Source organism: Flavonifractor sp. An92 (assembly GCF_002159175.1).
Lineage (GTDB): Bacteria > Bacillota > Clostridia > Oscillospirales > Oscillospiraceae > Pseudoflavonifractor_A.
Genome location: NZ_NFGZ01000004.1, coordinates 1 through 55,143, shown reverse-complemented (window position 1 = coordinate 55,143; position 55,143 = coordinate 1). Strand labels below are relative to the sequence as shown.

Here is a 55,143-nt window from a genome sequence, read left to right as displayed (position 1 = left end):
CCGGCCGCCTCACACAGGCGGATGGCGGCGGCGGCGGCCAGATTGGTGGGGCCGGTGGGGAGGAAATCCAGGTTGGAGCGCACACGGATGCCCTCCTCCTCCCCCCGGCGGATGGTCACGGCGTCGCAGAGAGCCACCGACTGCATGACCATACACAGGTCATGATAGCCGTCCTCCCGCTTGCCCAGCACGTCCAGGGTCAAATTCAGCTTGGCCCGGGCAGCTTCCCGAATCGGTTCCATCAGCCCACCTCCTCAGCGGATGCGCCGCGCCTCCAGATAGAAGCGCTTGTCGTTGGCCTCCCCCATGGAGAAGGTCTTGCGGGGCAGGGCCCCATCCTGTACCACCGTGGGGAAGAGCTCTTCCTTCCGCAGCACCGGCAGCAGGAAGGCCAGATTCCCCTTCTGACGGCCCAGCCCGGCGGCCACGTCGTCCCCGTGGATATAGTCGATGCGTCCCCCCCGGCGCTGGAGATACTGGTCCAGGAAGGCCTGGAGGGTCCCCACCTCCAGATGGGCGGTGGGATTGGGAATGGTGACGCTCCCCGCGCCGCCGGCGTGGACGTAGCGCAGGCAGTGGCCCTCCCCCTCGCCGTAGTAGGCGCCGGGGTAGGCGGCCACCAGCTCACCCAGCAGCGCCGCCGGGTCCACGTCAAAGACCACCCGGTGGACCGGCTCGAAGATGAGGCTCTGGTCGTGGAGGTTGGTCAGCTCCACCAGGGCGTACCGGGCGGGCAGAGAGGCCCACTGGCCCGGCGGGGTGTGGCGCTTCTGCCGCTCGTAGCACTCCTTGGCGGTGGCCAGGGAGTGGTTTCCGTCGCCCACCGCCAGACTCATGGCTCCGCCGCAGCTGCCGTAGCGCTGGCGGAACACCTCGGGGCTCATAATGCGGCGCAGAAGGCCCGCCACTGTGGCCAGCTCGTCGGCGCCCAGCTGCCAGCCGGTGATGTGGCCGCCCTGCTCCATGAGCTCGAAGTCGTAGACCTGCTCCATCTCGCCCCGGCAGCCCGCCAGGTACTCCATCAGAGCGTCCTCCGGGTCGTCCATCAGGAGCATGGCGTGGGGCAGCTCCAGCGGGGCGTTCTTCCGCACCGCCACCCGGGGCGGGATGCGGGAGAGCACGGTGCCCTCGGTGGCCCGCACCTGGGCCTGGCTGTCCGCCTCGTAGTCGTAGAGCTCCAGGTCCACCTTGCCGATGAGGCCCCGGCGCACCCGGCCGCTGCTCAGGCGGCGCTCCACATAGATCATGGTGTCGTGGAGGGTGCGGAAGCGATCCTCCAGGAGGTAGCGGGCCATGGTGTTGTTCACGTCCATGATGTCCGTGTCCACATTGGGCCCGTCCAGGCAGCTCTCCGGCAGGATGAGCCGCAGCGTGGAGGGCGCACTGCCCACCGTCTCCTCCACCCGCTGCCAGTACTCCGGCTGTGAGGTGTACTGGTCACAGGCCACCACCGACCACTTGGTCAGGTCGCAGTCCCTGGGCAGCAGGATGTCGGCGGGCGAAAAAGCCAGGCCGCTGAAATCAGCATACATCGGGTCACACCTCCTAAGATTGACTGGGCGCGCGCGGCGGGGCTCAGCCCTGGGTCCGGGCCTGCCGCTTACGCAGGTTGGTGAGGAAATTGTCCATCCGGGTCAGCGCCTCGGCGATGTCCTTCATGCCGGTGGCGTAGCAGCAGCGCACGAAGCCCTCGCCGCCGGGGCCGAAGGCCGAGCCGGAGATGACGGCCACCTTCTCCTCCAGCAGGAACTGCTCGCAGAAGTCGTCGGAGCTCAGGCCGCTGGAGCGGATGTCCGGGAATACGTAAAAAGCGCCCTTGGGCTCAAAGCAGGGCAGGCCGATGCGGCGCAGCCCCTCCACCAGGTAGCGGCGGCGGCCGTCGTACTCGTCGCGCATCTTCTCGATGTCGTGGTCGCCGTTGCGCATGGCCTCCACCGCGGCGTACTGGCTGACGGTGGGGGCGGACATGATGCCGAACTGGTGGAGCTTGAGCATCTGCTGAATGATCTCCTTGGGGCCGCAGACGTAGCCCATGCGCCAGCCGGTCATGGCGTGGCTCTTGGAGAAGCCGTTGACCACGATGGTGCGGTCCTTCAGCTCGGGCAGGTTGGCCGGGGAGACATGGTGCTGGCCATAGGTGAGCTCCGCGTAGATCTCGTCGGAGAGGACCATGATGTTGGTGTCCTTGAGCACCTCGGCAATGGCCTCCAGGTCGGCGCGCTCCATGATGCCGCCGGTGGGGTTGTTGGGGAAGGGCAGCACCAGCACCTTGGTGCGGGGGGTGATGGCGGCGCGCAGCTCGTCGGCGGTGAGGCGGAACTCGTTCTCCGCCTTGGTCTCCACCAGCACGGGCTTGGCCCCGGCCATAGAGGCCAGCGGGCCGTAGCACACGAAGGAAGGCACCGGCACGATGACCTCGTCCCCCGGATTCACCAGACAGCGCAGGGACAGGTCGATGGCCTCGCTGCCGCCCACGGTGACGATGATCTGGCTGGCAAAGTCGTACTGCAGATGGAAGCGCCGGTTCAGGTACGCGGCGATCTCCCGGCGCAGCTCAGCCATGCCGGCGTTGGAGGTGTACTTGGTGAATCCCTTCTCCAGGGAGTAGATGCCCGCATCGCGGATGTGCCAGGGGGTGACGAAATCGGGCTCGCCGATGCCCAGGGAGATGGCGTCCTTCATCTCCTCCAGGATGTCAAAAAAGCGGCGGATGCCCGAAGGCTGCACCTCCTTGATGCGGTCGGACAAAACGCTATCGTAATTCATGAGAAAATCAGCTCCCTCTCCTGCTCCTCGGCCTTTTCGAAGATCAGGTGCTTCTCCTTGTATTTTTTGAGGATGAAATGGGTGGCGGTGCCCGTCACATCCTCCAGCGTGGCCAGACGCTGGCCCACGAACTGGGCCACTTCCTTCAGGGTCCGGCCGGAGATGATCACGGTCAGATCATAAGAGCCCGACATGAGGTAGACGCTCTCCACCTCGTCGTACTGATAGATCCGCTCGGCCACCCTGTCAAAGCCCTCGCCCCGCTGGGGGGTGACGTTGACCTCGATGAGGGCGGTGACCGCCTCGCGGTCGGTGCGGTCCCAGTCCACCACGGCCTGATAGCCCAGGATGATCTTCTCCTGTTCCTTCTTGCGGATCTCCTCATTGACCTGCTCTACCGTCATGCCGGTCATGGAGGCCAGCTGTTCCCGGGTAAGGGTCGAGTCGGCTTCCAGAAGCTCCAGCAGCTTTTTCATGTTGGTTCCCCCTTTGTGCTTGATGGATACACAGCGTAAAATCACCAGTTTATTATATTTTGGTTATTATACTCCAATTCCCCGGGGGTTTACAATAGTTTCGCCGGAATCTCTGCCAGGATGCACAACTTTGTCGAAATCCAAGCCCCTTTGTTTGTTGATTTTCGTGCAATTTTCTGTGGAATTTTTTTGGCGCCGGTGATATGATTTCTAGTATCAAGCCTCTTGGAAAAGCGCCGGCAGGGCCTCTGACGCCGGGTTTTTCCACGGATACGATATCTTTTTTCCACGGAGGATACCCTATGGAATTTGTGGAGCTGATCAACCAGATCGTGGCGGCCGAGCAGAACGCCAGCCAGCTGGTCCAGGAGGCCCAGAGCCGGGAGGCCGGGCTGGACGAGGACCTGGCCCAGGAGACGGCGGATCTGCGGGAGCGCTACATGGAGCGGGCCAGACGCCGGGTGGGCATCGTGGAGGAGACCGAGACCGCCCACGCCCAGGAGGAGATCGCCGAGCTGGACCGGCGCCTTCAGGACAGCCTGGCCGCCCTCAACCGGGCCTATGAGAGCCACCGGGACCAGTGGGTGGACACCCTTCTGGCCCGGATTGTGGGAACCACCCCATGATCGGCGCGCTGATGGACTACGGTGCCCTGTGCACCAAGGCCAAGGCCCTGTACGGCAAGCGCCTGCGCCTGTCCGACTTTGAACGCATCGCCGCCTGTCACGACGTGGCCGAGGTGGCGGAATATCTCCGGGGGCACCCCGCCTGGTCCGCCTCGTCCCAGCGCCTCTCCGGCGGCGTGTATATCGGGCGGGTGGAGCTGGAGCTGGCCCTGTGGCAGCAGTTCCGGGAGGACTACGCCAGCCTCCTCCACTTCGTGCCCCGGCAGGACCGCGCCCTCATGGCCTTCCCCCTCCTCCTCCAGGAGCAGCGGGCCATCCTGGCCGCCCTGCGCCGCCTCCAGGCCGGTCACCCGGTCTTTACGCCCCAGGCCGTGGTGCACAGCGCCCTGGACTGGAAAGGGGTGCTCAACTGCACCGACTTTGACGGGCTCATCGCCGCGGCCGAGCGGACCATCTACGGCCCCGCTCTCCGGCGCCTGCGCCCCTCGGGGAGCGGCCTGCCCGACTACGCCACCGCCGAGATCCTGCTGCGCTCGGTCTATTTCTCCCATATGTACCGGGTCATCCAGCACAATTACGCCGGTGAGGTGCGGAAGATCCTGCTGCGCTCCTACGGCGAGCAGATCGACCTTCTGAACCTCATCCACATCCTGCGCCTGAAAACCTACTTCCCCGATCAGCGGGACTATCTCCCCCTCCTCTTCCCCTTCAACTACCGCCTGCGGCCCGAGCTCATCCGGCAGCTCTGCGCCGCCCCCGACGTGGACGGCGTGTTCGCCCTGCTGAAGGACACCCCCTACGCCAAGGCCTTCGAGCGTGTGGAGGTGGGCGAGGTGGAGGACTACTACCGCCGGGCTTTCTACCAGTTCAACCGCCGGCAGCTCACCTCCGGTCCGCCGTCGGTGTGCGCGGCGGTGTCCTACCTCAATCTGAAGGAGCTGGAGCTGCGCGCCCTGGTGGAGGTGGTGGAGGCCGTCAAGTACGGCGTGCCCTGCGACCTGTCCTTCGCCCGGCTCATCGGGGAATGAGCCCCATCCTACGGTGTCTGAGAACACCAGAAGGGAGTTGAATCTATGTCCGTCGTTGCCATGAAACTGCTCACCGTGGCCGGTCCCCTGGAGCAGTTCGACGACGTGGTATCCGCCTGCGTCCTGGACCAGGAATTTCACCCGGAATATACCCTGCACATGATGGATCGGGTGTCCGGCCTGCACCCCTTCCCCCTCTCCAACGCCTACGCCCCCCTGCTGCGGCGGGCGCAGGAAGTTTTGGAGGAGCTGGGGCTCCAACCCGCCTACGCCCCCTTTGAGGGGGAGGAGGATCTGGAGGCCCTGGAGGCCTACTTCGACCGTCTGGAACAGACGGTGAAGGATCTGGAGGAGCGCCGGGCCACCCAGCGCCGCCTGCTGGAGGAGGACCGGAGCGTGTCCCAGGAGCTGACCCACTTGCAGGGCCTGGCCACCGATCTGGAACACCTTCAGAACATGAAGTACGCCCGGTTCCGGTACGGCTACCTGCCCCGGGACACCTATGACAGCTTCCAGACCGCCCTCAACGACAACGCCGACCTCTTTTTCTTCCCCACCATGGTGGAGGCGCGGAAGGTCTATGGCATCTACTTCACCACCAAGGAGGCCCACCAGCGGGTGGACTCCCTCTTCAATTCCCTCCACTTTGTGCGCATCCAGCTGGACCCCGCCGTCCACGGCACCCCCGAGGAGGCCATCGGCGCGCTGGAGAAGCTGGCCGCCAAGGCGGAGGACAAGCTGGCCGCTCTGGACAAGGAGCAGGCCGACTTCGCCCAGCGGGAGTCGCCCCGGCTCCACGCGGTGTACTCCTGGCTGCGCTACCACAGCGAGCGCTACGACCTGCGCCGCTACGCCGCCCGCAGCCGCGAGACCTTCTACCTCATGGGCTGGGTCCCCGAGCCCGAGCTGGAGAACCTGACGAAAAAGCTGGACGCTTTCCCCGACTGCTCCTGCGTGGTGGACAGCCCCCGGGATCTCCAGGGCGTCCGTCCCCCCACCAAGCTGAAAAGCTCCTTCTTCGGCCGGGTGTTCCGCCCGTTTCTGGAGATGTACGGCCTGCCCAACTACCAGGAGCTGGACCCCTCCATCTTCATGGCCTTCACGTACTGCCTGTTCTTCGGCATCATGTTCGGTGATCTGGGGCAGGGGCTGGGGCTGGCCCTCATCGGCCTGATCCTCAGCAAGTGGAAGAAGATGTGGCTGGGCAACATCATCACCTGCTGCGGCCTCTCGGGCGCCCTCTTCGGGTGCGTGTACGGCAGCGTATTTGGCTACGAGGACATCCTTCCCGGCTTCAAGATCATGGAGGAGAGCAATCTCCTCCCGGGCAGCAGCAACGTGCTGGTGCTCCTGCTGCTGTCGGTGGCCCTGGGCATCGGCATGATCTGCGTGGTGATGGTACTCAACATCGTCAACGGCATCCGGCAGCACAATTTTGAAAAGATCTTCTTCGGCCCCAACGGCCTGGCGGGCCTGGTGTTCTACGGCGGGCTCATCCTCGCCGCGGTGTCCACCCTTCTCTTTGGAGTCAACCTCTTTGTCCCGGCCTATGTGCTGCCGGTTCTGGTGCTCCCTCTGGTGTGCATCCTGCTGCGGGAACCCCTCTCTCTGCTGGCCGCCGGCGACCCGGAGTGGAAGCATGTGAAACCCTCCGAGGTGCTGGGCACCGGCTTCTTCGAGCTCTTTGAGACCCTGCTCTCCTACCTGACCAACACCCTGTCCTTCATGCGTGTGGGCGCCTACGCCATCACCCATGTGGGCCTGATGATGGTGGTGCAGATGCTGGCCGGGTCGGGCAACCTGGTGGTGATCGTCCTGGGCAACCTCTTCGTCATGGGCTTTGAGGGTCTGCTGGTGGGCATCCAGGTGCTTCGTCTGGAATTCTATGAGCTCTTCGGCCGCTTCTATGACGACGGCGGCATCCCCTATGTCCCCGCCAAGATCGATTACTCGGTCCTGGAGTCCAATCACTAAATCCCCCATCCATGTTCTTACGGAGGTCATTGTCATGAAATTTCTGATCGTTCTCTTTGCCAGCTTCGCCATGTTCTCCCCCCTGTTCCTGGCGGGTATCCGCACCTACACCGGCCGGAAGGCCAAGCGCGCCCTGGGAACCAACATCGCCTGCTTCTTCGCCTGCCTGATCCTGGCCTCGGTGCTGGGCATCGGCGGCAGCGCCGCCGCCGCTGAGACCGCCGCTACTGCCGCCGCTTCCGCGGGTCTGGCCGAGGGCCTCAAGTACGTGGGCGCCGCCCTGGCCGTGGGTCTCTCCGGCATCGGCGGCGGTATCGCCGTGGCCGCCGCCGCCTCCGCCGCTCTGGGCGCCATCAGCGAGAACGACAAGGCCTTCGGTAAGGCCCTGATCTTCGTGGGTCTGGCCGAAGGCGTGGCCCTGTACGGCCTGATCGTGGCGCTGCTGCTGCTGTTCGCCTAAGGGCGAAGTCCAGGGGGGACGCTGTCCCCCCTAGATACAGGGGCACCGCGCCGCGCGGCGGCACAATGCCCCTGATACCCCCCTCGCCTTTGCACGGCAAAGGCGGTTGCCCGCCTGTGCGGGCAAGCAGCGGTGTGCTGCGCAGGCACATGTCCTGCTCCGCACAGATCTTGATTTTCTTTCCGCCTGCGGCGGAAACTCTGCGAGGTTTTTATGAAATACTTCGTCATCACCGACAGCATCGACACCCAGGTGGGCCTGCGTCTGGCCGGCATCGAGGGCGCGGTGTGCCGGGACCCCGGCGAGGCCCGCAAGGCCATCGAGACCGCCGCCGCCGACCCGGAGATCGGCGTGCTCCTCATCACCGAGCATCTGGCCGGCGTGTGCGCCGACCTCATCGCCCCCATGAAGCTCACCGCCCACCGGCCCCTGGTCATCGAGATCCCCGACCGGCACAGCGTGGGCCGGGCCAGCGACTCCATCACCCGCTACATCCGGGAGGCCATCGGCGTCAAGCTGTAAGCCGCCCTGTCCAACTCCACCTCTGGAGGAATCACTATGCCTGAACTGTCCAAAAAACTGGAGCGCTTCACCTCCATCCTGCTGGCCGAGGCCACGGCGGAGAACGAGCGCACCCTGAACGAGCTGAAAAAGCGCCACGACGCGGCCCTGGAGAGTGCCGAGGACCGGGTGCTCCTGGAGGCCTACGAGTACATCCACGGCGAGGTCTCCCGCATCCGCGGCGAACAGGGCCGGAAGGTCTCCCAGCGCCTGCTGGAGAACAAGCGCGCCCTCTCCCGCCGCCGGGAGGAGATCGCCGACGAGGTCTTTGCCCTGGTGCGGGAGCGCATCGCCGCCTTCACCCGCACCCCCGCCTACCGCCAGCGCCTTCAGGAGCTGCTGAAGGAGTCCCTGGCCGCCCTCCCCGGCGCGGAGGATGTGGTGGTCACCCTCCGGGAGGAGGACCTGCCCCTGGCCAAGGACCTGCGCGCCGCCGCCGGGCGGCCCATCACCGTGGAGGCCGGTCCCATCCGTCTGGGCGGCCTCATCGTCCGGTCCGACTCCCTGGGCCTGCGGGCCGACGCCTCCTTCGACTGCGCCATGGCCGGTCTGGACGGGCACTTTGCCCGTGTGGTGGGGCTGTCTCTCACTGACGACGGCGCCGACCCCCTGGCCGCGCCTGCAAAGGAGGCGTAACCGATGCAAAGCTATACGATCTACGGGATCAACGGCCCCGTCGTCACCGTCAAGGGCGGCCGGGGCCTGGCCATGATGGACATGGTCAACGTGGGCGACGAGGCCCTCATCGGCGAGGTGGTGGGCGTGGACGGCGACACCACCACCGTCCAGGTCTACGAGGAGACCTCTGGCCTCATGCCCGGCCAGAAGGTGGTCAGCCAGGGCGCGCCCATGTCCATCCTGCTGGGCCCGGGCCTGCTGCACAACATCTTCGACGGCATCGCCCGCCCCCTCTCGGTCATCGCCGACCGGAGCGGTCCCTTCATCCACCGGGGCATCAACGTCCCCACCCTGGACCTGGAGAAGCAGTGGGACACCACCGTGCTGGTGAAGGAGGGGGACACCCTCCGCCCCGGCGACTGCTACGCCCAGTGCCCCGAGACCACCCTCATCACCCACCGCTGTCTGGTGCCCGCCGGGGTGTCCGGCAAGGTCACCAAAGTCCTGCCCAGCGGCTCCTACAACGTGGAGGAGACCCTGGTGGAGCTCACCGACCGGCTGGGTGAGGTCCACGCTCTGAAGCTGGCCCAGCGCTGGCCCATCCGCACCCCCCGGCCCATGGCCGAGCGCCTGCCCATCCACCGGCCCCTCATCACCGGCCAGCGCATCATCGACACCCTCTTCCCCATCGGCAAGGGCGGCGCCGCCGCCATCCCCGGCCCCTTCGGCGCGGGCAAGACCATGACCCAGCACCAGCTGGCCAAGTGGTCCGACGCCGACATCATCGTGTATCTGGGCTGCGGCGAGCGCGGCAACGAGATGACCCAGGCCCTGGACGAGTTCTCCGAGCTTCTGGACCCCAAGAGCCAGCAGCCCCTGATGAACCGTACCATCCTCATCGCCAACACCTCCAACATGCCCGTGGCCGCCCGTGAGGCGTCGGTGTACACCGGCATGACCATCGCGGAATATTACCGGGACATGGGCTACCACGTGGCCCTCATGGCCGACTCCACCTCCCGCTGGGCCGAGGCCCTGCGCGAGATCTCCGGCCGCCTGGAGGAGATGCCCGCCGAGGAGGGCTTCCCCGCGTACCTGGCCTCCCGCCTGGCGGAGTTCTACGAGCGGGCGGGTTATGTGAAAACCCTGGAGGGCAAGGAAGGCAGCGTCACCGTCATCGGCGCCGTCTCCCCCCAGGGCGGCGACTTCTCCGAGCCGGTCACCCAGAACACCAAGCGGTACGTCCGCACCTTCTGGGGCCTGGACCGCGCCCTGGCCTACGGCCGCCACTTCCCCTCCATCAACTGGCTGACCTCCTATTCGGAGTATATCGACGATCTGAAACCCTGGTACGACCAGAACGTCAGCCCCAAATTCATGGCCGACCGCCAGCGCATCTTCACCCTCCTCCAGGAGGAGGAGCAGCTGCTGGAGATCGTCAAACTAATCGGCTCCGACGTGCTGCCGGAGGACCAGAAGCTGGTGCTGGACACCGCCCGCCTCATCCGGGTGGGATTCCTCCAGCAGAACTCCTACAACATCATCGACACCTATGTGCCCCTGGAGAAGCAGTTCCGCATGATGGAGCTGATCCTGGAGCTGTACGACGGGGCCCGGAAACTGCTGGAGCGCTCCATCCCCCTGTCCCAGCTCCGCGCCACCGGCATTTTCGACACCCTGTCCAAGGTCAAGTACGAGGTGCCCAACGACCACCAGGAGCGCTTTGACGGGTACCACGACCAGATCCAGGCCGCCCTGCGGCAGGTGGACGAGGCCAACCGCTGACCCCCTGTGGAAATGGAGTGAAGTAACATGAGATTGGAATATATGGGCCTCTCGGAGCTCTCCGGCTCCCTGGTGGCCCTGCGGGGCGTGCAGGGCGTGGCCTATGACGAGACCGCCGAGATCACCCTCCAGAACGGCCAGCGGCGCTACGGCCGGGTCATCCTCATCGACGGGGACCGGGTGGTCCTCCAGGTCTTTGAGGGCACCCGCGGCATCGCCCTGGACAACGTGCGCACCCACTTCACCGGCGAGCCCATCAAGCTCCCCCTGTCCAAGGAGATGCTGGGCCGCATCTTCGACGGCGCCGGACGGCCCATCGACGACTTCGGCGAGCTCTACCCCGAGGAGTGCCGGGACATCAACGGCTCGGCCATCAACCCGGTGAGCCGCCACTACCCCAGAAGCTGCATCTACACCGGCATCTCGGCCATCGACTGCAACATGACCCTCATCCGGGGCCAGAAGCTGCCCATCTTCTCCGGCTCGGGCATGAAGCACAACGAGCTGGCCGCCCAGATCGTCCGGCAGGCCCGAGTGGGCGAGGGTGAGGGCGACTTCGCCATCGTCTTTGCCGCCATGGGCGTCAAGAACGACACCGCCGACTTTTTCCGCCGCAGCTTTGAGGAGGCCGGCGCCCTCCAGCGGGTGGTCATGTTCATGAATCTGGCCTCCGACCCCATCATCGAGCGTATCCTCACCCCCCGCTGCGCCCTCACCGCTGCGGAGTATCTGGCCTTCGACAAGGGCTATCACGTGCTGGTCATCCTCACCGACATGACCTCCTACTGTGAGGCCGTCCGGGAGTTCTCCTCCTCCAAGGGTGAGATCCCCTCCCGGAAGGGCTTCCCCGCCTACCTCTACTCCGACCTGGCCTCCCTGTACGAGCGGGCCGGCATGATCCGGGGCCGCCCCGGCTCGGTGACCCAGGTGCCCATCCTCACCATGCCCAACGACGACATCACCCACCCCATCCCGGACCTCACCGGCTACATCACCGAGGGCCAGATCGTGCTGGACCGGGACATGGACCAGAAGGGACTCTATCCCCCTATCGCCATCCTCCCCTCCCTGTCCCGTCTGATGAAGGACGGCATCGGCGAGGGCTTCACCCGCAAGGACCACCCGGACCTGGCCAACCAGCTCTTCGCCTCCTACTCCAAGGTGCAGGACGCTCGGAGCCTGGCCAGCGTCATCGGCGAGGACGAGCTGTCCGAGTCCGACAAGCAGTACCTCCAGTTCGGCAAGGCCTTTGAGCAGCTCTTCGTCCGCCAGAGCATGTACCAGCGCCGCACCATCAACGAGACGCTGGACCTGGGCTGGAAGCTCCTCACCATCCTGCCCAAGAGCGAGCTGGACCGGGTGGACGACGCCACCGTGGAGGCCCACTATGTGGAGGGGGCCTGGAAGAGCGTCCTCAGCGAGCTGGACCAATGACCCCGGAAAGGAAGTGAGATCCCATGGCCGCCATTCTGCCCACCAAAGGAAATCTGATGGCCGCCAAGCGCTCCCGCGCCCTGGCCAGCACCGGCTATGAACTGATGGACCGCAAGCGCAACATCCTCATCCGGGAGCTCATGAGCCTGATGGACACCGCCAAGGAGGTCCAGTCCCAGATCGACACCGTCTTTGCCGAGGCCTACGCCGCCCTCCAGCACGCCAACATCAAGCTGGGCATCTGCGACAAGATCGCCGAGGCGGTGGCGGTGGACGACACTCTGGAGATCCAGTACCGCTCGGTCATGGGCGTGGAGCTGCCCCACATCCCCGACCGCTCCCCTCCGCCCCGGCCGGAGTACGGCTTTGCCGCCACCAGCTCGGCGCTGGACGACGCGTATATCAAGTTCCACCACGTCAAGGAGCTCATCCGGCAGCTGGCCGAGGTGGAGACCTCCATCTACCGCCTGGCCGTGGCCATCCGTAAGACCCAGAAGCGGGCCAACGCCCTCCAGAACATCGTCATCCCGGACCTGGACCACCAGATCCGCTACATCACCGACGCCCTGGAGGAGAAGGAGCGGGAGGAGTTCGTCCGGCTCAAGGTCATCAAGCGCATTCAGAACGAGGAATAAAAGACGCCCCGGCCCGTTTTACTCGGGCTGGGGCGTTTTTGCATTATAACGTGTGGTCGCACACCGCCTGGATGTGCTCCCGGATGGACTTCAGGTCCGCGAAGGTCTCCGGACGCTTGGACAGGTCCCGCAGCAGCGCCGCCGGGTGGTAGATGGCGGTCATCTGCACCCCCGCCTTCTCCACCCACTGGCCGTGCTCCCGGGTGATCTTGAAGTCGGGGCGGATGAGCTTCATGGCCGCGATGCGCCCCAGACAGACGATGATCTTGGGCCGCAGCAGGGCCACCTGGTTGCGCAGATAGCCGATGCAGGCCTCCTGCTCCTCGGCCAGAGGGTCCCGGTTTCCGGGGGGACGGCACTTGACCATGTTGGCGATGTACACCCGGCTGCGGTCCAGGCCCATGATGCCCAGCATCTCGTCCAGCAGCTGGCCGCCCCGGCCCACAAAGGGACGCCCGGTGCGGTCCTCCTGTTCGCCGGGTCCCTCGCCGATGAACATGACCTCGGCATTGGTGGGGCCCTCTCCAAAGACCACGTTGGTCCGCGTCTGGGCCAGGGGACAGTTCTGGCAGCTCATGCACGCGGCGTACAGTCCTTCCCAGTTCTTCATCCCGTTCCTCCTCTCTCCCGCGCAGTTTTTCTCTATTCTACCACACCTTCTCCCCTTTTGGGAGAGGGCGGCGGCAAACCTTGCATTTTTTCTTCAGACCGGGTATACTGTCCTTATTCGCATCCACCCATTTTGATCCAAAAAGGAGCCTGTCATGAGTCAATCACCCGAAGCACGCAAACCCCGCGGCAAGCTGGGCAAGGTCCTGCTCAACCTCCTCATCACCCTGGTGGTGGGGGCGGTCTACTTCTACGTCACCCTTCCGGCCCTCAACTTCCAGTCCGGCGATTTCTACAGCTTCCTCCTGCTCCTGTGCATCGTCTACGTCGTCTGCGCCCTCATCACCTCCGGCTACCGCCTGGATGCCGGAGACCGCAGCCACCCCGGCGGTCAGATCAAGGAGTATTTCCGCTTCATCAAACAGCAGTGCCTCCCCATCGGTATCCTCTTCCTGGTGCTGGCGGTGGTGGTGATCGTGGGCCAGGTCCTCTCCCTGCCCATCTTCCGGGCCGGAGCCTACCGGGACCTGCTGACCGTGGAGGACGGCAAGTTCTCCGAGGACATCAGCCAGATCTCCTTCAGTGAGATCCCCACCCTGGACAAGGACTCGGCCAACTATCTGGGCGACCGTCAGATGGGTACCCTCAGCGACATGGTCAGCCAGTTCGAGTACTCCAATGACTCCACCCAGATCAACTACCAGGGCCGGCCCGTCCGGGTGGCCCCCATCGACTACGCCGACCTCATCAAGTGGTTCACCAACCGCTCGGAGGGCCTGCCCGCCTACGTCATCGTGGACATGGTGACCCAGGAGGCCAACGTGGTGCGTCTGAGCGAGGGCATGAAGTACTCCTTCTCCGAGCCCCTCAACCGCAATGTCATGCGCCACCTGCGCTTCTCCTACCCCACCTATCTGTTCGACACCCCCCGCTTTGAGATCGACGAGGAGGGCACCCCCTACTGGATCGCCCCCCGGGTGGTCAAGACCATCGGCCTCTTCGGCGGCACCGACATCACCGGCGCGGTGCTGATGAACGCCGTCACCGGCGCGTGCACCTACTATGCGCTTGCCGACATCCCCACCTGGGTGGACAATGTCTTTAACCCAAACCTCATCATGGAGCAGTACAACTACCACGGCACCCTGGTCAACGGCTTCATCAACTCCATCTTCGGCCAGCGGGACGTGACGGTGGTCACCCAGGGCTACAACTACATCGCCCTCAACGACGACGTGTATATGTACACCGGCGTGACCTCCATCAACTCCGACCAGTCCAACCTGGGCTTCCTCCTCTCCAACCAGCGCACCAAGGAGACCAAGTTCTACTCCGCCCCCGGCGCCACCGAGGAGGCCGCCCAGGCCTCCGCCCAGGGCGTGGTGCAGGACCTGGGGTATATCGCCACCTTCCCCCTGCTCCTGAACATCGCCGACCAGCCCACCTACTTCATCCCCCTGAAGGACGCGGCCAACCTGGTCAAGAGCTACGCCATGGTCAATGTGGCCCGGTACGACATCGTGGCCACCGGTAACTCGGTAACTGCCTGTGAGCAGGAGTATATCCGCCTGCTCTCCGACAAGGGCGTCACCTCCCAGGAGGAGCTGCCCCAGACCGAGGTCAGCGGCGTCCTCGCCGAGATCCGCTCGGCGGTGATGGACGGCAACACCTACTACTTCCTCCGTCTGGAGGGGGACGAGGTGTTCTACACCGTCTCCGCCGCCCAGAACCAGATCGCCGTCATCCTCAATGTGGGCGACACCGTCACCATCCAGCACGAGCTCAGTGACGGCACCTCCGACATCCTCTCCGGCACCTCGGTGACCCTGGACCGGCGCGCGGACGGCGCCGCCGTGCCCAGCGTGCCTTCCCCCAGCCCCAACCTGGTGGAACCCAGTCCTGAGGTGAGCCCCGAGCCCCAGGCGTAAACACAAACCCCCGGCTTCCGTGGAAGCCGGGGGTTTTTATCTTCAGAGAGGTCAATCTCCGCAGCGGCGGCGCAGCAGGGACAGCGGCGGCGCCTGGTGGGGCAGCGGCAGGTGGAAGCGCATCTGGGGGGTGCGGGGCTCGGTGAGGGACAGGCCATCCAGGTCGGTCATGGGGGGCACGGTAAAGGTCACCGGCTCCAGCCCGGGGCCGATGAGCTCCAGCTCCTCGCCCACGTGGAACTTGTTGCGCAGGGAACACACGGCGCGGCCGTCGGGGGTGCAGGACTCCACCACGGCGCAGACCTGATAGTCCCGGATGTAGCGGGCGTCCTCGGTGAACTGCCCGGGCTGGCCGAACCAGAAGCCAGTGGAGTAATGCCGGTGGCTCACCTTCTCCACCTCGTTGCGCCAGATGGGCGACAGGGGCTCCCCCCGCTCCGCCGCGTCCACCGCGTGGCGGTAGGCCGAGGTGATGACCGCGGCGTAATAGGCCGACTTGGCCCGGCCCTCGATCTTGACGGAGTCCACCCCCGCCTCCAGCAGCTCCGGGATGTGGTCGATCATGCACATATCCCGGCTGTTCATAATAAAGCTTTCCCCGTTCTCCTCAAAGACGGGGAAGTACTCCCCGGGGCGCTTCTCCTCCATGAGGGCGTACTTATACCGGCAGGGCTGGGCGCAGGCCCCCCGCTGGGCGTCCCGGCCGGTCATGTAGTTGGACAGCAGGCACCGGCCCGAGTAGCTCACGCACATGGCCCCGTGGACAAAGGCCTCGATCTCCAGGCTTTTGGGGGTCTTGGCCCGCAGCTCGGCCACCTCCTGGAGGGAGAGCTCCCGGGCCAAAATCACCCGGTCGGCCCCCAGGTCGTGCCAGGCGGAGGCCACGGCGTAGTTGGTCACGCCCGCCTGGGTGGAGATGTGGCGCTTGACCTTGGGCGCGTACCGCCCGGCCATCTGGAACACTCCCAGATCGGCCACGATCACCGCGTCCACCCCCGCGTCGGCGATGCGCTCCAGCCACTCGGGCAGCCGGGCCACCTCGTCGTTGCGGGGCATGGTGTTGCAGGTGACGTGGACCTTCACCCCCCGGCCGTGGCAGAGCGCCACCGCCTCCTTCAGCTCATCCGGCGTAAAATTGCCCGCAAAGGCCCGCATCCCGAAATCGGTGCCGGCCAGATACACCGCGTCGGCCCCGTAGGCCACCGCCATGCGCAGGCGCTCCATATCCCCCGCGGGGGCGAGTACTTCCATGGACATGTGCTGTTCCTCCCAAAAAAGGCGGGCGCGCACCCCAACGTGCGCGCCCGCGCTGTCGTTTAGTTGTACCGGTCCTGGCTGGCGATGAAGTTCTGCTGCTCCCGCAGAGTGCGGAAGAAGGAGTGGGTCCCGTCGTCGCCCAGGGCGTAATAGTAATAGTTGGTGCTGTCCGGATAGATGGCCGCCTTGATGGCGTCGATACCGGGGTTTGCAATGGCGGTGGGCGGCAGTCCCTTGTACTTGTAGGTGTTGTAGGGAGAGTCAATCTCCTTGTCCGCCGCGGTGGGCGCCTTGCCGCCGTTGATATAGGCCAGAGCGGCGTCGATGTTCAGGTAACCCGCCGTGCTGGCACCCGGGTTCTCCAGGCGGTTGTGGATGACCGAGGAGATGAGGGCCTGGTCGGTGCCGTCGGTCTCCTTCTCGATGAGGGAGGCGATGATGACGATCTCGCCCACGGTGTAGCCGCTCTTCTCCGCGTCCTGCCGCATCTCGTCGGTAAAGAGCTCGTCAAAGCGGAGGATCATCCGGTTGAGGATCTGAAGGACATCCCCGCCCATATAGAACTGGTAGGTGTCGGGGAAGAGGTAGCCCTCCAGCCGGTGGTAGTCCCCGGTGGGCAGGTCCTTCAGGAAGGAGTAGTTGAACGCGTGGTTGGCCGCCACATCCTGCAGGTCCTCCACCTTGGCCACGCCGGCGTCCTCCAGGGCCTGGAAGATCTGATCCAGGGTCATGCCCTCGGTGATGGTGACCTCGGTCTGCTTGCGGTTGGAGGAGCCCCGGCCCATGCTGTTGATGAGGGCGTTGTAGTCCATGCTGGTGTTGAGCTCATAGGTGCCGGGGGTGAGCTTGCTGTTGGGGCTCACGTCATCCACATGGGTGAAGGAGGCGAAGAGGGTGAAGAGCCACTTGTACTCGATGAGGCCGTTCTCCTCCAGGAGATCGGCCACCTCGCCCACCGTGTCCCCCTCCTCCAGGGTGATGACGGCGCTGTGCTCCGGCTTGTTGAGGGCCAGAAGGTCATTGGCGGCGATCCAGCCCACCGCCGCCAGGAGCGCGGAGATGCCGATGACAAAGATCACATAGAGCAGCGGGCCAAAGCTGCTCCGGCGCTTCTTGGAGCGGCGGGGCGTGCGGCTTCCGCTGCTGCTGTTCCTCTCCCCTGCCGGATGCTGGGTACGCCTGCCCCCGCTCTGCTCCAGCCGGGAGGGGGTGTGTCTGCGTCCCTGGGTCCGGCGGCCGGAAGATTCGTATTCCTGTGCCATGGATTCAACTCCTAACTCGTGTCCGATGAAAACAGCGTTGTCACCCTTGCCGCGCCCGGCGCATAAGATAGGTCAGTCGGAGGAAAGAGGCCGCGGCCTCCCTCCTCCAGAAAACGTGAGGTGACCTTATGATGTGTATGGGCAACAGTGGCTTTGGCGGTAACGGCTGTCTCTGGATCGTGCTGATTCTCATTCTGGTGTGCTGCTGCGGCTGCGGCAGCTCGGGCAACAGCTGCGGGTGCGGCTGCAACTGCGGCTGCGGCTGCAATCAGGGCGGCAGCCATTTCAGCGACGGCTGCGGCGAGAGCTGCTGCTGAGCAGCTGACATACGGGGGGCGGGGCCTTTGGGCTCCGCCCTTTTCGATGGGCGGAACACCGCTTCCTCCGTGACCACCAGGTCCACCCGCTGGTCGTGCTCCGCCCGGGGCACCTCCGGCAGGAGGAAGCGCACCCGGCACAGGGCCGCGGTCACACCGGTGCAGCGGGGGAGGTACCGGTCATAGAAGCCGCCCCCCTGGCCCAGCCGCCCGCCGGAGCGGTCGAAGGCCAGCCCGGGGACCAGGATCAGGTCCAGCTCCTCCGGCTCCAGCCGGGGCGCGTCCTCCCACGGCTCCAGCATCCCGAAGCGGTGGCGGATCAGGGGCCTCCCCTCCTCCGCCAGCCGGGCCTCCATGGTGCCGGGTCCGGTGCACCGGGGCAGCGCTACGCGCTTTCCCGCCGCCCACAGTACCGGCAGGAGCCGCGCCGTCTCCGGCTCGGCCCCCATGCCGTGGTAAAGCAGGATGGTCCCGGCCTCCGCCGTCTCCGGCAGGGCCAGGAAGCGGGCAAAGAGGGTGTCGTCACTCTTTCTCCGCGCCTCCGGCGTCAGCGCCCCCATTTCCGCCCGCAGCCGGGCGCGCAGGGCCGCTTTCTGCTCAGCAGTGGTAGTGGACGGCACTGCGCACATCCTCGGCGGCGTTGGCGCCCTTGAGCACCGCCACCAGGCGCAGGCCGAAGTCGAAGGCCGAGCCGGCGGCCCGTCCGGTGATGATGTGTCCGTCCACCACCACCGAGGCGCCCTTGTCCACCACGGCGGAGCCCATCTCGTCCTCCATGCCGGGGTAGCACACCGCGCTGCGGCGGTCCAGGATGCCGGCCCGGGCCAGGATGGTGGGGGCAGCGCAGATGGCCGCCAGGTACACGCCCCGGGCATAGGCCTGGTCGATGAGGGCCAGAGCCGTCAGGTTGCTCCGGATGGCGGCCACGCCGCCCAGTCCGCCGGGCAGCACCAGCATCTCCAGCTCGTCGGGGTCCACTTCGCTGAGGGTCAGGTCGGCCTGGACGGTGATGCCGTGGCTGCCCGCCACGGACCGGCCCTCCAGCGCCACCAGGCGCACATCCACGCCCGCCCGGCGCAGCAGGTCGGCGGGCACGATGGCCTCGGCTTCCTCAAAGCCCTGTCCCAGAAGAATCGCTACCATATGCAGTATACCTCCATTCAGTCTTGAAAAAACCGGGAGATGTGCTCCCAGATCTCGGCATGGATCTCTTCCTGGCTCCGCACCGTGCCGTCGGCGGCGGTACAGGCCACCCGGGTCCAACCCAGGCACTCCGCCGCCCGCAGTCCGGTCTCCCGGCACAGGGCCAGATAATGCTCGTCTACCTCGTGAATGTCGCCGCTGGTGGCGGTGGCCGCCTCCCGGGCCCGGAGCAGCTCCAGCGCCCGCTGGGTGGGCATGTCCAGGTAGACCACCAGGTCCGCCCGGGGCAGGCCCAGCTTGCTGTGCTCAAAATCGTCCAGCCAGCGGAAAAAGTCCTCCCACTCGTCCCGGGGCAGCTTGCAGGCCTGATGGACGGCGTTGGAGGTGGTGTACCGGTCGGAGAGGATCAGGCCCCCCTTCCGGTAGTCCTCCCCCCACACCTTCTTCCAGGAGGCGTAGCGGTCCACGGCGTAGAAGGACGACGCGGCGTAGGCGTTCACGTCGTCGGGGTGTGAGCCGAACTCCCCGCCCAGATACATGCGGATGAGGGCGGAAGAGGGCTCCTGATACTGGGGGAACACCAGGCGGCGGAAGGATTTCCCCTCCCCCTCCAGCCGCGCGCACACCCGGGCGAACTGGGTGGACTTGCCCGAGCCGTCGGTGCCCTCGAATACGATCAGTTTTCCGGCCATACGGTTACTTTCCCTTCACGCGGGCGCCCATGGCGTGGAAGAGCACCAGGGGGAGCTTGGCCATGCGGTTGATGCGCTTGGGGTCCTTGATGAGGCGGTAACACCACTCCATGCCCGCCTTCTGCCAGGCCTCGGGGGCCCGCTCGGTGACACCGGCGAACACGTCCAGCGCGCCGCCCAGACCCACCATGAACTTGGCGCCGGTGGCGGGGCCATTCTGGGCCATCCACAGCTCCTGCTTGGGGGCGCCCAGGCACACCAGCACCACGTCGGCCTGGGCCTCACGGATGGCCTGGATCACCGGCTCATCCTCCTTGAAATAGCCGTCGTGGGTGCCCACTACCAGCAGGCCCTGGTGGCGCTTGCGGAGGTTGGCCTCCGCCATTTCGGCGATGCCGGGCTTTGAGCCCAGCAGGAAGAGGCGCTTGCCGTTCCGGGCCATCCAGGCCATGAGGCTGTCGGCGAAGTCGATGCCCGGCACCCGGCCCTTCAGCGGCCGCCCCAGGATGCGGGAGGCGTAGACCACGCCGATGCCGTCGGGCATGGACAGGTCCGCCTGGTTGAGAGCGGCGCGGAAGGCCTCGTTCTTTTCCGCGGCCAGGATGAACTCCGGGTTGGGCGTCACCGCGTAGTGAAAGCCGCCCGCCTCGATGAGGGAGGCGGCGGTGTGGACCATCTCTTCGGGAGACAGGTCGTCAAAGCGCACGCCCAGAATTTCTGTTTTCAAGGTGTATGACCTCCGAATCATATCTTCATAGGTTTTTTTATTCTAGCACACCTCTCTGGAAATGTCCATGAAAACCGCATGAAAAGCAGGTAAAGTCAAATTTATGGTTGACAACCCTCCGGCACGCCCGTATAATAAGAGGAAATTCAGGCCGAACGGGCGCTTTTTTTGCGCTCCGATTCTTTAGCGCCTAAAAGTGCTAAAGAATCTCGACCGCACATCTGGGAGGAACGTGAAATGAAAACCATGCGCGCAGCTGCGGCGGGCCTCACCGCCGCCATGCTTCTGGGCCTGACCGCCTGCTCCGGCGGCACCGCCTCCAACCCCAGCACCGACCCCGGCAAGAGCGCCGACACCACCACCTACACCATCGGCGTGGTGCAGCAGATGCAGCACGAGGCTCTGGACGCCGCCACCCAGGGCTTTCAGGACGCCCTGACCGAGAAGCTGGGCGACCAGGTCACCATCAAGGTGGAGAACGCCTCCGGTGACTCCAACAACTGCAACACCATCGTGGGCAGCTTCCTCTCCAACGGCGTGGACCTCATCATGGCCAACGGCACCACCGCCCTCCAGTCCGCCGCCTCCGCCACCGAGGACGTACCCATCCTGGGTACCTCCATCACCGAGTACGGCGTGGCCCTGGGCATCGACAACTTTGACGGTGTCACCGGCTTCAATGTCTCCGGCACCTCCGACCTGGCCCCCCTGGACGAGCAGGCCGAGATGCTCCACACCTTCTTCCCCGACGCCAGCAAGGTGGGCCTCCTCTCCTGCTCCGCTGAGCCCAACTCCGCCTACCAGGTCCAGACCGTCCGGGGCTACCTGGAGGAGATGGGCTACACCTGCACCGACTACACCTTCTCCGACTCCAACGACCTGGCCGCCGTGGCCGAGTCCGCCTGTGCCAATGAGGAGGTCCTCTACATCCCCACCGACAACACCGCCGCCCAGAACGCCGAGCTCATCGGCAACATCGCCCTGGCCGCCGGCACCCCCATCATCGCCGGTGAGGAGGGCATCTGCAAGGGCTGCGGCGTGGCCACCCTGACCATCAGCTACTACGACATCGGCTACAAGACCGGCGAGATGGCCTATGACATCCTGGTCAACGGCGCCGATCCCGCCGAAATGGCCATCGAGTACGCCCCCCAGTTCACCCCCAAGTACAACGCCGACATCTGCGCCGAGCTGGGCATCACCCCGCCCGCGGGCTACGAGGCCATCCAGTAATCCCGACCCAGACCCACACATCCGGGCAGCGGAAGGAATCCTCCTTCCGCTGCCTTTGGGTGTATTCCAAAGAAAGAGAGGACTCCAATCGTGGATCTCACCGCACTGTTCAGCATGATGCCCGGCGCGGCGGCCCAGGGACTGATCTGGGGCGTCATGGCCATCGGCGTCTACATCACCTATAAGATCCTGGACGTGGCCGACCTGACCGTGGACGGCACCATGTGCACCGGCGGCGCCGTGTTCATCATGCTCACCATGGCCGGCGCGCCCATCCCTCTGGCCCTCCTTGGGGCCTTCCTGGCCGGCATGCTGGCGGGCCTCGCCACCGGCCTTTTCCACACGGTGTGCGGCATTCCCGCCATCCTGGCCGGCATCCTCACCCAGCTGGCCCTCTACTCGGTGAACCTGCGCATCATGGGCCAGGCCAACCAGCCCATCAGCTTCCGCAATTACGACCTGCTCATCTCCTCCCGCAACGTGAAGAGCCTGAGCCTGGAGAACCCCATCTTCATCGGCGTGCTCTTCACCATCGTCATCATCGCCCTCCTCTACTGGTTCTTCGGCACCGAGCTGGGCTCCTCCCTCCGGGCCACCGGCGCCAACGCCAGCATGGCCCGGGCCCAGGGCATCAACACCAACTTCGCCAAGGTGCTGGGCCTGATGCTCTCCAACGGACTGGTGGCCCTGTCCTCCGCCCTGCTGGCCCAGTATCAGGGCTTCGCGGACGTGAACATGGGCCGCGGCGCCATCGTCATCGGCCTGGCCGCCGTCATCATCGGCGAGGTGCTCCTCTCCAAGGTGTTCCGCAACTTCGCCCTGCTCCTGCTGAGCGTGGTCATCGGCTCCATCCTCTACTATGTGGTGTACAACGTGGTCATCTGGCTGGGCCTGAACACCGACGACATGAAGCTCATCACCGCCCTCATCGTGGCGGTCTTCCTGACCATCCCCTACTGGAAGGGGAAATACTTCTCCAAGCCCGGACGAAAGGGGGCCTCCAGCCATGCTTGAGATCAAAGAGGTCTACAAGACCTTCAACGCCGGCACCGTCAATGAAAAGCGGGCCCTCAACGGCCTGAACCTCACCCTGGACGACGGCGACTTCGTCACCGTCATCGGCGGCAACGGCGCGGGCAAGTCCACCATGCTCAACATCGTCTCGGGCGCCTACACGGTGGACTCCGGCTCCATCACCATCGACGGCCAGGACGTCACCGGCCTGCCGGAGCACAAGCGGGCCAGGTTCATCGGCCGGGTGTTCCAGGACCCCATGATGGGCACTGCCGCCACCATGCAGATCGAGGAGAATCTGGCGCTGGCCGCCCGCCGGGGCCAGAAACGCACCCTCCGCCCCGGCATCACCAAGGCCGAGCGGGAGGAATACCGGGAGATGCTCAAGATCCTGGACCTGGGCCTGGAGGACCGGCTGACCAGCAAGGTGGGCCTCCTCTCCGGCGGACAGCGGCAGGCCCTCACCCTGCTGATGGCCACCCTCAAAAAGCCCAAGCTCCTCCTGCTGGACGAGCACACCGCCGCCCTGGACCCCAAGACGGCGGCCAAGGTGCTGGAGACCACCGAGAAGATCGTCAAGCGGGACAAGCTCACCACCCTGATGATCACCCACAACATGCGCGACGCCATCGCCCACGGAAACCGGCTCATCATGCTCTATGACGGCCGGGTGGTGCTGGACATCGCCGGCGAGGACAAGAAGCATCTGACCGTGGAGGACCTACTGGAGCAGTTCACCAAGGTCAGCGGCTCCGACGAGGCCGACGACAAGCTCCTCCTCTCCTGAACCACCGCAAGATAACATACGCCCCCGGCCGTCGGGCAGGTGCTCATAAGAAAGTAATTTGAAAAAATTACGATTCGAGCATCTGTCAGGCAGGATTGGGCAACGAAGAAATACGCCGTATTCAGCAGATTTTGCTGGATACGGCGTATTTTCTTGCCTATTTACGTTTCCGTTTGCCTTTTCCGTGTGTTGTATTGCCCTTGCCCCGCTGGTTTATGGAACTTTTCATGTGTTTCGACAGCCGTAGCACCTCAATCAGATTGACAAATTGCTCTTTGGTAATCGCATCATAGTCAATGCCGAGGGTAGCCAAGAGTGCCCGCGCCTTCTTTTCATCGCTGCTGCCCTCAAAGTTCATGGCAGTCTGTAACTGCTGCTGTGCTTGTGCCGCGGCGGACGGCTCGTCGGCTGTTGTGCTGTCGGTTTTGTGGGATTCCCGAATATCGCGGAGTATCCCTGTCAGGTCATTCGCAACCACATGGCCGAAGTATTCTTCCTCAGACACCTGCGCCAATTCCAGTGTGCGCAGATAGAGATCGTTCGCACTATCCTCTCGCTTTGCCCGCACCATTTGACGCACGGCTTCCAGCACAGCGTTCATGTCGTTGATCCGCATATCTGCAATGCGGTCAACATAGATTTCCGCATCCAGCATCAAACGCTGAAAATCTTTGTGGCAGATCAGCTCCGACAGCAGCCGGTGGTTAAACTGTCTGTCCTTCAACACCTCAATCGCACCATCACCCAAATGCAGGGCTTCCAGCTCTGTGTTTGGGTGATTTTTTGTTTCCGTCAATCCCATTAAGTAATCGGCGGATACCCCATAGAACTTTGCCAGCGCCGCGATGCTGAACGGGCTGATGTCCTTGAAATCGTCCGCCTCATATTTGCCGAGGGCAGCACGGGAAATCCCCGTCGCCTCGGAAAGCTGTTCCAGCGTGAGACCGCGCTCTGTCCGCAAATCTTTGAGCCGTTCCGGGATTGTTATCTTGATGTTCATATCCGCGCCCCCTCTCGTCCTGCTTCTTAATTATAGCACAGATTTCTATAAGCGTAGAAATTTTCGCTTTTCGCACCCGTTTTCCAACCTCTTGGATATACGGGAACAGGCCCGATTTTTCGTTAAACTGTACTTGTCGAGAGGCAACAGCACCTTGAAAATTACATGACCGTCCGAATGGGATACCCCCAGCAGGGGAAGCAACGCCATGACCCCGCTTGTTTGAAAGCACAGGAGAGCGTGCCAATGCTGGAATACGCCGCTGAAAAGGCAGGGGCAGGAACGGCATTCGGGGAGAACGGCAAAATGCAGCGATATTTTCAAAGGAAGTGAAAACAGCGAAAAATCCGGCGTTTTCATATTGATAACGCCATCAAAGCGCGATACGCCGGATGGCGAAGCGGGTACGCTGTCCGGCGTACAATTATCCCAACCCGCGAAAATCCACGCGAAACGGTAAAACCGAACTCTGCCACTTATGAATAGGGCTTCGCATACGGCAGAGAAAACAGTTATTCGCATACCATTATCCATTGCCCAGCAATGAACCCAGTACACCAACCAGCGTAACGGCTTCATAGCCGGGCAAACGGAAAAAGGAGGACAAAACCGTGAGAAACAAAGAAATTTACCGAAACGAGATTAAGTCCTATATCATCCGGGCGGGCATGACCATGAGCGAAGCCGTGGAAATTCTGGCTGACGAATACGGTTGGAGCAGCAGCGTTCCCAATCTGTCCGACAAACTGAAGCGCGGCAGCTTGCGCTACGGCGAGGCGGTGGAGCTGGCCGATGTGCTGGGGTACGACATTGTTTGGCAGAAGCGCCGGGAGGTGAGATAAATCGCTGGAACTACTTACGGATACATCCGTGTCAGCAGCAAAGATCAGAAAGAGGACCGCCAGCTTATCGCTTTGCGGGAACTATCCGTCCCGGTGAAAAACATTTATGTGGACAAGCAGTCTGGCAAGGATTTTGACCGCCCGCAGTACAAGAAACTTCTCCGAAAGCTGAAAAAAGACGATCTGCTCTATATCAAGAGCATCGACCGTCTGGGGCGCAACTATGGAGAGATTTTAGCTCAGTGGCGGATTCTGACCAAGGAAAAAGGCATCGACATTGTGGTGCTGGATATGCCTCTGCTGGACACCCGCCGGGGCAAAGACCTAATGGGCACATTCCTCTCTGACATTGTGTTGCAAGTTCTGTCCTTTGTAGCCGAAAATGAGCGTACCAACATCCGACAGCGCCAAGCCGAGGGAATCGCTGCCGCAAAGGCAAAGGGGGTTCGGTTTGGTAGACCGCCCAGACCGCTGCCCGAAAATTTCCATAGCGTTTACCAGCGGTGGAAGGCCGGAAAAATCACAGGCACAGCGGCAGCAAAGGAGTGCAGGATGCCGCTTTCCACATTCCGCTACCGGGCAGAGATTTACGAAAAAGTCAAGTTGTTGTAAGCACCCGATTTTACAGAAAGGTGTACCTTCTTGTAAAATCGGTATTTTTTCAGTCAAATCCATTTTACCACGGATTTATGCGGATTTCCAGCACGGAATTGTGAACGACTTCGTTGCTAAGCGAACGCTTTCAGCCTCCATCCTCCGATGCGGGAAAGTACACCTTTTGGCAAAAGTTTCCCGTGCCTTCTGACTTTTGAAAGGAGGCACGGAGATGGCCGAAAAACAGGTCAAATCCAAACAGCGCGTGGCCGACCACGGCGAGGTGTTCACCGCTGAGCGGGAAGTCAAGGCAATGTGCGATCTGGTTAAGCCGGAGACCGAGCGCATCGACTCCCGTTTTCTGGAGCCAGCCTGCGGCGAGGGGGCGTTTTTGACAGAGATCCTTCGCCGCAAGCTGGCGGTGGTCAAACGGCAGTACGGCAAAAGCCCATTGGACTACGAGAAATACTCCGTCATCGCCATCACCAGCCTGTACGGCGTGGATATTTTGGAGGACAACGCCGAAATCTGCCGCCAGAAACTGTTTGACATCTGGTACGCCGAATATACAGCCAACGCCAAAAGCCAAGCCAACGACCAGTGCCGCGAAACCGTCAAATTCATCCTGCGCAAGAACATTTTGTGCGGCGATGCACTGACTCTGCGGCAGGCGGACGGTAGCCCCATCGTGTTTGCCGAGTGGAGCCTTGTCACCGGCAATTTGGTCAAGCGCCGGGATTACGAGCTGAGCCAGCTGCTGGAAGGTCATGAAGAACAGATGAGCCTGGACATGGTCGGCTGGCAGTATGACGAGGAAGTGCAGGCGTTTATCCCCGCCCCGGTGCGGGAGTATCCGCCCACAGATTACAGGAGGTTGGCCGACTATGAGTAACGATCTGTACACGTCTACTTATAACCCGGATGTTTTGTCCTGCATTGCCAACCTCTCCAACGATGAGGTTTTCACCCCGCCGGAGGTAGCCAACGCCATGCTGGACCTGCTGCCGCAGGAGCTATTCCGCGACCCGAACACAAAATTTCTCGACCCGGCCTGCAAGTCCGGCGTGTTTTTGCGGGAGACTGCCAAGCGGCTGCTGGTGGGGCTGGAGGACCAAATCCCCGATTTGCAGCAGCGGGTGGACCATATCTTTCACAAGCAGCTTTACGGCATTGCCATCACTGAGCTGACCAGTTTGCTGGGGCGGCGGAGCGTGTACTGCTCGAAATACCCCAACAGCAAATACTCGGTTTCCCGCTTTGAAGATGTGCAGGGTAATATCCGATTTAAGAACATACAGCACGTGTGGAAGAACGGCAAATGCGTCTTTTGCGGCGCGTCCGAGCAGGAATACGGCGCTGCCAAACGTGGCGATGGGCTGGAAACCCACGCCTACGAGTTTATCCACACGACCCGGCCGGAGGAAATTTTCAAGATGAAGTTTGATGTGATTATTGGGAACCCACCGTATCAGTTGAGTGATGGTGGGAACAGCGCAAGTGCAACACCAATATATCAGCTTTTTGTTGAGCAAGCAAAGAAACTGAATCCACGTTACCTATCGTTGATTATTCCTGCGCGATGGTTTACCGGTGGTCGTGGGTTGGATACTTTCAGAAACACAATGCTACATGATAACCGGATAAGAGTAATTCACGATTATCCGAATGCATCCGATTGCTTTCCCGGTGTAGAAATAAAAGGCGGTGTGTGTTATTTTTTATGGAATCGCGACAGTCACGGGCTATGCAAAGTTTTTTCACATAATGAAAGTAATATTGAAATATCAGAACGACCGCTTTTAGAAGAGGGTATGGAAACCTTTATTAGAAACGACACTCAAATATCAATACTACACAAAGTGCGCGCACAGAAAGAAAATAGTTTTTCAAAATGGCTTAATGCTGGACGATTTTATGGCTTCCATACAAAAGTTGAATGGGCCAAAAAAGATGGACATGGTCGTATACAGACTGCGGACGGGAAAGATTTTATTCCTATGACGAGTAAGCCAATATACGCTGATGATGTTAAGGTTTATATCCATGGTGGCGAATGTTACGTTGAGAAAAACTCAGTTCCTAAAAATAATAACGCTGTTAATGAATATAAAGTGATTATCCCGCGATCAGGAAATCCTGGTGGTTCTATCGTAGGAAAACCAAAATTGAGCGAACCGAACTCTTGTAGCTCCAATACTTATGTTGTTGTACTTCCTCCCGAAAGTGGCCTAAACGCAGAATCCGCAAGTAATATCATGGATTATATTAAGACAAAGTTTTTTCGCTTCTTAGTTGCTATAAAGACCTCAACGCAAGATATGCCTCCCAAAGCATACGAGTTTGTACCTCTACAAGATTTCTCAAAAAAGTGGACAGATCAAATGCTGTATAAAAAATACGGGCTTGCTCAACAAGAAATTCAAGTAATTGAGAATTCTATACCAGCTATGGAATGAAGGGGGTGATAGTAGATGTTAAAGGCAACATTTTTCCCCCAACGCCCTGCCACCCACCCGATGATCTACGCCTACGAGGACACCAACCCCCAGTACCGCGGTCTGCTGAAAGTTGGCTACACCACCGTGGATGTGGACCGGCGCGTGGCGCAGCAGTACCCCACCAAGCGGCCGGACGGCAGCGTGCCCTACCGCATTGTGCTGCGGGAGAGCGCTATGTACCCGGACGGCAGCTGCTTTAATGACCACGATGTCCACCGCGTGCTAGAACGCAAGGGCGTGCAGCGCGTGGGCGGTGAGTGGTTCCGCTGCACGGTGCAGGACGTACAGGCCGCCATTGTGGCCGTGCGCAACCACACCGACAATGTGGAGAACCGCACGCAAACTTTCTCCATGCGCCCGGAGCAGGAGGAAGCCGTCAACCGCACCATCGCTTACTATCGCTCCGCCTACGAGGAAGGCTCCAACCGCACGCCCAAGTTTTTGTGGAACGCCAAGATGCGGTTTGGCAAAACCTTTGCCTCCTACGAGCTGGCGAAAAAGATGGGCTTCAAGCGAGTTCTGATCCTGACTTTCAAGCCCGCCGTGCAGACCGCCTGGCGCGAGGACCTGATGTCCCATGTGGATTTTGAGGGCTGGCAGTTTATCTCCCGCGATGCAAACAATTTGCAGGACACCATCAACGACCAGTACCAGCGGGCGGACAAAAATCGGCCCATCGTCTGCTTTGGTTCGTTCCAGGATTTTCTCGGCGTCAACAAAGAGACCGGCGGCATCAAGGCCAACAATGAATGGGTACATACCACCAACTGGGACCTGGTCATCTTTGACGAGTACCACTTTGGTGCCTGGAAAGAAAACGCCCGTAAGTTGTTTGAGCAGGACGAGGACAGCTACGACGAGGACCTGAGCAAATACGACCGCGGCAACGCCTACGATGAAACCTGGCTGCCCATCACCACCACCTACTATCTGTATCTGTCCGGCACGCCGTTCCGGGCGCTGAACTCCGGCGAGTTTATCGAGGAACAGATCTATAACTGGACCTACTCGGACGAGCAGCGAGCCAAAGAAAACTGGGTAGGCGAGGATAACCCCTACGCCGCCCTGCCCCGCATGGTCATGCTGACCTACAAAATCCCGGACAGCATCCAGCAGATCGCCAAGCAGGGAGAGTTTGACGAGTTTGACCTGAATGCCTTTTTCTCGGCCGAGGGCAAGGGCAAAGATGCCCATTTTATCTATGAAGATTACGTGCAGAAATGGCTGGACCTGATCCGCGGCTCTTATTTGGAGACCACCGTGGACGAGCTAAAGCTGGGGGCCGAAAAACCGCCCATGCCCTTCTCGGACACGCGCCTGCTGAACGTGCTGAACCATACGCTGTGGTTTTTGCCCAATGTGGCCTCCTGCTATGCAATGGCCAACCTGCTGGAACAGCGCCAAAACGCCTTTTACCACGACTATACGGTCAATGTCTGTGCCGGTACCGAGGCGGGCATCGGCGTCAAAGCCGTGGAGCCGGTGCGGCGGTCTATGGGCAACCCGCTCTCCACCAAAACCATCACCCTCTCCTGTGGCAAGCTGACCACCGGTGTGACCATCAAGCCGTGGACCGGCATTTTTATGCTGCGCAACCTGTCCAGCCCGGAGACCTATTTCCAGGCAGCGTTCCGCGTGCAAAGCCCCTGGGAAATTACAGATGATAGCGGCAAGAAGCAGATCATCAAAAAAGAGTGCTATGTCTTTGACTTTGCCCTGGACCGGGCGCTGAAGCAAATTTCCGATTACAGCTGCCGCCTGAATGTGGGCGAGAGCAACCCGGAAAAGAAAGTCGGCGAATTTATCAACTTCCTGCCGGTGCTAGCCTACGATGGCAGCGCCATGCGGCAGGTCAATGCGGCCGAAATTCTGGACATTGCGATGGCGGGCACCTCCGCCACACTGCTGGCCAAGCGATGGGAATCTGCCTTGCTGGTGAATGTGGACAACGAGACGCTGGCGCGCCTGCTGGCCAACAAAGAGGCGATGGATGCGCTGATGCGGATTGAGGGGTTCCGCAGCTTGAACGACGATATTGAGACGATCATCAACAAGTCGGAAGCCGTCAAGAAGGCGAAAAAAGAGAGCGACAAGCTGACGCCCAAACAAAAGAAAGAGCTTTCGGAGGAAGAAAAAGAGTACAAGTCCAAGCGCAAAATGATCCAGGAGAAGCTGATTAAGTTTGCCACCCGCGTGCCGGTGTTTATGTACCTGACCGACTACCGCGAATACAGCTTGAAGGATGTCATCACCCAGTTGGAGCCGGAGCTGTTCAAAAAGGTGACAGGCCTGAATGTGAAAGACTTTGAACTGCTAGTCTCACTGAATGTGTTCAATGAGGCGTTGATGAATGATGCGGTGTACAAGTTCAAGCGGTACGAGGATGCCAGTCTTTCCTACACCGGCATTGACCGCCATGCGGGCGAGAGCATCGGCCTGTACAGCACCGTGCTGACCCGGCAGGACTACGACATGATGGCCGGGCAGTTGGCCAGCTCAGAGGAAGCGCCCGCCCTTAGCGCAGAGGATGGGCCGGACACACCGTATTTTGGCGCGGACACCACTACGGTGGAAGAAGATGAGGACGAAATACCTGAACCGGAGCCGAAACCCCAGCCAAGCAGGCGTGCAGGACGCAGCCCGGTGGTTACTACGACCATCCGGCGGGATATAGTGCCCCCGGCGCAGCCAACCTACCACCCGGCGTTTGTCCCGCCTGTGCCAGCTGCCCCGGAGCCGCCTAAGGCTGTGCCACAGGTGGATGTCTCCGATATTACGGCAGGTTCCGCTGTGGTACATAAAGCATTTGGCGCAGGTGTTGTGCAGAACATCGACAAAGGCCTGATCACGGTTTCGTTCGGAGGCTTGGAGAAAAAGTTCCAGTTTCCCGGTGCGTTCCAGCAGGGGTTCCTGCGGAAAGCGTGAGGAACCGCCCGATCATCCCTTGGCAACAAGGGCGCACTTCTATACAGGGGCAAGCCCTGTATCGTGCGCTCTGCGAGGCAGACTGCCCGGACAGCAAATGTCCGGGCTGTTTTGCGTCACTGCGTTCCGAACAAGGGGCTGCACCCCTTGCGCCGCTATGCGACTATCCCTGCGCACTACCTGTCAACGGACAGTTCTGCAAAGACAGGTGTTATTTATGGACAAGCACCGGGAAAGCCCGTAGAATCAAGGAATTTACGGTTTGAGCTCTTGCACTTACCCTTGCCTGATGTTATGCTAGAGGCATTAAAACGCTTGAAATCAGTCTGCCCAATATTGCTACACAATATAGAATTGAAGAAGTTCTTGAGGTGTTATTATGATTTTTGAAAGCTTTCCGTGGAAACAAGATTTACGCAGACGTAAAAACCTGATTATCAAATACAATAAGGCAGAGCACTTCAAGAAGAATGATGACGCCACATATACAGTTATCGAAAAGGCAATTTTCTATTCCGCGTTCATCATTCGAAAACTGATTGATTGCGGTGGAAAACTCAGCGACGAAGCTGAAAACTATTCGCTGAAAGTCTTTTCGGTTCAGCCGCTTAAGCCTGTCGATCAGCTCCATCGATGGCCGGAAGAAGATAGTCATGACTGGGAAAACGAGAAAGAAGTTATTGTTGCAGGAAAGAATGTATGCAATTGGCTAATACATTCTTACATGTTTTTCGTTGTATTTAATGAAGACGGAATAATCGATAGCTTCAGCGTAACATCTGATTTTGATCGCAATAAAGTCCTTTATCGTATTCCATTAGATGCTTGGATAGCATATATGGACTATATAGCGTCAGACGATATCGTAGGAATGTCATCTCATTATGATCCAAAAGCTAACGACTATGTTTTCAGCCGCAAAGAACGAGGAAAACGATAGGTTACAAATTATGCACATTAGTTTTCAGGAGAGAAAATGGTTGTATTAAACTTTTACGGCAAAATTGAACCAATTTGTATATCTGAAAAACTTGGATTGTACATAGCCAATCTGCCAAGCGAAGAACACAATGAATGGAGAGGCGCTCTGGCCAATGAGCTCAAACTGGCAGTGAAAGCAGACAAAATCTATCAAGAAAAGATAGGGACGAACTATCCTTGCGGGATAATCAATTTGTATCAAACATTGTTTTCAGATAGGGTCCTTCCAGAAAAGTTTGAACAAGAACACTATATAAAAATTGCAGACCTAATGATCTGCATTTATCAAAATTATGATTACACGGACATGCCCCTTGGTGGGTGGGATACCAATTGCTTTGATGGGCGGTTATGTGAAGAAGACTATTCCGAGAAAATCATAGACTTTATTAACTTCATGGCCTATTCAGACCAAACAGACTATGCAATCCCAAACCCTGTGCCGCAATGGATTTTCTCATCCAACCACGACGAAATTGACCATTGTCGCATTTTCTGGGGTGGTGAGGAAGCTGCTGCGTACATTTTGGCATTGCAGGAGTGGGGAAAACTCTTTGACAGCTTCTTGTGCTCAAGGAATGACTATTTGCTTTTCGATTACTTGGTCAATACCATCCACAAGGATAATGAGTACAATGCGAATCATTTGGTGAAAGCCTTTTCGTTATGCCAGCTTTTTCTCGAAAATCGCAAAGAAAGTGAACTCGACACTAAATTGCCGCAGTTTTTTGAGCCGCTTGATCCAGAAAGCGATACAAAGCGACAGGCTGAACTTTTTAGAAAAATGAGAAACAAAATTGCGCACGGCGATTTCTTAGCCTTTGAGACAGTAGTCGAAACATATGCTTCCGAGTTCATGGATGGGCGGTTCGCTTTTGACTATTCTGAGTACAGTCGTAAAAACTGGGCTGTGCAGCATGTTTGCTGTGAACTGGACAACGTTATTCGAAAATTGCTGGGTATGCTTTTGTTCAACAGAAGGGAATTGGAGAAAATCAAAAAATCCATCTAAAATATCGAGGTGTTCTAGAACCTAACGAAACATTTATAATATTCAATACAAACTACCCGTTGACAGTAAGTTTGTGAAAACCATCCTGAAGGTTAGCTGTATAATAAGATGAATTAAAAAGCTAAACAACAGTACAGTTTAGAAATAGACCGTTTACCGATCTCCGGTAGGCGGTCTTTTTGTTTTTTACCAATTTTTAAGGAGGCCATGTACCATGCCCAAACAGAAAACCATCCCGGAGTTGGAAGCCGAAATCGCCGCCAAGGAGCGCCAGCTTGCCCAGCTTCAACACAAACAACAGCAGCTGGAAAACCGCCGCAGCTACTACGAGAAAGGCGACCGCCGCAAACGAGCTCATCGCCTCATCACCCGCGGCGCGGCCATCGAAAGCGTGGAGCCGCTGGCAAAGGTTTTGACCGAAACCGAGTTCTACGCCTTTGCGGAAAAAGCACTTACTTTGCCGGAAGTCAAGAGTTTGCTCATGTCCGCCGTCAACGCCCACAACGCCACCGAGCAGAAAGGAAAGGGATAATATATCGCACTGTTCCATTTTCATGTAACGCAGATCAAACGAAGCGCCGGGCAGTCAGTTGTGGCATCTGCCGCCTATCGTTCCGGCGAAAAGCTGCACAGTGAGTATTACGGAGAGGACAGCGACTACACCCGGAAAGGCGGTGTCCTCTGTTCTGAAATCCTGCTGCCGCCCCATGCCCCGCCGGAATATGCAGATCGAGAGACCCTCTGGAACGCCGTAGAGAAGGCCGAGCGCGGGAAGAAAGCCCAGCTTGCATACAGTTTTGACATTGCCTTGCAGAACGAGTTTTCCATACAGGAAAACATCGCCCTTGCAAGGCAGTTTTTGTTGGAGCAGTTTGTGAGCCGTGGCATGGTGGTGGATTTCGCCGCACACCAGCCAGACAGAGATGACGGCGGCATCCAGAACCCGCACTTCCATGTGCTGTGCCCCATCCGGCCCATCTTGCCGGACGGCCGGTGGGGCAGCAAGCAGCGCCGGGAATATGTGCTGGACGAACACGGCGAGCGCATCCGGGATGGAGCCGGAAACTATGTATTCAGCGCAGTCCCCACCACTGATTGGGGCAGCCCGGAAACGCTGGAACATTGGCGGAGGGCGTGGGCGGAACTGTGCAATGCCAAATTCACGGAGAAAGGCATGGATTGCCGTATCGACCACCGCAGCTATGAGCGACAGGGTGTGGAGCAGTTACCCACCGTCCACGAAGGCCCCACCGTCAAGGCGATGGAGCAAAAGGGTATCCGTACCGACAAAGGCGACCTCAACCGCTGGATTAGGAAAACTAACGCCATGCTGCGGGAGGCAAAGCAAAAAATCGCATCCCTGCTCGGCTGGCTGAAAGAGGTCAAAGCCGAGCTTTCCGCGCCCCAACCGCCTACGCTGGTAGAACTACTGTCCGCTTACTATGACGACCGTAACAGGGGCGCATACAGCGGCAAGGCCAAAATCGGAAACTTGAAAAAGTTTTCGGAAACCGTCAGTTATTTGGAATCCAAGCAGCTCCGCACCACCGAGGATTTGGACGCGCTGCTGAACTCTATGCAGGAACAGATTGACACGCTGAAAGAATCTGCATCCGGGAAACAGGCCCGCATCAAGGAACTGGACGAGCTGCTCCGCATGGCGGACTACTACCAGCAAGGCAAACCCGTTGCCGACAAGCTGAAAACCATCCGCTTTGAGAAATCTCGTCAGAAATACAAGGCAGAGCATGAGAACGTGCTGTGGACATTTTACATGGCTGAGCGCAAGCTGAAAGATCAGTGGGTAGACGGGAAAATCTCCGTCCATGCGTGGCGCAGAGAGAAAGCCAAGCTGGAAACGGAATATCAGATGTTGCAGCAGAAGATCAAGCCCCTGCACACCGATACAAAAAAACTCTGGGCTATCCATTACAGCATCTATCAGGTGCAGCATGAGCAGGAGCGCCAAAACGCCGTTACACGGCAGAAAAAGCAGAAAATCGAACACTAAACCTTACACATTTTCAGGAGGCACTTATGGACAGCAAATTGAAAATCCCACCCGAAATCATAGACGGTCAGGACACGCCGGAAGAATACCATTTTTCCAATCCCGGCCCCACCGACCCGCCGAAGCGCAATTTCTGGATCGGAGAGGACGGACACATCCATGTGAAAAATCTCTCCGCGTTTTGGTTGCCGGAATTCACCTTGCAGAAGGAGATCGGCGGCACCGTTTACACCGTCACTGGCAGCTATGACGGCACGGAGCCACTGAATCGGAAGATGGAGCGCATCATGGCCGAAAAATTCACAGAAAAGATGGAGGACACGGAATGACAAACACCCGGAATCTTGGTACAATAGAAGTAGCCAATCCTGTATTGGCAGTTGCCCCATTGAAGGAGGACGCAGAAATGCAGCGGGCAACTGATAAAATCACGGCTCTCTATTGCCGCCTCTCCCAAGAGGACGCAAACGAGGGCGAGAGTAACTCCATCCAGAACCAAAAGGCCATCCTGCTCCAATATGCAAAGGAGCATCGCTTCCCCAACCCGACTTTCTTTGTGGACGATGGATACAGCGGCACCAACTACGACCGCCCCGGCTTTCAGGCCATGCTGGCCGAAATCGAGGCAGGAAAAGTGGCCGTCTGTTGCACCAAGGACCTATCCAGACTGGGTAGAAATTCATCGCTGACCGGGCTGTATATCAACTTCACGTTTCCAAAGTACGGCGTGCGCTATATCGCCATCAACGATCACTTCGACACCATCGACCCCAACAGCACCGACAACGATGTGGCAGGTATAAAGAACTGGTTCAACGAGTTTTTTGCAAAAGATACCAGCCGCAAAATCCGGGCGGTGCAGAAAGCAAAAGGTGAGCGCGGCGTACCACTGACCACCAATGTCCCGTTTGGGTATCTCAAAGACCCGAATGACAAGACCAGATGGATTGTGGACGAAGCAGCGGCGCAGGTGGTCAAACACATTTTTCGGCTTTGCATGGAAGGCCGCGGGCCGATGCAGATTGCCAAAGTCTTGCAGGAGGAAAAGGTGCTCAACCCCACCGCATATAAACGCAGGGCAGGCATCAAGACCCCCAGCCCGGAGACCGCTGACCCGTATCACTGGAACACCAACACCATTGTTCACATTTTAGAGCGCCGGGAATATACCGGCTGTACGGTCAATTTCAAGACCTACACCAACTCTATCTGGGACAAGAAGCAGCGGGACACGCCTCTGGAAAAGCAGGCGGTTTTCTATGGCACTCACCCGGTAATCATCGAACAGGAAGTCTTTGACAAGGTTCAGGAAATCCGCCAGCAACGCCACCGCAGGACGAAAACCGGCAAGAGCAGTCTGTTTTCTGGCATGGTCTACTGTGCCGACTGTGGGGCGAAAATGAGGTACTGCACCACCAACTACTTTGAGAAGCGGCAGGATCACTTTGTCTGCGCCAACTACCGCAGCAACACCGGAAGCTGCTCAGCCCACTATATCCGGGCGGTTGTTCTGGAAGATTTGGTCTGGATGCACATGAAAGCGGTTATCTCCTATGTAACCCGGCACGAAAGCTACTTCCGGGCCGTGATGGAGCATAAGCTCCGGCTGTCCAGCGAGGAAGCCATCCGGGCAAACAAGAAGCGGCTTGCACAGGCCGATAAACGCCTGACCGAACTTGACCGGCTGTTCATCCGCATTTATGAGGACAACGTGGCCGGGAAGCTCTCAGACGAGCGGTTTGCTATGATGAGCCAGTCTTACGAGGACGAACAGATGCAGCTCAAAGCAGAAATCCAGACCTTGCAGCAGGACATTGAAGTACAGGAACGACAGATTGAAAACTTGGAGCAGTTCATCCAGCGGGTACACAAGTACGAGGATTTGCAGGAACTGACCCCTTACGCTCTGCGGGAGCTTGTGAAGGCGATCTATATTGGAGCGCCGGACAAGAGCAGCGGCAAACGGCGGCAGAACATCCGTATCTCCTACGACCTTGTGGGATTTATTCCCGTGGACGAGCTGATGAAACAGGAAACGGCATGACCGAAGCCATGCCGTTCCTGCGAACACTTATTACTTTCTTATGGCCCCCGGACATCTGGCCGGGGGCGTATTGTTTTAATCCTTGTGGTCCTCCGCGATCTCGCCGCTCTGGAAGGCCCAGAGCAGGGTCATCAGGTCGTCGATCTGCTCCCGCAGACGGCGGCCCACGTCGGTGCCCGCGATCTTCATGCGGGACTCCAGGCGCTCGAACACCACCGAGGTGGAGGCGATATCCTGATTCTCCCGGATGGCGTTGGCCCGGCCCGCGAAGGGCTCGTGGGACACCAGGCGGAAGCAGGTGGAGTTGTAAATGAGGGTGTATCCGGCGATGCCGGTGGTCTTTTGGTAGGCCTTGCAGAAGCCGCCGTCGATGACCAGCAGCTTGCCGCCGCCCTTCATGGGGCTCTCGCCCTTCTTGGATTTCACGGGGATGTGGCCGTTGATGATGTGGCAGTGGGGGCCCTCCAGGCCGAACTCCTTCAAAATCTTGTCACAGATCTGGGGGTCGTTGTAGAGCTTATAGTAGGCGTTCTTGGGCTCCACCCAGATGGACTCGTCGGCGATGAAACGCCGCTCGAAGGTGGTCATCTGGTCGCGGCCGAAAATGGGGCTGTTGCGCCCGGCCCACAGGAACCAGAGGAAGTCCATGCCGAACTGCCGCTCGGGAGAGCCCAGCTTGTTGTAATAGGCCCGGCGGGCGGTGAGGTCGGCGTAGTCCAAAAAGGCCTTGCCGTAGAGGTCGTTGCAGCCGATGGAGAAGTGCATGAAGTCTCCGTCCTCGGTCATGGGGATGCAGCCGTGGAAGAGAAGGTTGCCGTTAAAGACCTTGTAGAGGCTGCCCTTGGAGTAGAGGAAACGGATGTGGCGCTGGAGCTTCTCACTGTGGCGGAAGGAGCGGGTCAGCTGGTCGATGAGGGTGTTCTCCTCCTCGGTGAGGGCGTAGGGGTCGTTCCGGTCCACGGTGGGGAAGTCGGTGTCCAGCATGGGGTAGGTGACGCCCTTGATGGTGATGCACTGGTTCTCGTAGTCCACCTTGTCCAGCAGCAGCCGGTCGTCCATGCCGAAGCAGGGGTTGCGCAGGATCTTCTGGCCCTCCAGCTTGAAGAGGATCATGGTGATGGCCTTGTGCATCCGGGCGGCTAGGAGCTTGTCCTTCTCGGTGTAGTGCTCGGCGTCCTCGTTGGTGAGCTTGACGGCGAACTGGTCCACGTTGCAGTCCTTGTAGACCTCGTTGGCGAACACCGACAAAGGCCGCAGGGAGATGCCGTAGCCGGTCTCGATGACCTCCAGGTTGTTGTAGCGCAGGGAATTGGCCAACACGGTGGCCACCAGGGTCCGGGAGCCGGAGGCCGCGCCCATCCAGAGGATGTCGTGGTTGCCCCACTGGATGTCCACGCTGTGGTAGTCCATCAGGGAGTCCAGGATGATGTCGGCGCCGGGGCCGCGGTCGAAGATGTCGCCCACCAGGTGCATGTGGTCCACCGCCAGGCGCTTGATGAGCTCGCAGAGCTCAATGAGGAAGTTGGAGGCCCGGTCGATGTCGATGATGGTGGAGATGATGTTTTCATAGTAATCCCGCTTGTCGGTGTCCTCGTAGTGGGTGTGGATCATTTCGTCGATGATGTAGGCGTACTCCTTGGGCATGGCCTTACGGACCTTGGAGCGGGTATATTTGGAGCTGACCTCCCGGCACATCTCGATGAGGCGGTGGAAGGTGATGCGGTACCACTCCCGCATGTCCGGCGTCTCCCGCTCGATCTCCTCCAGCTTCTCCCGGGGGTAGTAGATGAGGGTGGCCAGCTGGTCCAGGTCGGCCTTGGACACGGTGGTGGCAAAGAGCAGGTCCAGCTTCTCCCGCACCACGCCGGAGGCCGAGTTGAGGATGTGAAGGAAGGCCTCATACTCGCCGTGGACGTCGGAGATGAAGTGTTCGGTGCCCTTGGGCAGGTTCAAAATAGCCTGGAGGTTGATGATCTCACTGCTGGCGGCCTGAACATTGGGGTACTGGCGGGCCAGCATCTTGAGGTAGTGCAGATCCTGATCGCTGTATGTTTTACTCGGCTTCATGCAGGAGCCCCCTTCTCTGAACTTGGATGAAACCATTATCCCACGTTCCCGAAAGACTTGCAAGGGGGGTGTTCTTGATAAGTTTTTCACAAAATCCGACGCACAACCGGCCCGCCCCGGGCCGGAGCATCCACCCGTCTCCAAATGGCCCGAAGGCAAAAAAAGACCCGAAATCGCAAGATTTCAGGTCTTTTTTGGTGGAGATAAGCGGGATCGAACCGCTGACCTCTTGAATGCCATTCAAGCGCTCTCCCAGCTGAGCTATACCCCCATATTGCGCGGCTCATCTGCCGCAGAACGGAGTTTATTATACCATCGTCCTCCCAGCTTGTCAACGGTCTTCTCGCAATTTTCTCAAAAATTTTTTAACTCAGGAAATTCCGCGCCACATACCCCTCATAGAGCCGGTCCAAAAAGTCCGGCGTCAGATAGGTGCAGATCTTCTCATAGGTGAAGGCGTTCTGGATGGGCCGGTCGGGCCGCTGGTACTCCACCCAGGCCATGGCACACCAGGTCACCCCCCGCAGGCAGGTCATGGCCAGATAAGCGCTCAGCCGCTCGGCCAGACCGCCCCGGTCGCCGGGGTCCCCCGCCGCTTCCAGATAGCGCCGGGTGAAGTCCTTCATCTCCTCCGGCGTCAGGATGCAGTCGGTTTTCCAGAAGGTGGTGGTGGGGGCCAGGAAGTGCCCCAGATCCTGGGCCGGATCGGCCAGGAGAGGCTTCTCCCAGTCCACCAAATAGTTGGGTTTGCCCGGGCCGTTGATGAGGAAGTTGCCCGAGTTGAGCTCGGTGTTCACCACGGTCCGGGGCGCGTCCGGGAAGTGGTCCCCTGCTCCCAGAGGCTCCAGAGCGCGGAATAACGCGCCGATGTACTTCTCCACCGCCTGGTCCCGCTGCTCGTCGGCAAAATACACCGCCGCCATAGCCCGGCACTCCTCCAGCATGGCCGCCAGGGGCCGCTCCGGGGCGAGGAGGGGGCAGTCCTCCCCCACCGGCAGGGCGTGGGTGTCGGCCAAAATCTCCGCCGCCAGAGGTAAATCGGTACGGTAGTCCAGCGCCCGACCGGGCAGGTACTCCATCACCAGCACGCCCCAGGGCAGGACGCTCCGGCTCCCGTCCACATACACCGCCCGGGGGGTGCGCCCGGTGGGCTCCAGCAGCCGCAGGGCCCGGTATTCATAGCCGATCTGGTCCGCCAGGTGCATCTGGCTGCCGGTGTTCACCCGGAGCACATAGTTTTTTCCCGTTGTCGGGTGAGAGAAGCGGAAGTTGACGTTGTACTCTCCCTGGCCCAGAGGGGACAGCGTCACCGCCGTTTTTGGGGGAAAGCCCAGCGCCGCCCTCACCTCGGGGCGGGCCAGATAGCGCTCCAGCTCGGTCCGGTTCATGGATACCACCTGCTTCGTCGTTTTCTCCAGTGTACCAGACTAGCGGCCCCGGGGCAAGGGCCTAGTGGTGGCCCCCGCCGTAGCCCTGGCCGTGCTCCGCGCCGTGGTGGCCGGAGCCGTATCCGTTGCCAGAGCCGGTCCCGTACCCATTCCCACCGGTACTGGTGTCCGAAGAGGTACCCCCCTCCGTCTGCCCGGCGGCGCTCTGGGCATCAGCCAGACGCTGGCGCAGCTCACTCATGGTCATGCCCTGCACGTCCTCCGCCGTCACCGACGGGTCCAGGGCCTGAAGCTCCACAAAGAGGCGGTATTTCCCCAGGGACAGGCCCGCCGCCTGGGCCTGGGCCGCCTCCTCGCTGCTGCCGGAGGCGCAGTGGACGTTCCCATAGTGGGCGGCGCAGGCGCTGACCCGCTCCAGCAGCTCCGCGCTCTGGTCCGGGTCGTCCCCCGTCACCGTGAGGAGCACCGGCTCCTCCTCCGTCCCCAGCGCCCCGGCAGACAGCAGCAGCTCCACCGCCCGGGCGCAGTCCAGATGGGTCAGTCCCTCGGTCAGGGCTTCCTCCGCGCCGTCGTAGGTGGACACGCCCACCACCCGGTCGAAGCGGTTCACCGACAGCGACAGGGCCGAGCCGCCCTCCACACTCACCGCCGCGGTGGGGGTGATGTAGACCAGGTAGCCGCCCGCCCCCAGCAGCACCAGCAGGAAGCAGGCCAGCGCCGCGGCCATCCGCCGCACCCGCGCCCGCCGGGCCCGGGGGGAGGTCCGGGCGGTCACCGCCGCCAGGGTGCGCTCCTTCAGCGTCCAGTCGGCCTTCACCTGGTCAAAGGCTCCCCAGATCGGTTCCTCATGCATCTTCCCCACCTCCCAGCGCCTGGCGCAGCTGCCCCTTGGCCCGCGTCAGCAGCGTATAGACCGTGTTGACCTTCTTGCCTAAAATCCGGCTGATCTCCGGGGCGGTGTACCCCTCATAGTAGCTCAGGTACACCACCTCCCGGTACTTCACCGGCAGGGCCAGCACCGCCTCCAGCACGTCGTTGTGCTCCGGGGCGGGGAGGGCCGCCTGCACGGCCTCCTCCAGCGGCACGGTGCGCCGCCGCAGCAGGCTGCGCAGCAGGTCCCGGCAGGCGTTGAGGGTCACCCGGATGAACCAGGCCCGCTCGTGCTCCGGGCTCTCAAAGCGGACCGAGCTCAGGGCGTATTTCAAAAACACCGTCTGAAAGATGTCCTCCGTGTCCGCTTCGTTCTTCAAATGGAGCAGGCACAGACGCCGCACCGTGTCGGCCTGCCGCTCCATCGCGCCCCGGAGCTCCTCTTCGCTGCGCATGGCGCGCCCTCCCCCTGTTTTTGTCTCTTACTTGCAGCCGTGCCCGTGGCCGTAACCGTGGTGGGCATAGCTCCCCAGGCCGGTCCCGGTACAGTGGTCGCAGATACCGTCGCCGTTGGCATCCACATACCCGCCGCCGCAGCGGTCGCACACCCCGTCACCGTCGGCGTCATAGCGGCAGACGCTGGTGGTGCGGTTGTCGCACACGCCGTCCCGGTCCGCATCCACATAGTTCAGGCCCCGGCCGTGGCCGCAGGCCATGGCGGCGCCCCCCGCCGTGAGCAGGCACAGCACCGCCGCGCCCGCGATCCAACGCTTCATCATAACAATCCTTCCTTTCGCAAACACAATGGGAGGCCCGCTCCGGGTCCCTCTACCAATAATACGTCCCGGCGGGGCCATTCCGTTCACGCCCGGCAAAAAAGAAATCCCGTCCGGCTCTCTTCCATAAAACAGGCTTGGATTATCGCAGTTTTCAATATTTTCAAGCGATTTCTTGACGCTTTTTCACAGACAGCGCATAATGGGAGCATTGAGAATCCACCCATGAGAGGATGTTGTCTGATGAGCCAGAAGTCCGCCCCCGGCGTGCGCCGGGGCATCTGCGGCCTGTGCGGGGGGACCTGCCTGGTGGACCTGCACTGTGACGAGACGGGGACCATCACCAAAGTGGAGGGCGCCAAAGAGCCCCCCTTCTCCAGCGGCGCCCTGTGCGTCAAGGGCGCGGCCCTGCGCCAGGCCACCTATCACCCCGACCGGCTGCTCTACCCCATGAAGCGGGTGGGCCCCCGGGGCTCGGGAGAGTTTGTCCGCATCTCCTGGGACGAGGCCCTGGATACCGCCGCCGAGCAGCTCCGCCGCAGCCGGGACCGGTACGGGGCCAAGTCCACCCTGCTCTATGTGGGCCACCCCAAGTGGTTCCGCACCTATCTCAACGACTTTGCCAACCAATATGGTACACCCAACGTGGGCACCGAGTCCAGCAGTTGTGCCTATGCCCTGATGATGGCCAGCCAGAGCTGCTTCGGCCGCGGAGTGCGGATGCCCCAGCCCGACCTGGCCCACTGCAAGACCCTCCTGATCTGGGGCGTGAACCCCCTCCACAGCGGGGCCCCCGACCGGGCCAAGGCCTACCTGAAGGCGGTGGAGCGGGGCGTGAAGGTCATCGCCGTGGACCCCCGCTGCACCCCCACCACCGAGCGGGCCGCCCTCCATCTGCGGCCCATCCCCGGCACCGATGGGGCGCTGGCTCTGGCCATGGCAAACGTGATCCTGGCTGAGGACCTGTGGGACCACGAGTATGTGGAGCAGTACACCACCGGCTTTGAGGCCTATCGGGAGTACGTCCAAACCTTCCCACCGGAGCGGGCGGAAGCCATCACCGGCGTGCCCGCCGCCGACATCATCGCCGCCGCCCGGCTCTTCGCCCAGGACGCCCCCAATGCGCTCCAGATGTCGGCCTCGCCGGTGGTTCACAACATCAACGGCGTACAGAACAGCCGCGCCATCCTGATGCTGGCCGTCCTCACCGGCAGCTTTGGCCGCCCCGGCGGCATCCAGGCCCCCGGCCCCGGCCGCCCCATGCTGAAGTGGGACTTTATGGGCACCCGCCTCCCACGCCCCCTGGCGGACGAGGACCTGAGCCACACCCAGTTCCCCGCCTGGGCCCAGCTCACCCCCCAGGAGATCCAGGTCATCCGCATCGCCGACTACCTGGAGGGCAAGGGGGACTCCCCCATCTACACCCTCCTCTCCTTCGGCATGAACCACCACATGTGGCCCAGGCCCGACCACATCGAGAAGGCCTTTTCTAGCCTGGATTTCTTCATCAACGCCGACCTCTACCGCACCCCCACCTCGGAGTACGCCGACCTGCTGCTGCCGGTGTGCTCCTCTCTGGAACGGGAGCAGATCCTGGTCCAGGGCCCCGGTCTCCTCCGGGACGTGGAGGCCCCCATCGCCCCCCTGGGCGAGGCCCGCACCGATATCGACATTCTGGCCGGACTGGCCCAGCGGCTGGGCTTCTCCCTGGGCGACGGCGGGACGGTCCACAGCTATGAGGACTACCTGCGCACCCTGCTGGAGCCCACCGGGCGCACCCTGGAGGAGCTGCGCGCCCACCCGGAGGGACTGCCGCCGGCCCACACGCCACCCGCCCGCACCAGCGAGGATATTCTGAACGTCCACACCCCCTCCGGCAAGATCGAGTTCGTCTCCGGCGTGCTGGAAGCCTGTGGGGCTCCCTTCCATGAGGGCCTGCCGGTCTACCACGACTTCCGGGAAACGCTTCCTCTGGAGGAGTATCCCCTCCTCCTCTCCACCGGCTGCCGCAAGCCCCAGCTCTTCCACTCCCGCACCTACCGCCTGCCCTGGCTCCGGGCGCTGGAACCGGCTCCGGTGGTGGACGTCCACCCGGAGGACGCCCAGCGGCTGGGTCTGAAGGACGGGGAGATGGCGGTGCTGTCCACTCCGGTGGGCTCCCTGGAGCTGCCGGTGAATCTGGACTCCTCCTGTCTGCCGGGGGTGGTGAACGTCTACCACGGCGCGGGGGATCTGGACGTGAACCTGCTGGTGGACGAGACCTACTTGGACCCCATCTCCGGGTTCCCGGGCTATAAATCCTACTGCTGCAAGCTGGAGAAGAAAGGAGGCGCGGCCCAATGAGCCATGTGATCTGTGACAAGGAGCGCTGTACCGGCTGTCTGGCCTGCGTGGTTGCCTGTCTGGAAGAGCACCACGCAGCGCTGGGGGACGCCCCCCTCTCCCCCCGCATCCACGAGAAACGCACTTCTCCCCGGACGGGAATGGTCTGCTATACCACCCGCAGCTGCCTCCACTGCGCCGACGCCCCCTGTCTCTCCGCCTGCCCCGCCGGGGCCCTGGTGCGGGATGAACTGGGCTTTGTCCTGCCGGTGCGGGAGAACTGCGTGGGCTGCCGCCGCTGCGCCCAGGCCTGCCCCCACGGTGTGCCCCGCTTTGACGGGGAGGGCAAGCTGGTCAAATGCGACGGCTGCGCCGACCGGGTGGCCCGAGGGCTGGAGCCCGCCTGCGTGCGGGTGTGCGCCGCCGGGGCCCTGCGCCTCTCTGATTAAGACTGAACCGCTTTGGGCGGGTCCGGTGTTCCGGGCCCGCCCAAAAATTTTTTTACAGGAGTGCAACATTTCCCCCTTCCCGGCTGTATACAGGGTGTCAGCAAACCAACCACCACACAGAAAGGAAGATCATCATGAAAAAAATCGCTGCTCTTGCCCTGTCCCTCACCCTCACCGGGGTCGTGCTCCTCTCCGCCTCCGCCGCCGCAAACACCGCCGGACGCCTCCCCGTAGAGGTGGACAGCCAGGCCACCACCGTGGAGGGCTGCGTCATGGTGCCTCTGCGCGCCATGGCCGAGGAGCTGGGCTACACCGTCCAGTGGGACGACGGCGTCATCCGGGTGGACACCGGGGCCATGCACACCGATGTGATGCTGTGTGTGGACCGCTACGTCCTCACCACCAGCAACCCGGACCTGGTGGGCATGAGCGCCCCCTTCTCCCTGGGCTGCCCCTCCTACGCCGTGGACGGCACCACCTATGTGCCCCTGGCCCTCTTTGAGGCCCTGCTGGGCACCGGCGAGGGCTCGGTGACTCTGGACGGCTCCCACATCGCGATTACCACTGGGGCCAACTGACCGCCCCTTGCCAGCAAGCTCACCGCGGGCTATACTGGCCTTACCTGCGCCGGATTACCTCCGGTATCCTGAACGCCCTGGGAGGGACCTTTCGTGAGCACCGTCCTCTGCCGCCCCGCGCCGCTGTCTCCCCTGCCCCGACGGCTGGGGCGGGCCCTGCTGTCCTGGTTTGCCCGGACCGTTTTCCGGGTGGAGAGCGCCGACCGCGCCGCCCTCAACCACCGGGCCGAGGTCCTGCTGGACCAGTACGGCGACCGGGTGCTGCGCCTGGCCTACTCCTACCTCCACAACCAGAGCGACGCTGAGGAGGTGCTCCAGGACACCTTTCTCCAGTACCTCCGCACCGCGCCGGAGCTGGAGGGCCCGGAGCACGAAAAGGCCTGGCTCCTCCATGTGGCGGCCAACCTGAGCAAGAACCGCCTGGCTTACAACCGGGTGCGCAGCGCCGACGCCCTCAGTGAGACCCTGGCCGCCGAGGAGCGGCCCGACCTCTCCTTCGTCTGGGAGGCGGTGAAGGCCCTGCCGGTGAAATACCGGGAAGTACTCCACCTCTACCACTACGAGGGCTACTCCACCGCCGAGATCGCCCGCCTGCTGGGGCGCAAGGAGTCCACGGTCCGCTCCGACCTGCACCGGGGCCGGGCCAGACTGAAAGACGTGTTGAAGGAGGCGTACGACTTTGAAGAGGGCCTATGACGAGATCATGGACCGCCTGACGGTCTCCCCCGCCCTGCGGCAGCGGCTGCTGGCCCGGATGCGCCAAACTTACCCCTCCCCCCTGCGCCGTTTCCGATTGGCCCTCCCACTGGCCGCCTGTCTGGCCCTGGTGCTGGCCCTGTGGCTGGTGCTCCCCCCCCTCCCCGGCACAGTGCCGGGGCCCACCCCCACGCTGGGGGTGCTGGGGCCCGTCAGCCCCCAGACCGTGGAAAATTCGGACGCCCTGGCCCAGGCGGTGGGCTTCCCGGTAGAGGAGCCGGAGGCACTGCCCTTTACCGTCCGGGAGACCGTCTACACCGCCTACCCCGGCCCCATGGCCGAGATCCGGTATGTGGGCGAGGCCCAGTCCCTCACCTACCGCAAAGCGGCGGGGAGCGGCGATCCCTCAGGCGACTACACCTCCTATGAGGACGTGTGGGAGATGGACGTGAACGGCACCACCGTCACGCTGAAGGGGGACGGCGGCCTCTGTACCCTGGCGCTGTGGGAGGCGGACGGCTACACCTGTTCCCTCCGCTGCGACGCGCCGGTGGAGCAGGACGTGCTCACCGCCCTGGCCGCCCAGCTCTGCACCCCGGCATCCTGAACGCCAAAACGCCCGGAGGACTTTTGAGTCCTCCGGGCGTTTTCTTAACCCAGCGCCACGTCCAGGGTCATCATCACCGTGAAGCCCAGGGCGAAGGTAATGACGCCGACGTCGGAGTGGGGCGGGGCGGACATCTCGGGGATGAGCTCCTCCACCACCACATAGAACATGGCGCCCGCCGCGAAGCTCAGCAGATACGGCAGCGCCGGCACCAGGAAGCTGGCCCCCCAGATGGTGAAGGCCGCCGCGATGGGCTCCACCACGCCGGAGAGGATGCCGTAGCGCAGGGCGCTGCGCCGGGTCATCCCCTCGGCCCGCAGGGGCATGGAGATGATGGCACCCTCGGGGAAGTTCTGGATGGCGATGCCGAGGGCCAGCACCAGGGCGCTGCTTAGGGTAATGGCCTCGTTTCCGGCCAGATATCCGGCGAACACCGCACCCACCGCCATGCCCTCAGGGATGTTGTGGATAGTCACCGCCAGCACCAGCTTGGTGGTGCGGCTCAGGCGGCTGCTGGGGCCCTCGGTCTGGTCGCTGTCCAGGTGCAGATGGGGCACGCTGTGGTCCAGCAGCAGCAAAAAGGCCACGCCGGCCCAGAACCCGATCACCGCCGGCAGGAAGGCAAAGCGCCCCATGGCCTCGGCCTGCTCCATGGCGGGCAGCAGCAGGCTCCAGATGGAGGCCGCCACCATCACGCCCGAGGCGAAGCCGGTCAGCCCCCGCTGGAGGCCCCGGTTGAGCTGTCCTTTCAGAAAGAGGACGCATCCCGCGCCCAGAGAGGTGCCCAGGAACGGGACCAGAAGGCCCCCCAGCACCTCGTAATTCCATTGCATATGTACCACCTTTCCTCTCCCGGATTTGGGGGAGATAGCATAAGCTAACTAAGATGACGTCAGGATAGCATACCCGCCCCCCGCTTGTCAATGCGCGTGCTCGCGCTGTCTCATCCTATGTAGCGCGCCCCGGGCGGTGTGCGGGGCGCGGTGGGGGTCAGAGACACTTGCGGATCTGCCGGATGGCGTTCTTTTCCAGGCGGGAGACCTGGGCCTGGGAGATGCCCACCTCGGCGGAGACCTCCATCTGGGTGCGGCCCTCAAAAAAGCGGAGGGCCAGGATGCGCCGCTCCCGCTGGGAGAGCTGGTCGATGGCCTCCCGCAGGGCGATGCGCTCCAGCCAGTCCTCATCGGTGTTGCGGGAGTCCTTCACCTGGTCCATGATGCAGATGGCCTCCCCGCCGTCGGAGTACACCGGGTCGTAGAGGGACACCGGGTCCACGATGGCGTCCAGCGCGAACACCACCTCCTCCCGCTTCACGCCCAGCTCTCGGGCCACTTCGTCCACGGTGGGCTCCCGCTGGTGCTCGTTCACAAAGCGCTCCTTGACCTGGAGCACCTTGTAGGCCGTGTCCCGCATGGAGCGGGAGACCCGCACGGCGCTGTTGTCCCGCAGATACCGGCGGATCTCGCCCACGATCATGGGCACGCCGTAGGTGGAGAAGCGCACGTCCAGATCGGTGTTGAAGTTGTCGATGGCCTTGATGAGCCCGATGCAGCCCACCTGAAAGAGGTCGTCCACGTTCTCCCCGCGGCCGTTGAATTTTTGCAGCACCGAGAGCACCAGGCGCAGGTTACCCGCGATGAGCTCCTCCCGGGCCGCATTATCCCCGGCCTGAGCCTTTTTCAGCAGCTCCATGGTCTCTTCGTTCTTTAAAACCTTCAATTTTGCGGTATTTACCCCGCATATTTCCACTTTTCCAAGCATCAAAGCGCCTCCCGGAGTGAACGTACTGTGTTCAGTATCTCCCCCGGGACCGCCTTCATACGGCGCGCCCCGCGCCAATCTTTTTTATCGTGGGACGCCCTTCGATGGACTTCGCGCCCCCGGCCCTCTGTGGAAAAAAGCGCAAATTACCGCTTGCCAAACAGGGTGTGGTGTGCTATACTATCGACGTCAACTTCATATGCAGGTATAGTTCAGTGGTAGAACGTCAGCTTCCCAAGCTGAATATGAGGGTTCGATTCCCTTTACCTGCTCCAGAATTAAAACCGCTGAAATCCTTGCAATACAAGGGTTTCAGCGGTTTTTCCATGCCCCCTCTGTTTCTGCCTGTGTGGTCAATCTAGGCCAGAATCGTATAGTCTAGTGGTGGAAATAGTGGTGGTATATTTTTAGCCTCTATCTAAAATAAAAGCGCCTATGAAGTGCCAATTCTTTATTATATACATTTGTAGAAAAGTTTGTGCATAACATTATTTGCCAATTTATTTGACAAATTTTATGAAATATGTTATAACTCAGATACTACCAATTCATGGGTCTATCTGTACTCTATTGGCCATATATTTTAGAACTTAGAAATAGAACTGTGGTGCTATTTTATGGTATTACGTTTAGTTGCTCACCATGGTACAAATTTAGACGCTAAAAATGAAATTCTCAAATCAGGGCATTTTATTGCAAGCCAGACAGATGGTGAGTGGGCTGGATCTGGTATATATTTCTTTACGGAAACTGATAGTTATAACAATGCCATCAAATGGGCAAGGTATAAAAAGCGTTTTCAAACTCCAGCCGTAATAACCGCTAATATAGAGATTGATTCATCTAAACTTTTTGATTTGACAGACCATAGTCGCCAGGCATTTTTTCATAGAATGAGATCAATTTATTTTGAAGCTGCCGTGAATAAATCGGAACAACTTGGCGCAGAAATTGATGAGCGTATTTTTGATAAATTTAAACTCGATTGTAAGATCATAAATGACATTTGTGTCCGTTTTAATTATCTCGCGGTAAAAAAAAGATGTTTCATACGTTTTTTATGCCGTGGTTCATATTTCAGATATCCAAGTTCTGATGTTCCAAATTGTACTATTATCGCAGTCAGAGATGAGTGTTGCATCGTTTCTATTGCTTGAGGTGACGAGTTATGGGCATTCCGCACGATTTTGACGAATATTGCAAGGAAATGGAGGCGCTTTTTGCGTCGATGACGCCTGAGGAATTCTTCGATTACTTAGGCATTCCTATTGATGAGCTCCCCCCGAAAAAGCAATATTCTCTTAAAAGTTTTTCTGCTGATAGCCGGATGTCCATGTATTCTCATGATCTTTTAGATTTGAACTGCGCATAGGGAATCGAGGTATTTCATCATGCTAAATGCTTCTCTCAACTCTGTTGTTGAATTAAAACACCTATACATTGGGCACATCTCTTTTTCCCGTACCAGTGACAAGATTGATGATAACAAGCTTACCATCAGTTTTAAAAAATCGTACGACTTTAACGAAGAACACAACGCTTGTAAAGTTACTCTCGGTTGCTCTATCAAAAACCAAGATTCCGAATGCATCAACCTTCAAGTCGATATCATTGGTCATTTTACCTGCAATGATGAGTCTCTGGAACGGAGAGAGCAACTTCTTACCAAAAATACTCTTGCCATTTTGTTTCCTTATCTCAGAAGCCAAATCAGCCTAATTACTGCACAGCCTGAGTTAACACCTATTGTTCTTCCCCCTATGAATATTGAGGCAGTGTTTGATCTGGCTTCTGACGAATAAGGCATTTGCATACTGGACTCAAGAGCTCCCCAGGGCAACACGCCTTGGGGAGCTCCTTTTTGCGTCCAACTCGGACACGCTATTTCCGTTCCAGGCGGTCGATGCGCATCTCGTGGTCGTCCAGGCGGCCGTCCTGCTCCTCATTCTTGGCCCAGATGCGCCGGTGGCTCTCCTGGCTGTGTCGCTCCTGACTGGCCAGCTCCTTCTCCACCCGCTCCACCACCACGGTCAGGGTGGTGATGGACCGGGTCAGAGACACGATGGGCTTCACCACGGCCGCCCCCAACCCCACCAGGGCCACCAGCACGGTGACGACGGTCCACTCCATGGGCGTCAGCCCTCCTCTTTTGCCTGGCGCATCACCGCGTCGCCGGCCAGGGCGGCCTGAGTGAAGCTGTTGTTCTTCCACCACGCGGCCAGAGCCGCGCCCACCGTCCAGAGGGTGGTCACCAGGGTATTGATGGTCTCGTCCTCGATGGGGATGAGCTGGATGCCCGCCATACCCAGGCACTGGTTGACCAGAGCCAGGACCAGACAGATGGTGCGGGCGATGGTGCCCGCCGTGATCTTGTTCTCCATGTATCTCACCTCCCCTCAATCGGCCGTGGCCAGACGCCGCAGCAGCGCGTCGGCGTACTGGTAGGCCTCCAGATAGTCCATAGTCTCGTCCGCGAAGTTGAACCGCCGCTGGACGATAGCCCGGTCGGTCTCGCCGGCGGGAGGCTCATTCCCGTCGGCCCAGCTCACCCCCAACCACTTACACACGCCGTCGGCGGTGGCGGTGGCCAGCTTGTCCCGGTAGTCCCCGCTTAGGAGCAGGGGCACGTCGGTCTTGCTCGTGTGGAAACCGTACTCAATGAGCACGGCGGGCATGTCGGTCTCGGCCAGGACGGTGTACATCTCGTGTTTGGCAGTGCTGGCCCGCAGCGCCACACCCGCGGCCCCGAAGGCCTTCAGCAGCTCGGCCGCCAAGACATTCCGCTCTGCCGTCTCCGGCCCGGCGGAGGTGTAGATCTCCAGGCCGTCAGCGTCGTACCAGCCGCCATTCCCGGCGGCGTTGGAGTGCAGCGACACGAAGCAGGTGGCCCCGGCCCGGTTGGCCACCCCGGCGCGCTCGGTGAGGGATGGCTTGGTGTCCTCGGTGCGGGTGCAGATGGTATGGACGCCCCGGGCCTCCAGGAGCTTGGAGACCCGCTCATACATGTCCCACGCAAACTCGTGCTCCTGGTAGCTCCCGTCCGGGGAGCCGTTGACCGTGCCCGGCCCGTGGCCCGGGTCCAGACAGACCGTATACTTGCTCATGTTCTCCTCCTTGTCCTCCGGCGTCTCCGCGCCGGCACGCTCGTAGATCAGCAGCCAGGACCGGCAGATGCGCCGCTGGCTGGGGGTCACGGCCTTGCCGGGCCCCAGGGCGCCCTGGGAGCTCCAGGAGCCGTCCCAGCGCAGGATGTGGGTGCAGCCCCGCGCCCGCAGGGCGGCCTCCAGGGTGGCGGTGTACTCGGGGGTGTCCTTGGAGCACAGCAGCGCCACCACGGTGCCGTCGGGCTTCACGCCGGTGTAGGTCCAGCCGTTGCGGCCGCCCTCGCCCTTGCCCTTGTCCACGTTGTTGATGACCACCGGCGGGCAGCCGATGGCGTAGTCGTACACGGCCTCTTTCTCGGTGCCCACAGTGAGGGTACCGCTCTGGTCGATGCAGATGCCGTACTCGTGCCAGGTGACCGGGTGGACCCACTTCCCCGCGATCATCAGGGCGGCCTGATGGGCGTAGGTGGTGAGGTGAAAATAGGCCAGGTTGAGGAGCGCACAGCACCCCGTCTCGGCCTGGATCTGCTGCCAGGTCAGCCGCTTCACGTTGTCGTAGAGCCGGAAGCGGTACTTATCCTGGGGAAATTCCTGGATGATGTAGCTCATATTTTACACTTCCTCCCACCACGACGGATATTCCTTCGGTGTGTACACGTTGCTGTCATGGAGAGACCGATACAGCGTATCGCCCCACCACCCGATTTCGCCATTGGAGAACGAGAGGCCAACCGTGATTTTCTCAGGAATAATGCGGTATCCAGCCCGATAAAGCACATCCTCCCACAGCGCAGGAGCGTTGTCGGGGGTTTGGTCCTCCCGGTCCCACAGGTCCACGGAGGCGCGTTTGATTGCGCCGTTCCAGTAGATGCGGGTCCCGTTCGGAATTAGTGCTCCGTCGTATTTCATGCGGGGCAGGATTTCGGGGGCAGTGGAAACTTGAGCGTCGGTCAAAGAACTCGAACCTTGCGTGACGAGAGAGCGAAAGGCGCGGGCTTCTTTCTCGGTCATTCACTCACCCCCGTAATGATGTTAAGTGCCTCTTCGGCACTCAACTCAGTATCAGGCACAAGCTCGTCCGTTTCGGTGTAAGTGCGTCCCATTTCAACGGGGTCAACCGCTTCGGAGTAAACCACGCCCGTGCCATCCTGCCTAACCATGTGCCCTGTGTCGGAGTAGGTGCGGACCAAAGTGCGTCCGTTTTTCTCAAAGGTTTCAGTCTGAATCATGCGGGTTCCTCCTGCATCTGGTCAGCGTATACGGACCAGTTAGTTGCTGTTTTATAGGATTCAAGTGAGCCTACGGGCACATAAATAACACATCCAGATGGCAATTGGTTGAATGTATGGGCTTCTACTGTCGGAGGGGTAGTGGGAAGAACCCGGAGTTCCTTAAAACTTGAAATACCAGCGAAAGCCCAATCACCAATACTTGTTACACTATCAGGGATAGTCAACTTAGTAATAGAATAACTTGACACGGCAATCCGGCTAGGTATGGTTTCAATACCATTAGGGAATCTGATTGTTTTTATACTTCTGCAAAAAGCATAGGATTCCCGATTTAAACCATCCTTTTGACTTGGCACTGGAACCTCTACAAGAGCGGAACACTCATACAGTGCAGAAATTCCGATTTTAACCAGATCACCTTTTACTATTAGCTTAGATAACCCTTGACAGTAATAAAAGGATCGGTCAGGTATTGATGTTACAGAATCAGGTATGTACACCTGATAAAGAGCTCTGCAATTATTAAAACAGGCTGTATACAGCGATGTTAAACCTTTCCCGACAAATACCCTTAGGAGGGTGTTTGCAACTGCATCATCAGACCCGAATAATGGCCTATTATTGGCACCTAGTTGCAATTCACACCCGTTTGATGGGGACAGGGTGATAATGTACTCCCCGGACTTTTGATAACTATGACTAGTATTTACAGAGCTGGTGCCTTGTACAGTTTCTTGTTCTGTATTATCACCCCAGTCAATAGTTACCCCTCTATCTATGGTTTGCCGAAAATATAGTGGAATTTCATCAATAACAGGTACCATCTCAGAAGGTGGGTAAGCTGGGATAGATATATACAACCTAGTTTTCCCATCATCAGGCGGTTCAGGTTCAGCACCGCCGCCAGTTGCCGTAACCAGAATGTTCTTGTCACAGTATTTCCCGCCGGTCAGCAGGCGCTTAGAAGTACCACCATCAACGGTGATTTCGATGTCTGCCATTACTCCACCTCCCCGTTATAGACTGGCAGGGCTGCGATGACGGCCTCCACCATTTCTTGCTTGTCCTGCTCGGTGTAATAGTCCACACCCTTTTGCGGGGTTTTACCGTCGGCACCAGCGGGACCGGCGGGACCTTGAGGGCCGGTATCACCAGTATCACCCTTCTCGCCCTTTGGCCCCTGTTCGCCAGCGGGGCCCTGCTCACCTGCTGGGCCCTGCTCTCCGGTCATTCCCGGGTCGCCCTTGTCGCCTTTCTCGCCTTTCGGACCTTGCGCCCCATCTTTACCGGGTGCGCCGTCCTCGCCCTTCTCGCCGCGCGGCAGGGTGACCTCCACCGCCTCAATCGCAGGCATATCGCTCTTACTGGCCGTGTAGCTTACGGCTATGGTTGTTTCGCTGGTCTGCTGGACGGCAGGCGTGTAATACCCACCATCGGCGCCAGCACCTCCGCCTTCCGGAAGCGGCAGCTGGGACTCCACATAGGCCCCGGTGTTCACGTCCCAGACCATCCAGTACCCGTGATCGCCTGGGTAGGGCGGGTGCTGGTTCAGTTCCTCCAGCTGCCGGAGCGCCTGCTCCACCGCGCTGGGCACCTCGGGCCACGCCTCCGAACCGGACAGGCTCTCCGGAATGAGAACGGAATAGAGCACATTGGTGTGCCGCACCTCCTCTCCCCGGGTGCCCCGCAGCTGCACGGCGTACTGTCCGCCCAAGGCCAGCATGGACGCCTTCAGCAGCACGCCCATGCCCTCCTCAGTGGGGCTCAGGGTGATCACGTCAAACTTCTTCCCCACCTGGACCAGAATCTCCCAGGTCCAGCCTTCAGGAAAATCTCCCAGGACATCCAGCCTCCGGGTCAGATTGTCGTACTGCCGGGCGATGATCCCGCCCTCTTGCTTGATTTGCCAGTTGTCAAAATGAATCAACCTACCACCTCAATTTTGTTTTTTGCCCTCGCCAGAGCCTGATACACATTCCTCACGTCCATCCCCAGGGCCTGGGCGATGGCCTTGGGGCTCTCACCCGCCTGGCGGCGCTTCCACACGTCGTACT

The 55,143-nt window shown here is 60.5% G+C and carries 59 protein-coding genes and 2 tRNA genes (1 of these 61 only partly in view); 34 read left to right on the top strand and 27 right to left on the bottom strand.

What is annotated here, in order from left to right:
* The 4 genes in view from ispE to B5G43_RS04445 are tightly spaced (at most 43 nt apart) and all read right to left on the bottom strand, a layout consistent with a single transcriptional unit that may run on beyond the window.
* Window positions 1–242 carry the beginning of a 4-(cytidine 5'-diphospho)-2-C-methyl-D-erythritol kinase gene (ispE, locus tag B5G43_RS04460; RefSeq protein WP_087259274.1) on the bottom strand. It extends 619 nt beyond the left edge of the window, so only the first 242 of its 861 coding nucleotides appear in the window; it begins with the start codon at window positions 240–242; its stop codon lies off the left edge, out of view.
* Between the two features lie 12 nt (window positions 243–254).
* Window positions 255–1,532: a DUF1015 domain-containing protein gene (locus B5G43_RS04455; protein WP_087259273.1), complete on the bottom strand. Its 1,278-nt coding sequence runs from the start codon at window positions 1,530–1,532 to the stop codon at window positions 255–257.
* A 43-nt stretch (window positions 1,533–1,575) separates the two neighbouring features.
* Window positions 1,576–2,766: an aminotransferase class I/II-fold pyridoxal phosphate-dependent enzyme gene (locus tag B5G43_RS04450; protein WP_087259272.1), complete on the bottom strand. Its 1,191-nt coding sequence runs from the start codon at window positions 2,764–2,766 to the stop codon at window positions 1,576–1,578.
* Window positions 2,763–3,242 carry an Lrp/AsnC family transcriptional regulator gene (locus tag B5G43_RS04445; protein ID WP_087259271.1) on the bottom strand — a complete coding sequence of 160 codons (480 nt, stop codon included), beginning with the start codon at window positions 3,240–3,242 and terminating at the stop codon, window positions 2,763–2,765. The genes B5G43_RS04450 and B5G43_RS04445 overlap by 4 nt, the downstream gene beginning before the upstream one ends.
* A gap of 302 nt (window positions 3,243–3,544) precedes the next feature.
* Between B5G43_RS04445 and B5G43_RS04440 the strand changes: the two genes are divergently transcribed.
* The 9 genes from B5G43_RS04440 (at window position 3,545) to B5G43_RS04400 (ending at window position 12,363) form a co-directional block, all read left to right on the top strand.
* A complete protein-coding gene (locus tag B5G43_RS04440; protein WP_087259270.1) occupies window positions 3,545–3,868 on the top strand; it encodes a hypothetical protein in 324 nt (107 codons plus the stop codon).
* A complete protein-coding gene (locus tag B5G43_RS04435) occupies window positions 3,865–4,896 on the top strand; it encodes a V-type ATPase subunit (protein WP_087259269.1) in 1,032 nt (343 codons plus the stop codon). Before B5G43_RS04440 ends, B5G43_RS04435 begins: the two co-directional genes overlap by 4 nt.
* Window positions 4,897–4,941: 45 nt before the next feature.
* Window positions 4,942–6,870 carry a V-type ATPase 116kDa subunit family protein gene (locus tag B5G43_RS04430; RefSeq protein WP_087259268.1) on the top strand — a complete coding sequence of 643 codons (1,929 nt, stop codon included), beginning with the start codon at window positions 4,942–4,944 and terminating at the stop codon, window positions 6,868–6,870.
* Window positions 6,871–6,904: 34 nt separating this feature from the next.
* Complete coding sequence (locus B5G43_RS04425) at window positions 6,905–7,330, top strand: ATP synthase subunit C (RefSeq protein ID WP_087259267.1); 426 nt, start codon at window positions 6,905–6,907, stop codon at window positions 7,328–7,330.
* Window positions 7,331–7,543: 213 nt separating this feature from the next.
* Window positions 7,544–7,852 (top strand): V-type ATP synthase subunit F, encoded by a 309-nt coding sequence (locus B5G43_RS04420; RefSeq protein WP_087259266.1) that lies wholly within the window; start codon window positions 7,544–7,546, stop codon window positions 7,850–7,852.
* A gap of 36 nt (window positions 7,853–7,888) precedes the next feature.
* Complete coding sequence (locus tag B5G43_RS04415) at window positions 7,889–8,527, top strand: V-type ATP synthase subunit E (RefSeq protein ID WP_087259265.1); 639 nt, start codon at window positions 7,889–7,891, stop codon at window positions 8,525–8,527.
* Window positions 8,528–8,530: 3 nt separating this feature from the next.
* A complete protein-coding gene (locus tag B5G43_RS04410) occupies window positions 8,531–10,294 on the top strand; it encodes a V-type ATP synthase subunit A (RefSeq protein ID WP_087259264.1) in 1,764 nt (587 codons plus the stop codon).
* A gap of 27 nt (window positions 10,295–10,321) precedes the next feature.
* Window positions 10,322–11,728 (top strand): V-type ATP synthase subunit B, encoded by a 1,407-nt coding sequence (locus B5G43_RS04405; protein WP_087259263.1) that lies wholly within the window; start codon window positions 10,322–10,324, stop codon window positions 11,726–11,728.
* 23 nt (window positions 11,729–11,751) lie between these two features.
* Complete coding sequence (locus B5G43_RS04400) at window positions 11,752–12,363, top strand: V-type ATP synthase subunit D (RefSeq protein WP_087259262.1); 612 nt, start codon at window positions 11,752–11,754, stop codon at window positions 12,361–12,363.
* A gap of 43 nt (window positions 12,364–12,406) precedes the next feature.
* On the opposite strand, the gene B5G43_RS04395 is transcribed toward B5G43_RS04400, so the two are convergent.
* Entirely contained in the window at window positions 12,407–12,973 is a 567-nt protein-coding gene (locus B5G43_RS04395) for a uracil-DNA glycosylase (RefSeq protein ID WP_087259261.1), read from the bottom strand.
* A 154-nt stretch (window positions 12,974–13,127) separates the two neighbouring features.
* Between B5G43_RS04395 and B5G43_RS04390 the strand changes: the two genes are divergently transcribed.
* Window positions 13,128–14,900: a hypothetical protein gene (locus B5G43_RS04390; RefSeq protein ID WP_087259260.1), complete on the top strand. Its 1,773-nt coding sequence runs from the start codon at window positions 13,128–13,130 to the stop codon at window positions 14,898–14,900.
* Window positions 14,901–14,951: 51 nt separating this feature from the next.
* Here B5G43_RS04390 and B5G43_RS04385 read toward each other — a convergent pair whose 3' ends face one another.
* Together B5G43_RS04385 and mltG are read right to left on the bottom strand one after the other, a co-directional pair.
* The gene (locus B5G43_RS04385) at window positions 14,952–16,157 is read right to left on the bottom strand and encodes a U32 family peptidase (protein ID WP_087259259.1); all 1,206 of its coding nucleotides are present in this window, start codon (window positions 16,155–16,157) and stop codon (window positions 14,952–14,954) included.
* A gap of 59 nt (window positions 16,158–16,216) precedes the next feature.
* Window positions 16,217–17,419, bottom strand: a complete 1,203-nt coding sequence (gene mltG / locus B5G43_RS04380; protein ID WP_087259258.1) for an endolytic transglycosylase MltG — start codon at window positions 17,417–17,419, stop codon at window positions 16,217–16,219.
* 131 nt (window positions 17,420–17,550) lie between these two features.
* Between mltG and B5G43_RS04375 the strand changes: the two genes are divergently transcribed.
* Entirely contained in the window at window positions 17,551–17,736 is a 186-nt protein-coding gene (locus B5G43_RS04375) for a hypothetical protein (RefSeq protein ID WP_087259390.1), read from the top strand.
* Here the strand turns inward: B5G43_RS04375 and B5G43_RS04370 are convergent.
* Genes B5G43_RS04370 through B5G43_RS04355 form a run of 4 tightly spaced genes read right to left on the bottom strand, consistent with a single transcriptional unit; the run spans window position 17,688 to window position 20,298 of the window.
* Complete coding sequence (locus B5G43_RS04370; protein WP_087259257.1) at window positions 17,688–18,356, bottom strand: 5-formyltetrahydrofolate cyclo-ligase; 669 nt, start codon at window positions 18,354–18,356, stop codon at window positions 17,688–17,690. The genes B5G43_RS04375 and B5G43_RS04370 overlap by 49 nt on opposite strands.
* Window positions 18,334–18,879: a DJ-1 family glyoxalase III gene (locus B5G43_RS04365; RefSeq protein ID WP_087259256.1), complete on the bottom strand. Its 546-nt coding sequence runs from the start codon at window positions 18,877–18,879 to the stop codon at window positions 18,334–18,336. The genes B5G43_RS04370 and B5G43_RS04365 overlap by 23 nt, the downstream gene beginning before the upstream one ends.
* A gap of 17 nt (window positions 18,880–18,896) precedes the next feature.
* Window positions 18,897–19,571: a thymidylate kinase gene (locus B5G43_RS04360; protein WP_087259255.1), complete on the bottom strand. Its 675-nt coding sequence runs from the start codon at window positions 19,569–19,571 to the stop codon at window positions 18,897–18,899.
* A gap of 4 nt (window positions 19,572–19,575) precedes the next feature.
* Complete coding sequence (locus B5G43_RS04355; protein WP_087259254.1) at window positions 19,576–20,298, bottom strand: WecB/TagA/CpsF family glycosyltransferase; 723 nt, start codon at window positions 20,296–20,298, stop codon at window positions 19,576–19,578.
* Between the two features lie 237 nt (window positions 20,299–20,535).
* Between B5G43_RS04355 and B5G43_RS04350 the strand changes: the two genes are divergently transcribed.
* From B5G43_RS04350 to B5G43_RS04340, 3 genes are all read left to right on the top strand, one after another.
* Window positions 20,536–21,531, top strand: coding sequence for an ABC transporter substrate-binding protein (locus B5G43_RS04350; RefSeq protein ID WP_087259253.1), 996 nt, complete (start codon window positions 20,536–20,538; stop codon window positions 21,529–21,531).
* A gap of 90 nt (window positions 21,532–21,621) precedes the next feature.
* The gene (locus tag B5G43_RS04345; RefSeq protein WP_242960453.1) at window positions 21,622–22,545 is read left to right on the top strand and encodes an ABC transporter permease; all 924 of its coding nucleotides are present in this window, start codon (window positions 21,622–21,624) and stop codon (window positions 22,543–22,545) included.
* Window positions 22,538–23,332, top strand: a complete 795-nt coding sequence (locus B5G43_RS04340) for an ABC transporter ATP-binding protein (protein ID WP_087259251.1) — start codon at window positions 22,538–22,540, stop codon at window positions 23,330–23,332. The genes B5G43_RS04345 and B5G43_RS04340 overlap by 8 nt, the downstream gene beginning before the upstream one ends.
* Before the next feature lie 157 nt (window positions 23,333–23,489).
* Here B5G43_RS04340 and B5G43_RS04335 read toward each other — a convergent pair whose 3' ends face one another.
* Entirely contained in the window at window positions 23,490–24,332 is an 843-nt protein-coding gene (locus B5G43_RS04335; protein ID WP_087259250.1) for a helix-turn-helix transcriptional regulator, read from the bottom strand.
* Between the two features lie 668 nt (window positions 24,333–25,000).
* On the opposite strand from B5G43_RS04335, the gene B5G43_RS04330 reads away from it, so the two are divergent.
* The 11 genes from B5G43_RS04330 (at window position 25,001) to B5G43_RS04280 (ending at window position 37,239) form a co-directional block, all read left to right on the top strand.
* Complete coding sequence (locus tag B5G43_RS04330; RefSeq protein ID WP_087259389.1) at window positions 25,001–25,174, top strand: phosphoribosylglycinamide formyltransferase; 174 nt, start codon at window positions 25,001–25,003, stop codon at window positions 25,172–25,174.
* Entirely contained in the window at window positions 25,175–25,786 is a 612-nt protein-coding gene (locus tag B5G43_RS04325) for a recombinase family protein (RefSeq protein WP_087259249.1), read from the top strand. It begins immediately after the preceding gene.
* 214 nt (window positions 25,787–26,000) lie between these two features.
* Window positions 26,001–26,660 (top strand): DNA methyltransferase, encoded by a 660-nt coding sequence (locus tag B5G43_RS04320; RefSeq protein ID WP_087259248.1) that lies wholly within the window; start codon window positions 26,001–26,003, stop codon window positions 26,658–26,660.
* The gene (locus tag B5G43_RS04315) at window positions 26,653–28,224 is read left to right on the top strand and encodes an Eco57I restriction-modification methylase domain-containing protein (protein WP_087259247.1); all 1,572 of its coding nucleotides are present in this window, start codon (window positions 26,653–26,655) and stop codon (window positions 28,222–28,224) included. Before B5G43_RS04320 ends, B5G43_RS04315 begins: the two co-directional genes overlap by 8 nt.
* Window positions 28,225–28,284: 60 nt before the next feature.
* Complete coding sequence (locus B5G43_RS04310) at window positions 28,285–31,191, top strand: GIY-YIG nuclease family protein (RefSeq protein WP_242960452.1); 2,907 nt, start codon at window positions 28,285–28,287, stop codon at window positions 31,189–31,191.
* Window positions 31,192–31,570: 379 nt separating this feature from the next.
* Window positions 31,571–32,131 (top strand): hypothetical protein, encoded by a 561-nt coding sequence (locus B5G43_RS04305; protein WP_087259245.1) that lies wholly within the window; start codon window positions 31,571–31,573, stop codon window positions 32,129–32,131.
* Window positions 32,132–32,167: 36 nt separating this feature from the next.
* Window positions 32,168–33,184: a hypothetical protein gene (locus tag B5G43_RS04300; protein WP_087259244.1), complete on the top strand. Its 1,017-nt coding sequence runs from the start codon at window positions 32,168–32,170 to the stop codon at window positions 33,182–33,184.
* 214 nt (window positions 33,185–33,398) lie between these two features.
* Window positions 33,399–33,716 (top strand): DUF3847 domain-containing protein, encoded by a 318-nt coding sequence (locus tag B5G43_RS04295; protein ID WP_087259243.1) that lies wholly within the window; start codon window positions 33,399–33,401, stop codon window positions 33,714–33,716.
* A gap of 3 nt (window positions 33,717–33,719) precedes the next feature.
* Entirely contained in the window at window positions 33,720–35,195 is a 1,476-nt protein-coding gene (mobQ, locus tag B5G43_RS04290) for a MobQ family relaxase (protein ID WP_087259242.1), read from the top strand.
* Window positions 35,196–35,221: 26 nt separating this feature from the next.
* Window positions 35,222–35,524, top strand: coding sequence for a hypothetical protein (locus B5G43_RS04285; protein ID WP_087259241.1), 303 nt, complete (start codon window positions 35,222–35,224; stop codon window positions 35,522–35,524).
* A complete protein-coding gene (locus tag B5G43_RS04280; RefSeq protein WP_206405002.1) occupies window positions 35,521–37,239 on the top strand; it encodes a recombinase family protein in 1,719 nt (572 codons plus the stop codon). The genes B5G43_RS04285 and B5G43_RS04280 overlap by 4 nt, the downstream gene beginning before the upstream one ends.
* 75 nt (window positions 37,240–37,314) lie before the next feature.
* On the opposite strand, the gene B5G43_RS04275 is transcribed toward B5G43_RS04280, so the two are convergent.
* From B5G43_RS04275 to B5G43_RS04250, 6 genes are all read right to left on the bottom strand, one after another.
* Entirely contained in the window at window positions 37,315–39,306 is a 1,992-nt protein-coding gene (locus tag B5G43_RS04275) for a fructose-1,6-bisphosphatase (RefSeq protein ID WP_087259239.1), read from the bottom strand.
* A 195-nt stretch (window positions 39,307–39,501) separates the two neighbouring features.
* Window positions 39,502–39,577: transfer RNA gene (locus tag B5G43_RS04270), tRNA-Ala, on the bottom strand.
* Window positions 39,578–39,671: 94 nt separating this feature from the next.
* Window positions 39,672–40,694, bottom strand: a complete 1,023-nt coding sequence (locus B5G43_RS04265; protein ID WP_087259238.1) for a phosphotransferase — start codon at window positions 40,692–40,694, stop codon at window positions 39,672–39,674.
* 61 nt (window positions 40,695–40,755) lie between these two features.
* Window positions 40,756–41,547: a hypothetical protein gene (locus tag B5G43_RS04260; RefSeq protein WP_087259237.1), complete on the bottom strand. Its 792-nt coding sequence runs from the start codon at window positions 41,545–41,547 to the stop codon at window positions 40,756–40,758.
* Complete coding sequence (locus tag B5G43_RS04255; protein WP_087259236.1) at window positions 41,540–42,019, bottom strand: RNA polymerase sigma factor; 480 nt, start codon at window positions 42,017–42,019, stop codon at window positions 41,540–41,542. The genes B5G43_RS04260 and B5G43_RS04255 overlap by 8 nt, the downstream gene beginning before the upstream one ends.
* Before the next feature lie 27 nt (window positions 42,020–42,046).
* Complete coding sequence (locus B5G43_RS04250; RefSeq protein ID WP_087259235.1) at window positions 42,047–42,343, bottom strand: hypothetical protein; 297 nt, start codon at window positions 42,341–42,343, stop codon at window positions 42,047–42,049.
* Window positions 42,344–42,583: 240 nt separating this feature from the next.
* Here B5G43_RS04250 and B5G43_RS04245 point away from each other — a divergent pair, with 240 nt between their 5' ends.
* The 5 genes from B5G43_RS04245 to B5G43_RS04225 all read left to right on the top strand — a co-directional run bounded on the left by B5G43_RS04245 (window position 42,584) and on the right by B5G43_RS04225 (window position 46,992).
* Window positions 42,584–44,683 (top strand): molybdopterin-dependent oxidoreductase, encoded by a 2,100-nt coding sequence (locus B5G43_RS04245; RefSeq protein ID WP_242960451.1) that lies wholly within the window; start codon window positions 42,584–42,586, stop codon window positions 44,681–44,683.
* On the top strand, window positions 44,680–45,111 hold the full coding sequence (locus B5G43_RS04240) for a 4Fe-4S dicluster domain-containing protein (RefSeq protein ID WP_087259233.1): 432 nt from the start codon (window positions 44,680–44,682) through the stop codon (window positions 45,109–45,111). Before B5G43_RS04245 ends, B5G43_RS04240 begins: the two co-directional genes overlap by 4 nt.
* Before the next feature lie 134 nt (window positions 45,112–45,245).
* Window positions 45,246–45,689 carry a stalk domain-containing protein gene (locus tag B5G43_RS04235; protein WP_087259232.1) on the top strand — a complete coding sequence of 148 codons (444 nt, stop codon included), beginning with the start codon at window positions 45,246–45,248 and terminating at the stop codon, window positions 45,687–45,689.
* Between the two features lie 93 nt (window positions 45,690–45,782).
* Entirely contained in the window at window positions 45,783–46,385 is a 603-nt protein-coding gene (locus B5G43_RS04230; RefSeq protein ID WP_242960450.1) for a sigma-70 family RNA polymerase sigma factor, read from the top strand.
* Window positions 46,369–46,992, top strand: a complete 624-nt coding sequence (locus B5G43_RS04225; RefSeq protein WP_087259231.1) for a hypothetical protein — start codon at window positions 46,369–46,371, stop codon at window positions 46,990–46,992. The genes B5G43_RS04230 and B5G43_RS04225 overlap by 17 nt, the downstream gene beginning before the upstream one ends.
* A 44-nt stretch (window positions 46,993–47,036) precedes the next feature.
* Here the strand turns inward: B5G43_RS04225 and B5G43_RS04220 are convergent, their stop codons facing one another.
* Window positions 47,037–47,825 carry a ZIP family metal transporter gene (locus tag B5G43_RS04220; protein ID WP_087259230.1) on the bottom strand — a complete coding sequence of 263 codons (789 nt, stop codon included), beginning with the start codon at window positions 47,823–47,825 and terminating at the stop codon, window positions 47,037–47,039.
* A gap of 157 nt (window positions 47,826–47,982) precedes the next feature.
* Window positions 47,983–48,753 carry an RNA polymerase sporulation sigma factor SigG gene (gene sigG / locus B5G43_RS04215; protein WP_204244549.1) on the bottom strand — a complete coding sequence of 257 codons (771 nt, stop codon included), beginning with the start codon at window positions 48,751–48,753 and terminating at the stop codon, window positions 47,983–47,985.
* Between the two features lie 201 nt (window positions 48,754–48,954).
* Between sigG and B5G43_RS04210 the strand changes: the two genes are divergently transcribed.
* From B5G43_RS04210 to B5G43_RS04200, 4 genes are all read left to right on the top strand, one after another.
* Window positions 48,955–49,028, top strand: a tRNA-Gly gene (locus B5G43_RS04210).
* A gap of 342 nt (window positions 49,029–49,370) precedes the next feature.
* Entirely contained in the window at window positions 49,371–49,910 is a 540-nt protein-coding gene (locus tag B5G43_RS17015) for a hypothetical protein (RefSeq protein ID WP_140397582.1), read from the top strand.
* An 11-nt stretch (window positions 49,911–49,921) separates the two neighbouring features.
* Window positions 49,922–50,125, top strand: coding sequence for a hypothetical protein (locus B5G43_RS04205; RefSeq protein WP_087259228.1), 204 nt, complete (start codon window positions 49,922–49,924; stop codon window positions 50,123–50,125).
* Between the two features lie 19 nt (window positions 50,126–50,144).
* Window positions 50,145–50,555, top strand: a complete 411-nt coding sequence (locus tag B5G43_RS04200; RefSeq protein ID WP_087259227.1) for a protein-export chaperone SecB — start codon at window positions 50,145–50,147, stop codon at window positions 50,553–50,555.
* Window positions 50,556–50,634: 79 nt separating this feature from the next.
* Here the strand turns inward: B5G43_RS04200 and B5G43_RS04195 are convergent, their stop codons facing one another.
* The 7 genes from B5G43_RS04195 to B5G43_RS17960 are packed head-to-tail and all read right to left on the bottom strand — an operon-like array spanning window position 50,635 to window position 55,016.
* Entirely contained in the window at window positions 50,635–50,883 is a 249-nt protein-coding gene (locus tag B5G43_RS04195; RefSeq protein WP_087259226.1) for a hypothetical protein, read from the bottom strand.
* 5 nt (window positions 50,884–50,888) lie between these two features.
* On the bottom strand, window positions 50,889–51,134 hold the full coding sequence (locus B5G43_RS04190; RefSeq protein ID WP_087259225.1) for a phage holin: 246 nt from the start codon (window positions 51,132–51,134) through the stop codon (window positions 50,889–50,891).
* 15 nt (window positions 51,135–51,149) lie between these two features.
* Window positions 51,150–52,466: an N-acetylmuramoyl-L-alanine amidase gene (locus B5G43_RS04185; RefSeq protein ID WP_087259224.1), complete on the bottom strand. Its 1,317-nt coding sequence runs from the start codon at window positions 52,464–52,466 to the stop codon at window positions 51,150–51,152.
* 3 nt (window positions 52,467–52,469) lie between these two features.
* Entirely contained in the window at window positions 52,470–52,868 is a 399-nt protein-coding gene (locus B5G43_RS04180; RefSeq protein WP_087259223.1) for a hypothetical protein, read from the bottom strand.
* Window positions 52,865–53,086, bottom strand: coding sequence for a hypothetical protein (locus tag B5G43_RS04175; RefSeq protein ID WP_087259222.1), 222 nt, complete (start codon window positions 53,084–53,086; stop codon window positions 52,865–52,867). The genes B5G43_RS04180 and B5G43_RS04175 overlap by 4 nt, the downstream gene beginning before the upstream one ends.
* Window positions 53,083–54,090: a leucine-rich repeat domain-containing protein gene (locus B5G43_RS04170; RefSeq protein WP_087259221.1), complete on the bottom strand. Its 1,008-nt coding sequence runs from the start codon at window positions 54,088–54,090 to the stop codon at window positions 53,083–53,085. Before B5G43_RS04170 ends, B5G43_RS04175 begins: the two co-directional genes overlap by 4 nt.
* The gene (locus B5G43_RS17960; protein WP_275532312.1) at window positions 54,090–55,016 is read right to left on the bottom strand and encodes a hypothetical protein; all 927 of its coding nucleotides are present in this window, start codon (window positions 55,014–55,016) and stop codon (window positions 54,090–54,092) included. Before B5G43_RS17960 ends, B5G43_RS04170 begins: the two co-directional genes overlap by 1 nt.
* Window positions 55,017–55,143 lie beyond the last annotated feature (127 nt).

Excerpts from the sequence above, each read along its gene's own strand:
- B5G43_RS04455 (WP_087259273.1), bottom strand. The coding sequence starts at position 1,532 with ATGTATGCTGATTTCAGCGGCCTGGCTTTTTCGCCCGCCGACATCCTG.
- B5G43_RS04450 (WP_087259272.1), bottom strand. The coding sequence starts at position 2,766 with ATGAATTACGATAGCGTTTTGTCCGACCGCATCAAGGAGGTGCAGCCT.
- B5G43_RS04445 (WP_087259271.1), bottom strand. The coding sequence starts at position 3,242 with ATGAAAAAGCTGCTGGAGCTTCTGGAAGCCGACTCGACCCTTACCCGG.
- B5G43_RS04440 (WP_087259270.1), top strand. The coding sequence starts at position 3,545 with ATGGAATTTGTGGAGCTGATCAACCAGATCGTGGCGGCCGAGCAGAAC.
- B5G43_RS04435 (WP_087259269.1), top strand. The coding sequence starts at position 3,865 with ATGATCGGCGCGCTGATGGACTACGGTGCCCTGTGCACCAAGGCCAAG.
- B5G43_RS04430 (WP_087259268.1), top strand. The coding sequence starts at position 4,942 with ATGTCCGTCGTTGCCATGAAACTGCTCACCGTGGCCGGTCCCCTGGAG.
- B5G43_RS04425 (WP_087259267.1), top strand. The coding sequence starts at position 6,905 with ATGAAATTTCTGATCGTTCTCTTTGCCAGCTTCGCCATGTTCTCCCCC.
- B5G43_RS04420 (WP_087259266.1), top strand. The coding sequence starts at position 7,544 with ATGAAATACTTCGTCATCACCGACAGCATCGACACCCAGGTGGGCCTG.
- B5G43_RS04415 (WP_087259265.1), top strand. The coding sequence starts at position 7,889 with ATGCCTGAACTGTCCAAAAAACTGGAGCGCTTCACCTCCATCCTGCTG.
- B5G43_RS04410 (WP_087259264.1), top strand. The coding sequence starts at position 8,531 with ATGCAAAGCTATACGATCTACGGGATCAACGGCCCCGTCGTCACCGTC.
- B5G43_RS04405 (WP_087259263.1), top strand. The coding sequence starts at position 10,322 with ATGAGATTGGAATATATGGGCCTCTCGGAGCTCTCCGGCTCCCTGGTG.
- B5G43_RS04400 (WP_087259262.1), top strand. The coding sequence starts at position 11,752 with ATGGCCGCCATTCTGCCCACCAAAGGAAATCTGATGGCCGCCAAGCGC.
- B5G43_RS04395 (WP_087259261.1), bottom strand. The coding sequence starts at position 12,973 with ATGAAGAACTGGGAAGGACTGTACGCCGCGTGCATGAGCTGCCAGAAC.
- B5G43_RS04390 (WP_087259260.1), top strand. The coding sequence starts at position 13,128 with ATGAGTCAATCACCCGAAGCACGCAAACCCCGCGGCAAGCTGGGCAAG.
- B5G43_RS04385 (WP_087259259.1), bottom strand. The coding sequence starts at position 16,157 with ATGTCCATGGAAGTACTCGCCCCCGCGGGGGATATGGAGCGCCTGCGC.
- mltG (WP_087259258.1), bottom strand. The coding sequence starts at position 17,419 with ATGGCACAGGAATACGAATCTTCCGGCCGCCGGACCCAGGGACGCAGA.
- B5G43_RS04375 (WP_087259390.1), top strand. The coding sequence starts at position 17,551 with ATGTGTATGGGCAACAGTGGCTTTGGCGGTAACGGCTGTCTCTGGATC.
- B5G43_RS04365 (WP_087259256.1), bottom strand. The coding sequence starts at position 18,879 with ATGGTAGCGATTCTTCTGGGACAGGGCTTTGAGGAAGCCGAGGCCATC.
- B5G43_RS04360 (WP_087259255.1), bottom strand. The coding sequence starts at position 19,571 with ATGGCCGGAAAACTGATCGTATTCGAGGGCACCGACGGCTCGGGCAAG.
- B5G43_RS04350 (WP_087259253.1), top strand. The coding sequence starts at position 20,536 with ATGAAAACCATGCGCGCAGCTGCGGCGGGCCTCACCGCCGCCATGCTT.
- B5G43_RS04340 (WP_087259251.1), top strand. The coding sequence starts at position 22,538 with ATGCTTGAGATCAAAGAGGTCTACAAGACCTTCAACGCCGGCACCGTC.
- B5G43_RS04335 (WP_087259250.1), bottom strand. The coding sequence starts at position 24,332 with ATGAACATCAAGATAACAATCCCGGAACGGCTCAAAGATTTGCGGACA.
- B5G43_RS04330 (WP_087259389.1), top strand. The coding sequence starts at position 25,001 with ATGACCATGAGCGAAGCCGTGGAAATTCTGGCTGACGAATACGGTTGG.
- B5G43_RS04320 (WP_087259248.1), top strand. The coding sequence starts at position 26,001 with ATGGCCGAAAAACAGGTCAAATCCAAACAGCGCGTGGCCGACCACGGC.
- B5G43_RS04315 (WP_087259247.1), top strand. The coding sequence starts at position 26,653 with ATGAGTAACGATCTGTACACGTCTACTTATAACCCGGATGTTTTGTCC.
- B5G43_RS04310 (WP_242960452.1), top strand. The coding sequence starts at position 28,285 with ATGATCTACGCCTACGAGGACACCAACCCCCAGTACCGCGGTCTGCTG.
- B5G43_RS04305 (WP_087259245.1), top strand. The coding sequence starts at position 31,571 with ATGATTTTTGAAAGCTTTCCGTGGAAACAAGATTTACGCAGACGTAAA.
- B5G43_RS04300 (WP_087259244.1), top strand. The coding sequence starts at position 32,168 with ATGGTTGTATTAAACTTTTACGGCAAAATTGAACCAATTTGTATATCT.
- B5G43_RS04295 (WP_087259243.1), top strand. The coding sequence starts at position 33,399 with ATGCCCAAACAGAAAACCATCCCGGAGTTGGAAGCCGAAATCGCCGCC.
- B5G43_RS04285 (WP_087259241.1), top strand. The coding sequence starts at position 35,222 with ATGGACAGCAAATTGAAAATCCCACCCGAAATCATAGACGGTCAGGAC.
- B5G43_RS04280 (WP_206405002.1), top strand. The coding sequence starts at position 35,521 with ATGACAAACACCCGGAATCTTGGTACAATAGAAGTAGCCAATCCTGTA.
- B5G43_RS04275 (WP_087259239.1), bottom strand. The coding sequence starts at position 39,306 with ATGAAGCCGAGTAAAACATACAGCGATCAGGATCTGCACTACCTCAAG.
- B5G43_RS04265 (WP_087259238.1), bottom strand. The coding sequence starts at position 40,694 with ATGAACCGGACCGAGCTGGAGCGCTATCTGGCCCGCCCCGAGGTGAGG.
- B5G43_RS04260 (WP_087259237.1), bottom strand. The coding sequence starts at position 41,547 with ATGCATGAGGAACCGATCTGGGGAGCCTTTGACCAGGTGAAGGCCGAC.
- B5G43_RS04255 (WP_087259236.1), bottom strand. The coding sequence starts at position 42,019 with ATGCGCAGCGAAGAGGAGCTCCGGGGCGCGATGGAGCGGCAGGCCGAC.
- B5G43_RS04250 (WP_087259235.1), bottom strand. The coding sequence starts at position 42,343 with ATGATGAAGCGTTGGATCGCGGGCGCGGCGGTGCTGTGCCTGCTCACG.
- B5G43_RS04245 (WP_242960451.1), top strand. The coding sequence starts at position 42,584 with ATGAGCCAGAAGTCCGCCCCCGGCGTGCGCCGGGGCATCTGCGGCCTG.
- B5G43_RS04240 (WP_087259233.1), top strand. The coding sequence starts at position 44,680 with ATGAGCCATGTGATCTGTGACAAGGAGCGCTGTACCGGCTGTCTGGCC.
- B5G43_RS04235 (WP_087259232.1), top strand. The coding sequence starts at position 45,246 with ATGAAAAAAATCGCTGCTCTTGCCCTGTCCCTCACCCTCACCGGGGTC.
- B5G43_RS04220 (WP_087259230.1), bottom strand. The coding sequence starts at position 47,825 with ATGCAATGGAATTACGAGGTGCTGGGGGGCCTTCTGGTCCCGTTCCTG.
- sigG (WP_204244549.1), bottom strand. The coding sequence starts at position 48,753 with ATGCTTGGAAAAGTGGAAATATGCGGGGTAAATACCGCAAAATTGAAG.
- B5G43_RS17015 (WP_140397582.1), top strand. The coding sequence starts at position 49,371 with ATGGTATTACGTTTAGTTGCTCACCATGGTACAAATTTAGACGCTAAA.
- B5G43_RS04205 (WP_087259228.1), top strand. The coding sequence starts at position 49,922 with ATGGGCATTCCGCACGATTTTGACGAATATTGCAAGGAAATGGAGGCG.
- B5G43_RS04200 (WP_087259227.1), top strand. The coding sequence starts at position 50,145 with ATGCTAAATGCTTCTCTCAACTCTGTTGTTGAATTAAAACACCTATAC.
- B5G43_RS04195 (WP_087259226.1), bottom strand. The coding sequence starts at position 50,883 with ATGGAGTGGACCGTCGTCACCGTGCTGGTGGCCCTGGTGGGGTTGGGG.
- B5G43_RS04190 (WP_087259225.1), bottom strand. The coding sequence starts at position 51,134 with ATGGAGAACAAGATCACGGCGGGCACCATCGCCCGCACCATCTGTCTG.
- B5G43_RS04185 (WP_087259224.1), bottom strand. The coding sequence starts at position 52,466 with ATGAGCTACATCATCCAGGAATTTCCCCAGGATAAGTACCGCTTCCGG.
- B5G43_RS04180 (WP_087259223.1), bottom strand. The coding sequence starts at position 52,868 with ATGACCGAGAAAGAAGCCCGCGCCTTTCGCTCTCTCGTCACGCAAGGT.
- B5G43_RS04175 (WP_087259222.1), bottom strand. The coding sequence starts at position 53,086 with ATGATTCAGACTGAAACCTTTGAGAAAAACGGACGCACTTTGGTCCGC.
- B5G43_RS04170 (WP_087259221.1), bottom strand. The coding sequence starts at position 54,090 with ATGGCAGACATCGAAATCACCGTTGATGGTGGTACTTCTAAGCGCCTG.